Source organism: Hyphomonas sp., assembly GCF_046313975.1.
In the GTDB taxonomy this organism is placed as follows: Bacteria; Pseudomonadota; Alphaproteobacteria; order Caulobacterales; family Hyphomonadaceae; genus Hyphomonas.
Genome location: NZ_JBKBXB010000021.1, coordinates 1 through 53,994, shown reverse-complemented (window position 1 = coordinate 53,994; position 53,994 = coordinate 1). Strand labels below are relative to the sequence as shown.

Sequence of the window (53,994 nt, the reverse complement as noted above, 5' to 3'; positions counted from 1 at the left end):
CTGGGCCTATCCCGGGCAAGAAAATGGCTGGGAAATGGTGTCTTTATCGAAACTCGGATCATGGTATCTGCTGATGATCATCAGTTTCGTCCTGGTCGCCACCGTGCACCGGGGCAGGGGAGGCAAGAACAGTGAAAATCACGAAACTCCTCGTCGCGAACCGCGGTGAAATCGCCGTCCGCATCTTCCGCACCTGCCGCCGCCTCGGCATTGACACCGTCGCCGTCTACTCGGACGCCGACCGCGCCGCCAAACACGTCCGCGAGGCGGACGAAGCCGTGCACATCGGCGCTGCCCCCGCCGCCGAAAGCTACCTGCGCACAGAGGCGATCCTCGCCGCCGCCAAACAGACCGGCGCCAACGCCGTCCACCCCGGCTACGGCTTCCTCTCCGAGAACGCGGCCTTCGCCGAAGCGGTCGTTGCTGCTGGCCTCATCTGGGTCGGCCCGCCGCCCGCTGCTATCCGCGCGATGGGCCCGAAGGATGAAGCCAAGAGAATTGCTGAAGAAGCGGGCGTGCCCGTGCTCCCCGGCTATCGCGGCGAAGCGCAGGATGCGCGTACACTGACGAAAGAGGCCGAAAAGATCGGCTACCCGCTGCTCATCAAGGCCGTCGCCGGCGGCGGGGGAAGGGGCATCCGCCAGGTGTCCAAGGCCGCAGACCTTGAAGCCGAACTGATCAGCGCCGTGCGCGAAGCCGAAGCCAGCTTCGGCGATGGCCGCGTCATGCTCGAAAAACTCGTTGAGCGCCCGCGCCATATCGAAGTGCAGGTTTTCGGCGACCAGCACGGCAATGCTGTCCACCTGTTCGAGCGCGACTGCTCCCTTCAGCGCCGCCGCCAGAAAGTCATCGAGGAAGCGCCCGCGCCCGGCATGCCCGCCGATGTCCGTGCCGCGATGACCGACGCTGCCGTCAAGCTCGCAAAAGCGGTCGGCTATCAGGGCGCCGGGACGGTCGAATTCATCGTGGACGGATCAAAGCCGCTGGCGAAGGACACGTTCTGGTTCCTCGAAATGAACACCCGCCTGCAGGTCGAACACCCGGTCACCGAAATGATCACGGGGCAAGACCTTGTCGAATGGCAGCTAATCGTCGCCTCCGGCGGGAAAATCCCGCTGAAACAGAAAGATATCGAGCTCTCGGGTCACGCCTTCGAAGCCCGCATCTGCGCCGAAGACCCCGCCGAAAACTTCCGTCCCGGTGCCGGCCTCATCCTCGAATTCGGCCTGCTCGAAGAACCGGACGGTGAGTTGGTCCGCTGGGACACCGGCTTCGAAACCGGCGATCGCGTGCCATCGAACTATGATTCCATGATCGCCAAACTGATCGTGTACGGAGAAACCCGCGAGGCCGCGCTCGAAACCCTCACCGACACGCTCGCCCACACCCAGCTCTGCGGTGTGCCGTCCAATGCCGGCTTCCTGCGCCGCTGCGCGCAGTCCGCAGAATTCACCGCCGGCACCCACCATGTGAACTGGATCGGCGAACATATCGACACGCTCGCCGCCGCGCCGGACGCGCACCGCAACGCCTCCCTCCGCGCCGTTGCCACCCTCCTGCTCGAGGATGAAGACGACTACACGCCCTGGGCCATTAATGATGGCTTCCGCCTCAACGCGCCGCCCCGCCGCCGCGTCCTCCTCGCCGCTGATGGCGAAGCCGCGCTCATTGATGCTGATGCTCCGGATGCGGACGAAGCGCCGTTCCCCCTGATCACCGATCTCTCGCCCCGCCGCTTCGCCGTTACTTCCGGCGGCGACACCTTCCTCATCACCATCCCCGAATTCAGCGCCGACGCCGAAGCCGCCCTCGGCGGCAACGCGGTGAAAGCTCCGATGCCCGGCAAGGTGCTCAGCGTCACGGCCAAGGCCGGTGCGCAGGTCGCCCGCGGCGACGTTCTCGCCGTCCTCGAAGCCATGAAGATGGAACACGCCCTCGCCGCGCCGCGCGACGGCATCATCGAGTCCATCCACGCGACACCCGGCCAGCAGGTCTCCGAAGGCGAGCTTCTGGTGGCCCTTGTGGAAGAATAGTCCGATACGCCCCCGGCCCTAGGCCGGTCCTGCGACGATCAAATCATCATGCAGATTCGCAATCTCGCCGTCGGAATATCCGATGTCGGAGAGAATTTCGTCTGTGTTCTCCCCAAGCGCGGGCGCGCGTACGGGCGCAATCCGCTCGGCATCTGAAAACGCAATCGGGTTTCCGGGCGTCAGGTAGGTGCCGATGCCCGGATGCTCCAGCATCGAGAACATTGGATTGTCCGTCGAGATATCCGGGTCCTCCTCCACCGCCTGCTTGAAACTGCGATAGCGGGACCATGTGACCGAACGCTCATTGAACACGGCCTCGAACTCGTCAATCCGCCGCGTATCGAAGAAGGGCTTCAGCACCTCGCTGATCGCGTGCCGGTGCTCGAAACGCGCGCCCTCGCGATTGAGATTGGCGCCGAGGCGCACGGCAAGTTCCTCGAACGCCTCCTGCGTATGCGTTGCGGCCTTGATATTATCCCACTGTCGCTGCGTCAGGCCGACAATGATGATCCGCCCGCCGCACTTGCACACGAAATCCTGCGCATATGCTCCGTACAGTGAGTTCCCCATCTTTGGCCGGTCATAGCCGTTCACAGTCACCTCGCCGATGATCCCGAGATTGCCCAGCATGGCCAGCGCCATGTCCTTCAACGCCAGCTCCACGATCTGCCCGTTACCCGTCAGCCGCCGGTGGCGCTCCGCCGCCAGGATGCCCAGCGCCGCCTGCTGCCCGGTGATACAGTCCCAGGCCGGCAGCACATGCCCGACAGGCTCCGTAGAATCCTCCGGCCCGGTCGCCATCGGAAAGCCCACAGCCGGGTTCACAGTATAGTCCACCTGCGGCCCGCCGCGCCGGTCTCCGGTCACCGACATCATGATGAGGTCCGCCCGGTGCTTCTTCAGCTGGTCATAATCCATCCATCCGCGCACGCGCAGGTTCGTCAGGAAAATACCCTTGCCTTCGCCCGGCTGACAGATCAGGCGCGTGACGATTTCCTGCCCGCGCGGCGTTGTCATATCGACGGCGAGACTTCGCTTGCCCTTGTTGAGGCCCGCCCAGAAAAGACTGCGCCCGGATTTCGTCACAGGCCAGCGCGCATTGTCCAGTCCGCCGCGGATGCGATCAAACCGGATCACGTCCGCCCCCATTTGTGCCAGCGTCATCCCGGCCAGCGGCGCGGCGACGAAGGCCGAGCCTTCGACAATCCGCAATCCTTCGAGGATCCTCACCATAAATTGTCCTCCCCGCGTGCCGGTTTCCGGCTCCACGAGAAAGTAACTAGAGCGTTTTAAGCCTTCGCCCAGTCGAGGCGCGCCTGCATGCAGGCGGCGTCCTCGCCATTCGCCGTGAACAGGTCCACTCCGCCGCTCTCGCTCGTCCGCCCGCAGACGCTCGCCGCATCAAAATCGAACAACGGCCGCAGGCCCCTGAAGCTGAAACTCGCCGCCTGTCTTCCCGGTTGCCAGCGCCGCGCGGCCTCCATCAGCAGGATCGCCTGCAGCGGCCCATGCACCACAAGGCCCGGATATTTCTCGGTCTCCATCGCATAGGTCCGGTCATAATGGATGCGGTGTCCGTTGAAGGTCAGCGCCGAAAACCGGAACAGGAGCACCGGATCCATCGCCACCGGCTCGCGCCACTCGCAGGCACCGACCGGCGTCGGCTCGGGTGGGGAGAAAACCTCCGGGATCGGCATGTAGACGATGTCCTGCTCCTCGCCCATCAGTTCGGCCCCGCCGCGGGACCAGGCGTGGCGCACCGTGACGAACACCATCTCGCCCGAGCGGCCGGTCTTGGAAGACACTTTCGCAATCGTCGAAACCTTGGTCAGCTCATCCCCGATCCGGACCGGGGCGTAAAAGCTGCACCGGCTGCCGGCCCACATACGGCGAGGCAGGGTGATCGGCGGCAGGAACCCGCCGCGCTTGGGATGCCCGTCCGGCCCGACACCCGATGCGCGCACCACTGGCAGGAAATAAAGCCAGAGCCAGAGAGGCGGCAGTTCGGCCCGTGGCCCGAAATCGTCCGGGTCCTGGTCCAGCGTCGCCGCCAGCGCCCGGGCGGGTCCGGGGCCTAACGTGTCTATCTGCACCTCTGTGCGGCCAACCCAGCTCTGGAGCGCGTCATTGTCCATGCACACAAACTAGAGCAAACGCGCGCCGGCTCAAGCCGAAAGCCGACTCAGCTCAGCTCCAGCCCCGGCATGCCGCCATCCTCGCGCCAGGCTTTCAGGATACGGAAATACGCGTTCGGCCCTTCGCCATAGGCATTGTTCTGCGCCGCCCGGTCGCTGGGTTTGCCTTCATTATTGTAATAGCCGGGTGTGCATTCCTCAAGGAATTGCTGGCGCATGATCGCCTTGGCGATGATCGTCTGCACCCACTCTTCCTCCGCCGCCGCGCTCGCCTCGAACGTGCCTGCCTGACGCGCCTTCGTCTCGCTGAGGATATAGCCGATCTGCTCGGCCTGCTCGGCCAGCGAGTGCGGGTAATTCGCCGTAAAGCCCGCCTGTCCCGGCCCCATAAGGAACATGTTGGGAAATCCGTGTACGGCCAATCCATGCAGGCTGCGCATGCCGTCGGCCCAGTAATCCTTCAGATGCACGCCGCCGCGCCCGACCGGATCATACCCCGCCCGCCGCGTATAATCCGTGCCCACTTCAAAGCCGGTTGCATAGACAAGGCAGTCGATCCTGTAGGCCTTGCCATCGACGATCACGGAGTCCTCGGTGATCTCGTCGACACCCTGCCCATTCGTATCCACCAGCGTCACATTCGGCCGGTTGAATGCGGCGAGATAGCCGTCATGGAAGCAGGGCCGCTTGCAGAACTGGCGATACCACGGCTTCAGCTTCGCGGCCGTCTCGGGGTCTTTCACCACCTCGTCCACGCGGCTGCGCACCTGTTCCATCTTCTTGAAATCGGCAAGCTCGGCGAGTTCCGCCAGTCGCTCCGGCGAGAGGCCCTGCTTGTCGCCCTTCGAGGCAATGAACAAGATGTTGCGGATAATGTCCGTCCACCCATCATTCACAAGGTCCTCCGGCTCATAGCCGCCCGAGACCAGTGTATTGAAATTCTCCATCCGCCGGCGCTGCCAGCCCTCGGCCAAGCTCTTCGCCCAGCTCTCATCGGTCAGCCGGTCGCCGCGCACATCGATGGAGGAGGGCGTGCGCTGGAACACATAGAGATGCTTCGCCCCCGCCGCGAGATGCGGCACGCACTGCACAGCGGTCGCGCCCGTGCCGATGATGCCGATCACCTTGTCACCGATCTTGTCCAGCCCGCCCGCGCTCGTCCCGCCGGTATAGGCATAGTCCCAGCGGCTGGTATGGAAACTGTGGCCCTTGAATTTGTCGACGCCCTTGATGCCCGGCAGTTTCGGCCGGTTCAGCGGTCCGTTCGACATCACGACAAACTGCGCGGTGAACCGGTCGCCCCGGTCCGTCTCGATCGTCCAGTAATGCGCCTCGTCATCCCAGCTCATGCCGGTGATGCCGGTGCCGAGCAGGGCGTTTTCATAGAGGCCGAAATGCCGCGCAATGCGGCGCGAGTGTTCAAGGATTTCCGGCGCCTTTGAATATTTCTCCACCGGCATGTAGCCGGTCTCTTCCAGAAGCGGCAGGTAGATATAGCTCTCGATATCGCATGCCGCACCCGGATACCGGTTCCAGTACCATGTGCCGCCGAATTCGCCGCCCTTCTCGATCATCCGGATGTCGGAAAAGCCTTCCTTGCGCAGCTTCGCTGCCGCCAGCAGGCCGCCGAAACCGCCGCCGATCACCGCCACCTCGACATGATCCGTCACCGGTGCGCGTTCAACACGCTCCGTGTACGGGTCTTCCAGATAGTGCGCGAACTGGCCGGCGACATTGACATATTGCTCATTGCCATCCTGGCGCAGCCGCTTGTCGCGCTCGGCGCGGTAGCGGGCTTTCAGCTGTGCCGGGTCAAAGCCAAGGTCAAGCGCACCAGTATCGGCCATCGGGTCTGTCCTCCGTCATCGCGGCCGGGCGGCTTACCGCGCCCTGTGTCCGCATCTCGGCCAGAATCTACCTTCGATCCGCCGCCCGCAACAGTCGTTACCCGGCGTCAGCCGCCACCGCTGTTGCGCGTGAAGAACTGGAACAGCGCATAGCCGATGATACCGCCGGCCGCGCCCAGCCAGCCGATCCCGCCGCCTGTCTTGTCCGGCCGTGTCTCGGTGTGCGGCTGGCCCATCTCTTCCAGCGCGCGGCTGAGCTCAGCCTTCTTGCGCTCCTCCATGGGCAGGCTCTCCACGGCAATCTGGCGCCGCACGCGCACCAGCCAGTCATTCATCTTGCGCACCCAGACCTGCGTCACCGGCTGGCGCGTCCAGCCGAAATAGCCGTCCAGCGTGTCGAACAGGTCCAGCGTCAGCCAGTCCGGCCGGCGCAGCTCCGGCGGGTCCAGATTGAAACCCGTCCGGTCACAGAGGAAGTCGCGCACGCGCCATTGCAGCGTCTGGTAATCCTCAATGCCGGAAACCTCATCTGCCTCGACAATCGCCATAACGCGCTTCACGGGGACACCGAAAGGCCCGCCCGTCAACACATCCACCAGCGCCGCCATGGCGCGGTTCACAGCGATGTCGTAGTCTTCTTCCTCTTCGGAATCTTCCTCGGGCGGATCAACATGGTCAGGGGCGGTCACCAGCTCTGGCGCCGGCTCTTCCACCAGAAAATTTTCCTGCACGGCGTAAGATGCAGAGAGCACCTCCTCTTCGGCATCCTCCTCCCACGCCTCCTCATCCGGCGCGTCGCCATATTGTTCGCGCCACCGCGCTTCGCTGCGGGCCTGTTCGAACGCAGCGCGCAGAGCCATGAAGCCTGCACGGTCGTCCTCCGGCCGCGTCAGTTTCAGCCGCTCGGCGTAGGCGCGGCGCACATCCGCTTCCGTCGCCGACTTGCGGTCGAGGCCCAGCAGCCGGAACGGATCAGAAGACATCGCCGCCTTCATAATTGACGATGATCTGCTCGATCTGCCGGCGTGCCTCATTGATCTCGCGCGTGTCTTGGCGTCCCAGTACCGCTTCGAACTCGGCTATCAGCCTGCCGATGGACTGGCGCCGGTCGCCGAGGGAATTTTCATACGCCGCCTTCATCCGTGCGATCAGCGCGGCATTCTCCTGCTGCTCGCGGGGGTGGATCTTGATCGCCGACAGCGCCTTCAGCCGCTTCTCGATCTCTGCGCGTGGCAGGCTTCCGGGATTGCCCTCGATTACCAGCCGCTCGGTCTTGTTCGTCGCGAGCGGCCGTGCCTCCACTTCCAGCACGCCGGATGTGTCATAGGTATATCGTACGTCCACGGACTTGTCGTCCTTCGGTCCGCCACGCAGAGGCACATGCAGCGTGCCGATCAGGATATTGTCTTTCACATACGGGCTCTCGCCCTGATAGATCCGCAACACGATTTCAGTCTGGTTCGGATGCAGCGGCGAGATGATGTCGGATCTCGACACCGGCACCACCGTATTGCGCTCGATCATCGGCGAGAAATGTCCGTGCTCGAACTTCCCTTCGCCGACGCCGATCGCGGTCTCGAAGCCCAGCGTGAACGGGCACACATCCGTCATCACCACATCGTCCAGCGCCTTGTGCCGCGCGGCAAGTCCCGCCTGCACCGCCGCGCCCAGCGCCACGACATGATCGGGATCGATCGAGTATTCCGGAAACCGTTTGAACAGCCGCGTCACCAGCTGGCGCACCGCGTGCATCCGCGTTGCCCCGCCCACCGTGATGATCCGGTGCAGGTCGTCGGCGCGCAGGCTCGCATCCGAAATCGCCCGCTGGATCGGCAGGCGCAGCCGCTTGAGGATCGGGTCGGTGATCTCGTCGAACTTTTCGCGCGTGATGCTCACGGCCCGCGCCTCGCCCTTCAGGGCAAACTCCGCCTTCGCCTCCGGCGCTTCGGTCAGCGCCACTTTCATGCGCTCCGCCAGCGCGCGCAGCCGCGCCCCGTCCTCGCGGCTCACATCTTCCGGTTTGATGCCCAGCTGCCGGCCCAGCTCCAGCGCCAGCATGTCGGTGAAGTCCTCCCCGCCGAGAAACGCATCGCCCGCCGAGGCGCGCACTTCCATAACGCCGGAAAACATCTCCAGGATCGACACGTCAAACGTGCCCCCGCCAAGGTCTACCACAAGAAAGGTCGACTCGCCCTGCCGGTTCTGAAGGCCGTAGGCGAGCGCGGCGGCTGTCGGCTCGTTGATCAGCCGGTTCACCTTCAGGCCCGCAAACTCCGCCGCCGTGATCGTCGCCTTGCGCTGGATGTCGTTGAAATAGGCCGGCACCGAAATCACCGCCTCGTCCACCGCGTGGCCCAGATGCGCCTCCGCATCCGCCCTCAGCGCGCGCAGCACGAAAGAGGAAAGCTCCTCCGCCCGGAAACTCTTCTTGCCGAGCTTCAGCTCATGCTCGGTGCCCATGTAGCGCTTGAAGCGCGCCGCGGTCAGCTGCGGATGCGTCAGCAGCCGGTCCTTCGCCGCGCGCCCCACCAGCAGCGTACCATCCTCCGCATAACCGACTGCCGACGGCGTCAGCACTTCGCCAAGGCTGTTGGGGATCAGCTTCGGCCCCTCATCGGTGAACACCGCCACCAGCGAATTGGTCGTGCCAAGGTCAATGCCGATCAGGGTCTTGGAAGGCGTGGTCATGGGGGAGGAATATCTGCCGCGGTTGAACGTTCAGCCTTAGCGGCTAGTGCCCGGCGCTCCAAGCCCTGCCTTAGCCCCATTGCCAAACCCGGAATCCCGGGGAGGTTAGGGCGGTTCAGAATTCCGGAGCCTTCTCCATGCGACTTTTCCGCATCCTACTGCCATTGCTGCTGCTCGCCGCGTGCTCGCCTGCGGCAACAGAGACAGCGCAGGCGCCCGTGGCCGGGGCGGACGCACTAGCGCCTGAAACTCCTGCCACTCAGAAATCTGATGCGCCTACCCAATACTGGGGCGTGAAACCCGGTGAGGCGCTGCCCATCGTCTGGCAAGACCTGATGCCGCCTGGGGCGGAGGAAGAACTCATCCGCCAGATGACCGAGTTCTACGACGCGCTCGAAAAGCGCTATGGCGAAGGCTTTGTCATCGAGGAAGGCGGTGCAGACGACACCATGCCGCAATTCGGCACCTTCGACGTGGCCCACGAGCTCGACGGCCAGCTCGTCCGCATCCCTGGCTATGTGGTGCCCCTCGATGGCACGGAGCAGGGGCGCTACACGGAGTTCCTTTTCGTGCCCTATATGGGCGCCTGCATTCACTCGCCGCCGCCGCCGCCCAACCAGATCATCCTCGTGCGCGCGCCGGAGGGGCAGGCGATCACCGACATCTGGATTCCCTACTATGTCGAAGGCACGCTTTCGACCGGCGAGTTCCTGAACGACACCGGCAACGCCGCCTACGCCCTCGACTTCAAATCCCTCGAGCCTTATCCCATCCCGGAGCCCTGAGAGCCGCCTACACAAATCTGTCGCACGCCGGTGCCAGTAGGGTCACGCACGAGGAGAGGAGCGTCATCATGGACAGTTCGGAAAACATCACTGCCAACCCCCGCATCGCTGCGGGCGCGGAGACCATCTCGACTCTCATCGAACGCCGCCTCTCGCGGCGCGGCTTTCTCGGCGGCCTCGCCGCCGCGTCTGCGCTTGCCGCGTGCGCAACCCGGCCTGAAGGCGACGCTGCCTTTGCGGCGCAGGAAGAGGCCGGCGTTTTCCGCTTCACCGAACTCGCGCGCGGCCTCGATGAAACGCACCACGTCGCCGAAGGTTACCGCGCTGACCTGCTGATGCGCTGGGGCGACCCACTCTGGGAAGACAGCCCCGCTTTCGATCCGCTGAACCAGTCCGCCGCCGCGCAGCAGCGCCAGTTCGGCTACAATAACGATTTCATCGGCTTCGTGCCGCTTGATCCGTCTGAGGACGGATCGCCGCGTGGCCTTCTTTGCGTCAATCACGAATACACCTCCACGAACCTGATGTTCCCGGGTGTCACGAAGGGCTATCCGGCGACGGTCACACGCGAGATCGCGCTCACCGAAATCGCCGCGCATGGCGGCACCATCGTGGAAATCCGCAAGGGCGCGACTGGCTGGCAGCCGGTGATCGGCTCGCCGTTCAACCGCCGCATCATGGCCGATACGCAGATGGATATCCACGGCCCCGCCGCCGGCCATCCACGCCTGCGCACGACAGACGACCCCTCCGGCACGCTTGTGCTCGGCACGATGAACAATTGTGCCGGCGGCATCACGCCCTGGGGCACCTACCTGATGGCGGAAGAGAACATCAACGGAAACTTCCTTGGCAAGCTGCCGGAAGGCCATCCGGAGGCGGACAATCACAAGCGCATGGGCGTGCCCGGCGGCTGGTATCAGTGGGGCCGCCATGTCGACCGTTTCGATGTCTCGAAGGAGCCCAACGAGCCGAACCGGTTCGGCTGGGTCGTCGAGGTCAACATCGCTGACCCCACGTCCAAGCCCCGCAAGCGCACCGCGCTCGGCCGTTTCAAGCATGAAGGCGCCGAAACCGTACTCGCCCCCGATGGCCGCGTGGTCGCCTATATGGGCGACGACCAGGTGTTTGATTACGTCTACAAGTTCGTCTCCGCGCGCGCCTATGTGCCGGGCGTCACTGGCTTCGAGGATAACCTGCTGGATGAAGGCACGCTGTACGTCGCCCGGTTCGATGCCGATGGCACGCTCGCCTGGTTGCCGCTCGTGCACGGGCAGGGGCCGCTGACGGCGGAGAACGGATTTCATTCGCAGGCGGACGTTCTGATCGAAACACGCCGCGCGGGCGACCTTCTCGGCGCAACGCCGATGGACCGTCCCGAAGATGTCGAGGCCAATCCCGGCACAGGCCGCGCCTATGTGATGCTCACCAACAACAAGGGCCGCAAGGCGGATGATGTGAACGACGCCAATCCGCGCGGGCCAAACCGGTTCGGGCACATCATTGAGATTGTCGAACCGGGCGGCGATTTCGCCTCCGAAACCTCGCGTTGGGAAATCCTCGTCAAGTGCGGCGATCCCGCCGTCGCGGAGGTCGGCGCGGTGTGGAACCCGCTCACGACCGAAAACGGCTGGTTCGCCAGTCCGGACAATTGCGCCATCGACGCCTCGGGCCGACTGTGGGTCTCCACCGATGGCAATGACGATACCGGCGCGGCAGACGGCCTCTGGGCGCTGGAAACGGAAGGCCCCCGGCGCGGAACCGGAAGGCATTTCTTCCGTGTGCCGGTCGGCGCCGAGCTGTGCGGCCCGCGTTTCACGGCAGATGGCGAGACGCTGTTCGTCGCCGTGCAGCACCCCGGCGATGGCGACGGTGCGAGCTATGAAGCGCCCACTACACGCTGGCCGGATTTTGGTGACGCCTCACCGCCGCGCCCCAGCGTGCTGGTCATCACGCGTGAGGGCGGCGGCCCGATCGGCGGCTAGCGGCGCAGCAGAACGCGCTTGCCCGCGTCGCCTGTCAGCTCCAGCGCGCCATCCGCAAGGATGGCCCAGCTGAGCTTGCCGGTCAGCGCTGCCGTGTACCGGGTCTCCTGCGCATTCAGAGCTTCACCGAGACAGGCGCGGCGCGTCATGGCGAGCGGGCCGAGCGTCACGCTTGATCCGTCAGCGGAATATGTGCCGCTGAAGCTGTTGCAGCCGCCCGAGCCGGAAACACGCCGGTCCGCGCCGAAGGTCAGCGTCAGGCGCGAATTGTCGATCACGCCGCCGCGGTTGATATCCTCAACCACCCAGGCTGCGCCCTGAAGCATTGCCGGGTCGCCCGGCACGCTGTCCTGCACAGGCCGCGCGACAAATCCGATGCCGTCTGCGCCTGTAAGGACAAGGTTGCCCAGCCCGTCAATCGTGAAGCTCGCCGCGCCATTGAGGATGGAGGCGAACTTCATTTCCTGCCCCATGATGCCATCGTCCATGCAGGCCATCTTGGTCATGCCAACGTCGGAGAAGGTGAGCGCATCGCCCGCCTGCTCATAGCTGCCGAAGAAACGGTTGCAGCCTGTCGAGCCGCTGATGCGGCCATCGTCGCTGAAGGCAATCTCCGGCTCGCTTCCGGCAACAACGGCCGTGCCGCCCATGCCGTCTACCTTCCACTGCGTTCCCGCGAGCGGAGCTGCGTCCACCATCGGCGAATAGGCCGCGACCATCACCATGACGATCTCGCCGATGTCATAGGTGCCGGTGCCATCGGCGGCCACGGGGACGATATGGGCGGTGTCCGTGGTCCACAGCAGCGTGTCATCCGCGCCGCTGATCGAGGCGCGCACGGTATAGGTCATGCGCGGATCGAACGGGACTTCCGGTGTCAGCGTGAAATTGCGCGGCACGCCGCCATCGTCGAGCCGCGCAGACCAGGAGGCGAGATCCACAGCCGGCGTATCGGCGCGCGAGGTATCCTGCAGCACCACCTTGAGCACAGAGCCCGGCGGCGCAATCATCCGCTCAGGGTAGGTTGCGCTTCCGGTCACAACCGTGGTCGCGGCAGGCATGAGCGTCTCCGTTGTCGAAGCCTTCGGCGTATAGCCGGGGATCAGGCAGCAGGCGCTGACACTGCCGAGCGCAAGGGCGGCAAGTGGCGCGGCGATGCTGCGGCGAAGCATATGCATGGGCATGTCTGATCTCCTTGATGGTCCAGGCTCGGGGTTGCCTATCGCCGGCATGTGACAAATTCGAGGCCGCAGTGCGGGCGCGCGTCCGGCTTGCGCACGTCTCTGCGGGGAATAGTCGTAACTTTTAACGCGAAAGGGTGTGTCATGTGATTGACAGATTGGCCCGCTGCTCTAGCTGTTGTCGGGAGTGCTTGTAGGGGAGGCGCTTGATGCCGGAACGCTATCAGATCAATCTGAACCGGGGCCATTGGTATGACCAGTTGCCGCCACGCATCCGCGAGGATGTGGAGCGCAGCGCGGTGCGCCTGAAGTTCAAGCGCGGCAAGCCGCTGTTCCGGCAGGGCGATCCGGTGAAGGGCCTGTTCGGCTTCCTGTCCGGAGAGGCGCAGGTGATCGGCACGACGATTTCCGGGCAGGACATTCTCGTCGCCATGCACCGCGCCGGAGACTGGACCGGGTTCCTCGCCTGTCTTGACGGGGGCAGCTATTCAATGACCGTGACCGCCTCGCAGCCCTGCGAGGTGCTGCACCTGCCGCTCGCTGCGGTGCAGCGCATCTTCATGCAGGACGTGGCGAGCTATGCCCTGCTTGCCGCGCCGGAATACGCGACCCAGCGGGCGGTGTATTCGCATGTGGTCGAGCATCTGTCCTTCACGCCGCTGCAGCGTCTCGCGCGGCGGCTCGTGGACCTTGCGGGTAGTCCGCATGCGGAGATAATCACCTCGCGCACGATCATGCCGATCACGCAGGACCAGATCGCCCTGTCGATCATGTCCTCGCGCCAGTGGACCAACCGCCTGCTGCAACACCTGGAGAAGGCCGGCCTGATCGCCCGCGGCCGCAGCCGCATCGACATCCTCGACCTGCCGCGCCTGACACAGCTGGCCGTCTACGGCGAAAGCGGTTTCATGTTGCCGGAAATGACCAACGCGCCTGCCGAGGCCTGATCTGGCCTAAAGTTCCACGGGCAGCTTCTTCGCAGCACCGCCCATCGCATCCGCGAGCGTCGTGGTGTCGAGAATAGCGCGGGTGGCATCGGCCACCTCTGCAAACACACGGCGCAACTTGCACGCCTGCTCGCTGGCACAGTCGCCACAGCGCCGGTAAGCCATCTTCGACAGGCAGGGCAGCGGCGCGAGCGGCCCATCGATCAGGCGCAGCACTTCCCCGAAGGTGATCATCTCCGGGCGGCGCAGCAGGAGATAGCCGCCCGCCTTGCCGCGCCGGCTGACCACGAGGCCCTGACGCTTGAGGTCCAGCAGGATCTGCTCAAGGAATTTTCGCGGGATCACTTCCTGTTCGGCAATCTCGCTGATCTGCATCGGCTCTCCGCCGGGTGCGCCCGCCAGGGCGAGCAGGGCCCTCAGGGCATATTTCGATTTCTGCGAGATCATGCCGGATTCCTTCGTGGCAGCGGTCTGCCAGAGTTCAGCGTTTCTAACAAGAAGACTCATTCAGTCGGGTTAACATACAGAAGAATAAAGGAGATTTGTCTGCATTTCTCAAGCCTGAACTGTGCCTTTCAAAATTCTAACTTTTCAATCACGATAAAATAAGTCGTGTATGGAGGCTCAGCTTCAGGAGAGCCTCATGTCACCCCCTCACCACGCCCTGCTGGGTATTGCACTCGGCGCGCTCGCGCCGGTCGCAGCGGCGCAGTCCGTTCCTGCTCCGGATGTTTCCTCCCCGTCGGAGGAGGCGGAGCTGCGCCGCGAAACGATCACGGTCACAGCGCGTCGGGTGACCGAGGAGCTGCAGGATGTCCCGATTCCGGTTTCGGTGCTGACCGAGAGCTTCATTGCCGAAACCGGCGCGTTCAATGTCGGGCGCCTGCGCGAGCTGGTGCCGACGCTGCAATTCTACACCACCAATCCGCGCAACACGGCGATCAACATTCGCGGCCTCGGCGCGCCTTACGGCCTGACCAATGACGGTCTTGATGCCGGCGTTGGCCTCTACATCGATGGCGTATTCCTCGCGCGCCCGGCTGCAACGACGCTGGATTTCATTGATGTCTCCCAGATTGAAGTGCTGCGCGGCCCGCAGGGAACCCTGTTTGGCAAGAACACGTCCGCCGGGGCGATCAACATCTCGACGAAAAAGCCTTCTTTCACACCGGAAACCGAAGTCGAGCTGACCTATGGCAATCTCGGATTCATCCAGGCGAAAGGCTCCATCACCGGGCCGATCACGGGCAAGCTGGCGGGACGGCTTTCCTTTTCCGGCACCCAGCGGGATGGCACGCTCTATAATGTCGCCGAACGCAACGACATAAACGACCTCAACAATCTCGGCATCCGCGGCCAGCTCCTGTTTGACGCGTCGGAGACGCTGGAAATCATTCTTGCGGCGGACTCCACGCGCCAGCGCCCGAACGGGTATGCGCTGGTTCCGGCAGGGGTCGCGCCGACCTTGCGCCCTGCAAATCGTCAGTATGCGGCGCTGGCGAACTACTTCGGGTATTCCCCGCCGAGTTTCAACCCCTTTGACCGATTGACGGACGCTGACACCTATCACCAGTCCAATCAGGATTTCGGCGGCGCATCGCTGACCGTGAACTGGGATATCGGGCCGGGCACCCTGACGTCGATCACGGCCTGGCGCCTGTGGAACTGGGGCCCTTCAAATGACCGGGATTTCCTCGGGCTTCCGATCACCACCGTTTCGGCGAACCCTTCCGAGCAGACACAGTGGACGCAGGAGTTGCGCTATGCCGGCGACCTGAGCGACAATCTCAGCTTCGTGGTTGGCGCCTTCGCCTTCTCGCAGGAGATCAACTCGACCGGCAATCAGGAACAGGGCGCCGCAGCGGCGCGCTGGCTGCTCAGCCCCACATCGACCGGGTGGGACACGCCGGGCCTGCTCGATGGATATGGTCAGACGTCTGACATTCAGTCCGAGAACACGAGTGCGGCGCTCTTTGGCCAGCTGGAATGGCAGGTGACCGACCGGCTGCGTGTGCTGCCGGGGCTTCGCCTGAACTATGACGAGAAGAGCGTTGACTATGACGCGCAGGTCTATGGCGGACTGCAGACCAGCAATCCGGCACTGATTGCGCTGCAGCGGTCAGTGCTGGCGCCGCTGGCCTATCAGGCCTCTGCTGATGACACGAACCTCTCCGGCCAGCTGACGCTCGCCTATGCGGTGACCGAGGACGTGAACGCCTATGCGACCTATTCGACAGCGTTCAAGTCGGTCGGCCTGAATCTGGGCGGCATCCCGAATGATGCGTCCGGCGTGCCGGCGGTGGAGCTGGCCACCGTCAAGCCGGAGGATGTGAGACATGTCGAGGCAGGCCTGAAGACCGAGTTCTGGCCGGGGGTCACCGCAAACGTCACCGCCTACCGGACGGAGATAGAGGACTATCAGGTGCAGGTGGTCAATGCGCAGGTCGGGGTGCTGCGCGGCTATCTTGCCAATGCGGAGAAGGTGCGTGTGCAGGGGGTCGAGTTTGACGGCCGCGCGCGGATCAATGACCATTTGAGCGCCTATGCCGCGCTGGCCTGGACCGATGGCCAGTATGTGTCCTTCCCCGATGCGCCGCCGGCGCTGGAGGATACGGGCGGACCACAGGCGGTGGACATTTCCGGCTCGCGTCTTCCCGGCATTTCGGAATGGTCCGGCTCACTTGGCGGCGAGGCGCGCTGGAATGGTGGCCTGCTGGGCCGGGAGGGGGAATATTTCACGGCGCTGGATGTGTTCTTCCGGTCGGACTTCTCCTCAAGCCCGACGGAGTCGCGCTACCTGTCCGTGGACGGATATTCGGTGCTGAACGGCCGGGTCGGGTTCCGCTCGGCGAATGGCTGGGATGTGTTCCTGTGGGGCAAGAACCTGCTGGATGAGGAATATTTCGAACTGCTGGCCGCGCAGCCCGGCAATTCGGGACTGTTCGTCGGCCAGCCGGCCGATCCGCGAACCTATGGTATCACCCTGCGGGCGAAGTTCTGACGCAGGTCAGAATTTCCGCTGGGCCGGTTTCGGCCCGGGCACGAACATCCGGCCGATGAGGATCAGTCCGCCGGCGGCCAGCAGGAAGCCGGCGGTGAGGCCGGCAACGTTCATCAGCACGCGGGCATAGCCGAGCGCGCCGGCATCGATGAAGGGGTAGGGGTAGAAGCCATCGAAGGCGCCGCGCAGGAGGGCGTAGATCGTGTAGCCGAGCGGCCAGACGATGATCTGCGGAAGGGCGGTGAGGGTGAGGCCGCGCTTGTCGTCGAAGGCGAGCCAGGCGAGGACGCTGAGCGCGGGCGTGGCGGTGTGCAGCAGCTGGTCAGCGATCAGCTGCCAGCCTTGCGGGTCCCAGAGGCCGGCGAGGAGGAGGTGGTAGATCACCCCGACCATGGCGATGTAGAGCGTGACACCCACGCGCGTGTTGGCGCCTGCGAGTAGCCGGCCGGAGGCGCTGTCGGGAGCGAGGGCGGCGACGGTGTTCACCACCGCGACCATCAGGTTCGTCAGGATGGTGAAGAAGGCGAGGTAGCGCCAGACCGCTGCGAGGGGCGTGTCGAAGGCCCCGCCGGTGAGCAGGATCCAGAGCTGGATGCCAAGACCGGCCCATGCGGCCAGGGCGATCAGCGCACGGACGATGCGTTGCGCCATGCGTTACTGCGCGGACTGGCAGGGCAGCGCGGCGGCGCGCCCGCGGGCGAAGTGGAGCGTGTCGCTGCCCGAAGGGTCCATGAACTGCTGCACAAGGAAACGGCCGGTGGAGAACTGGTTGACGCCGTCAACCGCGCTCGCGGTTTTCGGGAGCTTCACCGAGGTGCCGTCGCCGAAGGTGACATAGGCCGCGCCGGCCTCGATGGCGATGGTGAGCGGCTCGCCCTGACAAGTGTAGCGTCGGCCGGAAGGCGTGATCATCACGCGGGGGATGCCCTTGGCGAGCTCTTCAGGGTCGAAGAGCTCGAGGGAGAGGCCGGTGACCTCGCCGCGGTCCGGAATGTCGATGTCGCCATCAGTGCTGCGCAGGATGGCATAGCCGTGCTGAAGGCGGGCCTTCAGCACGAGATCGCCGCCGGGTATGAGCTCATAGGCTGGCAGGCTGCCGGTATAGGCGACCGGACCTGCGCCGCTGGCCGGGAATTCTTCGTGCAGGATCACATCACCGTTTTCGGCCGGGCGGGTGAGGTCGCGGATTTCGAGAATCAGGCGGGTCGTGGCGGGCGCCTCGATGCCGGACCAGCGCGCTTCGCCCGAGAGGGTGAGGCCCTCAGGCGGTGCCTCCATTTCCGCCTCCGCGCCTGGAGGGGAGTCTGGCGCGGAAACGGGCGCCGCCTGCTGCTGCGGCGCGGGGGAGCAGGCGGCGAGACAGAGGTAGCTCGCGCCTGCCAGACGGGTGACCAGACGCATCAGTGAGCCTGGGTGATCTCGGCTATGTCGGCGAGGGTGACGGTGCCGCAGGAAACGAGGACGCCGGAATATTCGATGCCGCCGACCGGGGCGGCGTAGTTCACCTCCTCGGTGGTGATGGCCATCGTGGCCATGCCATCGGGGGCCTTGGGGATGAGCTTCAGCCGCAGCTTCGGCGTGGCGGAGCGGTCGAGTGGGCCGGTCTGCCAGTCGAAGGTGTAGCCGCCGGTACGAACGTCGACCTTTCCGGTGACATGGAGCGTCGGGGTCGCGTCGGGACCCGGCATGAGGTTCACCCAGGCGGCCCAGTCACGCGATTCCAGCACATCACAGGTTTCGGAGGCGGATTCCACGATGACGACGTCCTCCTCGACGATGACGGTGACGGTTTCGGCCCCTTCGGTGAGGGCGGGGGTTTCAACCTTCGGCTTGTGCCAGGGCATGTACTGGCACCCGGCGAGGGCGAGGGTGGAGGCGGCAGCGGCGAGGGGGAGACGGGGGCTGAACATGGGAGCTTCCTTCCTGAACCTGAGTGAAGAAAACACGGAGTGGCGGAACAATCTGTCAAGTGTGTGACAGTGGGGGCGGGGGCCCTCTCCGCAAACCCTGCCGGGCGGAAACTGTTGCGTTCGCGGGGCCTTGCGCGCGGGGGGAAGCGCGGCAGGGCCGCGAATCCTGCGATCGAATGCGACCGGGTATCCGGCGGGGGTATGATGCCCGCATGACGAAAGCAAACCCCTCTCCCGACCTTCCCCGCCGGCGCCTGCGGCCCGGCAGCAACCGCGCCAAGGCGCAGCTGCGGCTCCTGTTCCTGCTCGGCTGGTTCGTGCCCGATATCGGCCGGCAGTTCGGCATTGCGCCGTCCACGGTGTACCGGCGGCTCGACGTGTACGGCCTGAAAGAGCCGGAGGCGCCCGGCGAGCGTGACCGGCTGGTGCGCGAGGAGGCGGGCGCGATGCTGGCAGACGCGCTGATGGCGGGCGATGCGCGCGCCGTGAAGGAGCTGACCGCGCTGGTGCAGAAACTGAAACCCGAGGCGCCGGCAAAGACCGCGCCGCAGGAAAGCAAACCTGAGAAAGTGAAAGATGAACCGTACACGGAAGACTGGCGCGCCATGGTCGCGGCCGACATTGAGCGACTGGCAGGCGTGGAGCCCGCAATGGCGGGAGGATGCGCGGGAACAAGTCCGTCAACGGACATTCCACAGGCTCGAGCCCGCGAGACAAAATCTGCTGGCGGCGCACAAGTTCCTGCTGGAGGCGCGCGATACACAGGCTCCGCCGCCGGGCCTTTCGCGGACATGGTTGTTAACGGGCGGACGCGGCGCGGGGAAGACGCGGGCGGGGGCGGAATTCGTGCGCTGGGCGGTGCTGCAGGCGGGCTACCGGAGGGTGGCACTGGTGGCGCAGACCTTTCACGATGTGCGCGAAGTGATGGTGGAGGGGCCGAGCGGCCTGTTGGCGACGGAGCCGGACCCGAAGCAGCGCCCGGTATGGCAGCCCTCCCGCCACCGGCTTGAATGGAAGAATGGCGCGGTGGCTTATGGCTTTTCGGCCGAAGACCCGGAAGCGCTGCGCGGGCCGCAATTCGACCTTGCCTGGGGCGACGAGGCGGCGGCCTGGGCGAAGGGCGAGGCGGCATGGGACAATCTTCAGCTGGCGCTGCGGCTGGGACCGCATCCGCTGGCGGTGGTGACGACCACGCCGCGGCCCGTGGCGCTGATCCGCAGGCTGATGAAGGATCCATCAGTTGTGGTGACGCGCACGCCGATGGCGGAGAATGCGGGCAACCTCGCGCCGGGATTCGTGGAGGCGATGTGGGCGGCCTATGGCAACACGCAGCTTGGCCGGCAGGAACTGGACGGGGAGCTGATCGACGATCCGCCGGGGGCCTTGTTCTTCCGTGCACAGATTGATGCGCAGCGCGTGGCGGACGTGCCCGAAATCATGGACGACCGGATCGTGGCGGTGGACCCGAACATTTCGGCGCGGCCGGGGGCGGATGCGTGCGGAATCGTGCTGGCGGGGGTGAAGGACGGCGTGGCGTATGTGCTGGGCGATGCTTCGGCGCCGGGCCTTGCGCCGATCGACTGGGCGTGGCGGGCGGTTCGGCTGGCGGAGCAGGGCGGGGCCTCGGCCATCCTCGCGGAGGCGAACCAGGGCGGCGACATGGTGCGCGAAATGCTGGCGATGACGGGCACGCGCCTGCCGGTGCGGCTGGTGACGGCGCGCCTCGGCAAGCGCGGGCGGGCGGGGCCGGTGGCGGCGCTGTATGCGCAGGGCCGCGTGAGGCATCACGGCACGCTGCATGCGCTGGAAGACCAGATGTGCCGCTTCGGCGCGCCGGGATTCGGCGAGTCGCCGGATCGGGTGGATGCGCTCGTGTGGGCGATATGGGCGCTGATGCTGGAGCGCGCAGGGCCGCGGGTGAGGGTGGTGGGGTGAGCGCTTCAGCGCGGGCGGCGGACATCAAGGCCGACGAGCCGCGGGGCGACAAGACCAGGCGTTCCGGGAAACGCGCGTTACGACGGAGATCGCGGGCGCGGGTGTTAGTGGACTGGTTCGGAACGCACCATGAACATATGGTTGCGGGAAGCCCGCGCTTCCCATCAATCGGAGAAGGGTTGAGGCCGAGTGCCGATTGACTTCGCGACCAACCCGCGCCAATGGGTGCCATGTCGAAACACACCACACCGAAAGCCGCCGTGGACGCGCTCGAAGCGCTCTACGCCGAAGCCGTCTCCGCCCTCACCGATGCCCTTGGCCGCTTCCTGCGCGACGGCACCCCGCCCGATGGCGAAGCCCGCGCCGGCGGCGTCTTCTGCTACCCGCAGTTGCGCGTCGTCTACGACCCCGAAGGCCCGCCCCCGCCCATTTCCCGCTCCTTCGGCAAGTTCTCCGAAGCCGGCATCTACATCACCACCATCACCCGGCCGGATTTCTTCCGCGACTACCTGATGGAAGTCCTCACGCCCCTGATGCGCGACTATGATGTCGAGGTGCATGTCGAGCGCTCGACTTCCGAAATCCCCTACGCCTATGTCTGGGATCCCTCGCAGGCCGCCGGGCTCGAGGAAATCGCCCCGGCCGAACTCGTCCGCTGGTTCCCCTCCCCGAAGCTCACCCTGATCGGCGATGAAGTCGCCGACGGCGAGCCCTTCGAGGCTGGCGAGGAACGCCCCCTCGCCCTGTTCGATGCCCAGCGCGTGGATTTCTCCCTGAAGCGCCTGCAACACTATACCGGCACCCCGGTCGAGCATTTCCAGAGCTATGTTCTGTTCACGAACTATCACCGCTATGTCGACGCGTTCTGCGACTGGGCGCTCACCCAGCTCGGCGGCCATACGCGCTACACCTCATTGTCCGTACCCGGAGGGCTTGAAATCTCGGCGCCCGACGAGCACAGCCGCGCCGCCATCGAAGCCTCCCCCTGGCGCCGCTTCCAGATGCCGGCCTACCACCTGCGCGCCGCCCACGGCCAGGGCATCACCCTCGTGAACATCGGCGTCGGCCCGTCCAATGCCAAGACGATCACGGACCACCTCGCGGTCCTGCGCCCGCAGGTCTGGCTGATGGTCGGCCATTGCGGCGGCCTGCGCCATTCGCAGTCGATCGGCGATTATGTCCTCGCCCACGCCTACCTGCGCGAAGACCATGTCCTCGATAGCGTGCTGCCGCCCGAAATCCCGGTGCCTCCGATCGCGGAGGTTCAGGTCGCCCTCGCCAAGGCCGCCGAGGAAGTCACTGGCGAGAAGGGCGAAGCCCTCAAGAAACGCCTGCGCACCGGCACGGTCGTCACCACCGACGACCGCAACTGGGAACTGCGGTTTACGGCGTCGGCGCGGCGCTTCAACAAGAGCCGGGCGGTGGCGATTGACATGGAGAGCGCGACGATTGCGGCGAACGGATTCCGGCTGCGTGTGCCGTATGGGACGCTGCTGTGCGTGTCCGACAAGCCGCTGCATGGCGAAATCAAGCTGCCGGGCGCGGCGAACCGGTTTTATGAGCGCGCGATCGGCGAGCATATCCGCATCGGCATCCAGACGCTGGAACGCCTCAGCCTCGATGGCGGCGCAAGCCTGCACAGCCGCAAGCTGCGCGCGTTTGACGAGCCGCCATTCAGGTAGGGGGTGCCTTCACCGGAGCTTTCCGGACCTGCACCGGAACGAAAAGCATGAACCGGGCCAAGGGCTGCTTGAACACAAGCAGGTAGGTGACATGAAGGCCGACAAAGATGAGCAGCAGGTTCCCGGCGACCTCGTGAACCTCTGACAGCACACTGTCTTCTTCGTGCTCATCATCGCGCTCGTCATCATCATCCTCGTCGTGGCGGGAGGCAGGCCGCTCTGTGCGCCGATCTGCGGTATCGGCGGCTTGGTCTGGCCGTTCGACACCCGGCTGGGACAGACCCAGAGTGCGGCCCCGGTCCATGGCAACACCGGTTCCTGCGGCCGTCACGAGACAGAGACCGATACCCAGCATCAGCGTGCGGCTGATTGCCGGATGCGCCATGGCGCGATTGAGTTTCAATCCCTGAAAGTTGGGATAAAACCGCATCAGGCCGGCCTGCCGCTCGCCGCCAACAGCCCAGAGCAGGCGCAGGACGATGATGATCGCAACGCCATATCCCAGCCAGGCATGAACCCGCCCGCTCTCCCCGGTGAGATAAGCCAGCAGCGCCAGCATGGCGAGGCTGGCATGGTAAAGGCGAATTCGGTTCATTACGGACATGGGCGGCTCACTCTTGCAACAGACATCAGGGGTCCTGCCCGGCTTGGGCATAACCCTGAATCGGATTAGGGGACTTGCCTTGCGGCGGGAATAAGTAGTTTCTCGAACCAGCCAGCACCGGGCAGGCGCAAGACAGCGAGGCGCGCAATGAGACTGAAGAACAGATCAACCCCGTGCCGGTCTCCGGCCTGATTGCAAGTGATACTCATGTCGTCCGTTGACTGGCCCGCCCTCAAATCCGCCGCCCTCGCTGCGCAGGGTCGGGCGTATGCTCCGTACTCGGACTATCAGGTCGGGGCGGCGCTGCTGGCCGGGAGCGGCGAGGTGGTGACCGGCTGCAATGTCGAAAACGCCACCTACGGCGCGGCATGCTGCGCGGAGCGCACGGCGGTGTTCACGGCGGTGGCGCAGGGGCTGACCTCGTTCCGGGCAATTGCGGTGGCGACCGGCGGGCCGGAGGCGGGCACGCCGTGCGGCATCTGCCGGCAGGTGCTGGCGGAGTTTTCGGATGGCGCGCTGGAGGTGCTGTGCTTCACCGACGAGGGCGCGGAAGCGCGCTACACGCTGGCGCAGCTGCTGCCGCATGCGTTCAGGTTGAAGTAGGGAGGTGGCCATGTGGCTGCGTGTTGGTCTGCTCGCTGTCGCTGCAAGCCTAACGGGAGCGTGCGCTGGCATGCCCAGCGGAATGGACGAAGCTGCGCTGATTGCCGAGGCTGAGGCGGCGGACCTGGCGGCGATGAAGGCGCAGAATTCAGGCGACCTCGAGACATTCGCGACCTATCTTTCGGAAGACTATGCCTACATCGACCTTTCGGGAAGCCGGATCGGCAAGGCGGCGATGCTGGCGCGCCGGGGCGAGGACAAACGCGGGGTCATATCCGAGACATCCAGTGAAGACGAGTCCGTTGTGCTTGCGCCGGGTGTGGTCATGTTCCGGGGACGGACGGATGCGGTGACGTCCTATTATGGCGGTTTACCCCGGCCGGGATCGACCCGCTATTCTGTCGTCTGGCGCAAGGAGGCGGATGGGCAGTGGCGCATGGTGGCCGCGCAGACGACGGACCGGATCAAGCGGGAATACGAGGTGAAGGTGCGCGCGGATGTGCCGGCGGAGCGGCTGGAATATCTGGCGGGCAGCTATGAGCTGGCGACCGCGCCGGCATTGACGCTGAAGCTGGAGGCGGCCGGAGGGCGCCTGCTGGCTTCTATCGACCGGCAGTTTGAAGGCATGGAATTTTTCCCCGAGAGCGAGACGGATTATTTCGCGACGGAGCGGCCGTTCGAGCTGCGTTTTGCCGAGGATGCGTGCAGCCTCGTGCTGGTGACGTTCGGGGCGGAGACAGCTGGCAGGCGGGTTGTGGACTGAGGCGCAGCGGGCGAGGGCAGCCTGATTCTGATATGGCGGAATCGCTTTGAGATTGCGCCCTCACCCTGACCCTCCGCTAAAGGGGAGGGGATCTGTTGCGCTTTGGCCGTTGGGCCCCGTTGCTCGGCGTGGCTTGCGCCTTGCCTGAAATTGGAGTGACGTGGGCGTCTTCGGCAGGAGGACGCCGGTGGTGGGAACTGTGGCAGAGACGGCAGGAGAGGACGCCCGCACGCGGGTGTTCCTCAGCTATTCGCGGCGGGACAAGGAGCTGGTGGGGCGCATCGCCGAGGGGCTCATGGCGGCGGGGTTCCTGCCGGATTTCGACCAGGCGGCGCATGACCCGGACAATGTCAGCGCGGGCATCTCGGCGGAGGACGAGTGGTGGAAGCGGCTGCAGGAGATGATCGCGGCGGCCGATGTGATGGTGTTTCTCGTGTCGCCGGATTCGGCCACGAGCGCGGTGTGCGACGAGGAGATCGCGTATGCCCGGGCGCTGGGCAAGCGGATCATCGCGGTGCTGGCGCGGGAGGTGGATTTTGCCAGGGCGCCGCCGCGGCTGTCGGCGCTGAATGTGCGGATTGATTTCTCGGGCGGCGGGCCCGGATTCGAGGCGGCGCTGAGCGGGCTGACGCGGGCGCTGGAGATGAATGTCGGCTGGCACCGCGAGGGGCGCAAGTATTTTGCGCGGGTGCAGGAATGGGACGGGGCGGGGCGGCCGAAGAGCCGGCTGCTGCGTGAGGGCGCGGTAGAGGAGGCCGAGCGCTGGGCGCTGGCGCGGCCGCGCAATGAGCCGGAGCCGGGCGAGCTGTTCCTGGCCTGGATTGCAGCCTCACGGGCGCAGATAAAGCGGGACGCGGCAGTGCGCGCGTTCTGGCGGCGGGTGACGGCGGTGTTCGTGGTGACGACGCTGGTGGCGACGGTGGCCGGGGCGTGGTTTGTCATCAACGGGCAGAGGAACCTTGGCCGCAGCGAGAGCCTGATGCTGGCGCGGACGTCAGATCAGTTCTATGGCGATGGTGACTATCTGCGGGCGCTGCACCTGGCAATTCTGGCTTCGCGGGATACTTTCCTTAATCCGTCAACGGATGAAGCGCGCGGGGCGTTTGCACGCAGCGTGCAGGCGCTGAAACTGGTTCGGACGATTGCGCTGGATGATACCGGCGCAGAAATGGATGCGGGTGTCACGCGGATGGTGCCGGCATTGGGCGGGCAACGTCTGCTGGTTTCGGCGACGGACAGCCGGGTGGACCTGTATGATGTGGACACCGGGCGGCGCCTTGCGGGGCCACTGATGTCTCCGGGGAAGGCTTCCAGCGAGCTGGTGCTGGTTTCCGGTAATGGTAAGCGCGCGCTGGTGATGTGGGCGGACAGGGCCTACCTGCTTGACACCGAAACCGGCGCGATCAGCGCCGAAGTGGCGCCGCGCGGTGAGGAGGCGCATTTCTCGGGCGCGGCGATTTCTCCGGACGGAATCCGCGTAATCCTGGCGGAGGGGCAGGACGGGCTCTGCAGTCTGCGCGACGGCGCAAGCGGCGAGGTGATTGCCGAACTTGGCGGGTATGGCGCGACCCAGGCGATAATGTACTCCGTAGACGGACGGGTGGCGATGACATACACGCTGACGGGCGTGTACCTGTGGGACGGTGTGAGCGGGGCGCCTATCAGCGCGCCGATGGAATTTCCGGAGGCGATTGCCCTGAAAGCGGTGCTGTCGCCGGACGGGCGCAGCTTGCTTGTCTCGGATGGAAACAGGACCCTGCTGCGGGATGTGGCGAGCGGTGCGGAGCGGCCCGTGCAGGCGGGCGCAATCGGAGTGCGGGAGGTTTACTTTGCGCCGGCGCGCAACCGGTTCGTGACGGTGGATTCCGGCGGCAATGTGAAGCTGTGGGCGCTGGATACCGGCGCGCAGATCGGCGAGACGCAGCGCTCCGATACAGGCGAGGGCAATGTGCAGGTGTCCGCAGAAAGCGGGCTCTACCTTGCAAAGTCCTATGTCGGCGGCGTACGCATCCTGAACCTTGAGACCGGCGCGCTGATCGTCGAAGAGGGCGTAGTGGGCGAGGAGACTTTTGCCGGGGCGCAGCTGTTGCCGGGGATGGCGTATCTTCTCTGGGATGGCAGGCAGGTGATCCGGCAGAAGATCACGGCGGCGATGCTTGATCCGGAGGCGGACTATTATGACGATATCCCGGACAGCCGGCAGATTGTGGTGTCGGAGCATCCGGGCTTCATCGAGTATATATCGGTTTCTCCGGATGGCATGGCGCTGCTGACGTACAATTCCGAAAATCAAGTGCACCAGTGGGACATGCAGCGAGGGCTAAAGACGGCGGGGCCGCTGGTCAATACGAGCTATTGGGCGTTAGAAGGCTATCTCGACGGCGGTGCGCATATCTTCACGGTCAGTGGTGACCGGATTCATGTCTGGGCCGCGCACGACGGTGAGTCGATGCCCGTACCCGAGGGGGTGATGCGCGGCGAGAGTTACAATACGGTTGTCGCGCCGCGCGGGACGCACATGCTGGCGGTTTCCGAAAGCGGCATCGGTGTGATCTGGGACATTGCGGCAGGCAAGACGGTGGGCGGCGAGGTGCTGCTGGGCGATGGCGGGTGGAGCGGCGTGTTTGACGCAGGCGGCACGACCCTGGCGATCTCGTTCGAGAATGTGATCCAGCTGATTGACCTTTCCACCGGAGAGGCCCGCCAGCCACTGATCGAGCTGGATAGCTGGGTGGGGCAGATGGTGTTTACGGAAGATGGGCGCCGGCTGGTGACGGCAGACGGGGAAGGCGCCGTGCGGGTGTGGGATGTGGCGAACCTTGAGCCGCTGGGGCCGGTGCATGGGCATACGCAGTTTGCGGAGCTGGTTGTGTCTTCAGCGGGCGAGCGGGCCGCTGTGTGGAGCGGCGCAGAGGCGCGGCTGGTGGATACGGAGACGGGCGAGACGGTGGGCGCGCCGCTGGCGCATGGCGCAACGGAGAACATCTTCAACACGCGTTTCTCCGCAGACGGACGGATTCTGGCAACCTGGAGCCGTGGCGAGCTGCGCGCCTGGGATGCGGAGACGGGCGCAGAGCGCATAGCGGCAATTGCGCTGGACGATGAGCTGCTGGACGTGGCGCTGTCGCCGGACGGCGCTCGGTTGATGGCTTTCCATACCGGATCCGTCCGGGTGTATGAAAGCCGTACCGGCAGCGAGGACGCGCCGAGGGTGGACGCTGCAGGCGTAACAGGCGGCGCGCTATCGCCGGATGCGCAGGTCGCCGTGATGTGGGATGGCGAAGGGCGGATCACGCTGTGGGATGTGGCGCGCGGCGTGTCCATCGGCAATCCGGTGGTGACGGACTTGCCGGAACAGCAGGCGGTGTTTTCGGGCGACGCGCGGAGGGTGATGCTGAGCGAGCCGGGCGGGACATTCCGTGTGCTGGATACACGCACGGGTGATGTCCTGGTCGAGTTCTATGACCCTTCGAGCGGGGAGGGCATCTGGAACGAAGCAGCGGGGCACTTGTTGAGCGTGGGGCTGGATGGGCGGCTGAAACGTTTTGACATTGCGCCGGTGCTGCGCACGGGCACGACGCGGGAGGATGTGGACTGGGCCTGTATGGCGAAGCTGTCGGGGAGTGTCGATGCAGACGGCGTGGTGGCCGTGCGGCGGCTGGACCGGGAGGCGGTGTTTGCGGCGCCGATCCTGCGCGGGCGGGAAGGCGAGGATGTGTGCGCGCCGGTGGCGGCGCCGTGGTGGGAGCGTGCGGCGGGGGCGGTGTTCGGGTGGGCGTTTCGGTGAGGGTGTTTCGCCGGAACTGTTGGTTTGCGGGGAGGGGGCGGCCCCCTCATCCCCAACCCCTTCTCCCATGGGAGAAGGGGCTTTGAGGTCAGGTAATTATTCCGATGGCTGATGTTTTTCTGTCTTATGCGCGCGTCGATCTGGCGAAGGCGGAGCGGGTGAAGGCGGCCCTGGAGGCCGCCGGGCTCAGCGTGTTCTTTGATGTCGAGGGGCTGGACGGGGGCGATGTGTTTCCGGATGTGCTGGACCGCGAGGTGAAGACCGCCGGGGCGGTGGTGAGCCTGTGGAGCCCGCATTCGCTGAGCCGGCCCTGGGTGAAGCAGGAATGTTCGATCGGGCTGAAGCGCAAATGCCTGGTGCCGCTGGCGATCGAGCCGCTGGGGCAGCTGGATGTGCCGGTGGCGTTCGAGGGGCTGCAGGTGATCGATTTCACCGGGTTTCACGCGCGCGCGGATACGCCGGAGTGGCGCCAGCTGATGCGGGCGCTGGCGCGGACGCTGAAACGGCCGGAGCTGCTGGGCGAGGCGCAGGTGGCGGCGGAAAAGCCGAAGCCGGTGAAGGCGGCAGCGAAGGGCGGGGGGATCAATCCGCTGCTGGTGGCGTTCGGGGCGCTGGCGCTGGTGGTGGGGGGCGGGATTGCGGCGGTGCAGCTGATGTCCGTCAACGAGGTGGCGAAGCTGGAGGCGCCGGAGGAGGTTGAGGCTGGGGTGGCGGCGGAGGCGGAGCCTGAACCCGAGCCGGTGAAGACGGCGTTTGTGCCGCCGGGGGCGGGGGTGACGCCGGTGCAGCCGGGGGTTTCCTGCGGGGATGTGGAGGCGCTGGTCTATTTCAATTTCGACCGGACGGACCTCACCCCGGAGGCGCTCAGCGTACTGGAAGAGGCGATGACGGCGGGGTTTGACTGCGTACTGGTGGAGGTGCGCATCGAGGCGCATGATGACCTGATCAGCAGCCCCTCCTATGCCGAGGGCGTGTCGCAGCGGCGGGCCGAGGCGGTGGCGGGGTGGCTGACGGCAAACGGGGTGGAGGTGGAGCGGATCACGCGGATCGGCTTTGGCTCGTCGCAGCCCTGGCAGCCGGGCGAGCGTTCACCGGCGAACCGGCGGGCGGTGGTGATGTTCGATTATGAGGCGCCGGGCTGGCTGGAGTGACCTCTGGTTGTTGCAGTTCCTGCACATTTCCCCTGCTTCCCACAGGGCGTTGATTACCATAACGTTGGGGCCATAACCGAGCCGGAGTGGGACGGATGGCCAAGGCGAAGCGGGGAGAAACCCCGGAGGCGGGGCTGGAGGGTACAGGCGGGGCGATTGACTGGAAGTCGCTGCTGACGCCGGCGCCGGTGTTGCCGCATGTGGTGGAGCTGTTGCCGCCGCAGGGCTCGCCGGTGGTGCCGCGCCGGATTGATGCGCATTCGGACGTGTATCTCGCCATCAGCGTGCTGTCTTTCTACCATCCCGAGGCGCGTAAAGGCCTGACCAAGCAGATCCCGCTGATCTTTGCCGATGCGACCTGGCGGCGGCCGACCGATATGGACCTGCCGCAGACGGCGGTGATGGGGCCGAACCCGGACGCGCATCCCAACATGGCCAAGCATGGCAATTATGCCTTTGGCGGGCGGACCTTCTTTGGCCCGGCGCGGTTTGACGGGGCGGTGAATGTGTCCATCGGGATGCACCTGTTCAAATCCAACGAGGCGGCGCGCAAGCTGATCGATGTGGCGCGGGCAGGCTCGAAGCTGATGCCGAAGGGCGAGATGCTGGTGCTCGGTTCGCTGGCCGGGGCGGGCATCGACGGGGCGCTGAAGGGGCTGAAGGAACTGTTGCCGGACAAGCAGACGCCGTGGGTGGTGGGGCGTATCCTGGAGCTGGCGACATCGGAGACGGAAGGCTTCCAGACCGGGACCTGGGCAACAGTGGCGGGCGGCGGGCCGAGGCCGGAGGGGCTGTATCTCGACCGGCATGACAACCTGCTGCGCGATGGCAAGGGCAAGCCGCTGCAGAAGCCTTACATCGTCTACTCGGTGGAGGCGACGGAGACCAATCCGGACCGGCTGCGCGTGGGCAATATTCCGCATGCGCGGGCGCGCCTGAGCGATGCGCACCGGCGCGGGGAGCGCGTTTCGGAGGAGCAGCTGCGGCGCCTGTTCGAGCATTTCTGCGATGAAGTGGAGATGTCGGACGACCTGACCCAGCGCGACCGCGACGAGATCATCGCGGATGCGGCGAAGCGGTTCGAGCGGATGATGGCGAAGCGCAAGGCGTTTTCGTTCGAGCCGGACGAGTCGATCCTGCCGGCGAAGGCGGCCTCGCCGGTGGCCGTGTCGGCGTTCCGGGCGCCGATGCCCGAGGAGGAGTCTGCGGGCGATGCGACCAAGGCGATCGAGACATCGCTGGAGTCTCTGAAGGCGGCGCTGAAAGACCCGGATGCGGAGCCGGATGAAGGCACACGGGGGCTGCTGGAGCAGCTCTATACGGCGGTGAGCGACTATGCGGCGCTGGTGCGCAGCAATCCGGAACGCTACCGGCCCGTCATCAAGGATGTGGCGAAGAAGATCCGGGACCAGAGGGAATTCAAGGCGCTGCTGCAGCTGGCGACGGCTGTGCGCGAGGGCGGGGCGGAGATCGGCTGGCTGAACTATTATGGCGCGGCCGCGGACATCGAGCTGAACGGGGCGCCGAGCCTTGAGGACCTGGCGCGGGCGGAAAGCGCGGGCGAGCCGCTGCCGGCGATGGCGGGCGAAGCTTTCCTGGCAAAGGCCATCGAGCTGGCGGGCAGGGATTTCGAGAATGATCCGGCGCTGTTGTCAGACTGCCTTGGCCTGCAGGGGCGCATCTGGAAGACGCGGGCGGTGCGTGCGCGCGAAGTGAATGAGGCGACACGGCTCGCGTTTGAACGTTCGTACACATACTATTCTCAGGGTGTGGCGGTGGGCGCTGATCCGCAATTCCATCAGGTGAACCTGCTGGGCCTTGTGCATGCCGCGGAGAAGCGCGGCATCGCGCTGGGCAAGAAGGGCGAGGCGGCCAAATGGGCGCGCGATATTCTGAAGCAGATCAAGAAGACGCCTGACACAAAGAACCCTTACGCCTTTGCCAATGCGGGCGATGCGGCGCTGTTCCTCGGACGGGAAGGTGACGCCGCAAAACACTATCAGGAATACATGAAGCGCATCAGCGGCAACCCGTTTGCCGTGAATGCAACGCGCCGTCAGCTGATTGAGGTGTGGGGGATCAATCCGAAGGGCAATACCGAGCTTGCGAATATCGTGCGCCTGATGGGGCATCTCGCGATGCGCTCGATGGCGACTGTTTCGGTGACGGTTGAAGAGATCGAAGCGCTGGCGGAGTCGGTGGAGCCGGAGGGCAAGACGCTCGAGGCGGTGCTGGGCGGACTGCCGGCGATACCGGCGAAGGAAATCCGCGAAGTGCTGAACCTCGCCCAATCTGTCGGCAAGGTGTGCGCGCCGAGCGGGCGGGCCGTGGGCACGGGCTTCCTGCTGCACGGGCGGCATGTGCATGCCTCGGTGGCGGACGAGTATGTGTTCGTGACCAATGATCATGTCGTGTGCGATGTGAAGGATCATGGCGGGATCGCGATCCGATCCCGCGAGGCGTGCATCTTCTTCGAGGACCTTGATCCGGACACGGTGTATCAGGTGTCGGAAGTGTTCTGGCGCTCGGATGTGCCGATGCATGACTGCGCCATCCTGCGCCTGCACCAGCAGCCGCCGAAACTGGCGATGGAGATCGAGCCGGCGGACAACCTGTTGCCGCGTGTGCATACGGAGGCGGGCAAGGCGGAGAGTGGCGGCGGCGGGCGCGCCTCGCGTGTGTATGTGATCGGCCATCCGAACGGACGGGGCCTCGAGATCACGTTCGAGCAGAACTTCATCATCGACCATGAGCAGCGCAATCCGGCGGCGAAAGTGACGCCGAGCCCCGTGCGCATCCACTACTACGCGCCGACCGAGCCGGGCAATTCCGGCAGCCCGGTGCTGAGCGCCTTCTCGCGCAAGCTGATCGGCCTGCATCATTCGACCACGGACAAACCGCTGGGCCGGGAGAAGAAGCCGAACGAGGCCTACCGCGCAAATGAGGGCCTGTGGATTCAGGCCATCCTTGCGGCGGTGCGCGAGGAGAAGGGCGCGGCGCCTGTGGCGGCGGGCGGTGGCGGCGCGGCGGTGAGTGCGCCGCAGCCGGCGCCTCAGCCGCAGCCGCAGCCCGTACCGCAGGCTGCGCCAAAGCCCCAGCTTGTGCCGCCGCCTCAGCCGGCGCCGAAGCCCGTGGCGCAGGCCGCACCGATCGCGACGCCGCCGATTGCGCCGGAGCTGGCCGGAGCGCCGCGGCCGGTGTTACAGCTCGAGACGGCCCAGACGGCTTCGGATTATCTCGAAGGCTTGCGCGAGGCAGACGGGCTGGAGTCCGGCGCGAATGCGGTGACGGCGTTCATGCAGCTGTCGCCGAAGCCTGTGGCCAAATGGCCGGTGCTGGCGGATCATCCGGACACGAAGCATCTGGCGCACCTGAAGGTGGACCTGAACAAGGGCATGAGTTTCGACCTGACCGGTGCGGCGCTGCGCAAGGCGCTGGCGATGGCCTCGACGCCGGTGAACCCAAAATGGGGCCGCAAGGTGTTGTTCGGGATTCGCGGCGCGCTGCCGAAGGCGGGTGCGGGTGAGGACCTGTCCGCGAGCTTCTTCCCGGCAGTGCCTATGCGCGAGATCGAGCCCAATCATGTGGATTATCACTGCACGCTGGGCGTGTGGGATACGCAGACGGATGAGGTGTTCGTGTGCCATGGCTCGACCGTGCCGGCGGTCGGATACCTGTGGAACTCCGTAAACGGACGAAGCGGGGAAGCGATCGGCAAGGGCAGCAACATGCTGGCGCCGGGCGTTTATCTGCATAAGGTGGGCACGCATGCGGACATGAGCTCGTCGCGCCAGCCGGGCGCGTTCCGGCAGGCGGCGAAGATGTGTGTGATGCGGCTGGCGGGCGAGCAGCTGTCTTTCCGGCAGGGCAATGTGCGGTGGGATACGTCCAGCGATGCGGGCGAGATCAGCATCTGGGACAATATTCACGCCGGGCTTGGCGCGCCGCCGGAATGGGGCGCGAAGCATTTCTCGGCGGGCTGCCAGGTGGTGCGCGGATCGGTGATGACGCGTGACAGCCGCGACCGGCCGACGGGGCACTGGCGGGCCTTCCGCGAGGCGGCGGGGCTGGCGCCGGACCCGGTGGTGACGGCGGCGGCAGCGGCGGGCAGGCCGTTCCCGGCGGTTTCGACTCCAGAGGATGGCGCGGGCTTTGCCTATGTGCTGCTGACGGCGCGGGAGGTGCGGATCGCGGCAGAGAACATGGATGCTCCGGCTACGGACCTTCAGTTCCTGAAGCTGCGCCGGGGCAGCCAGGGCGAGACGGTGAAGGCGCTGCAGCAGGCGCTGGGCGTGACGGAAGACGGGGATTTTGGGTTCCTGACGCAGCGGGCGCTGATCCTGAAGCAGCTGGAGCTGACTGGCGAGGCGGACGGCGTGGTGACGGCGGCGAATGCCGCGGAGTTCGGGCTGGCGTGATGCGCGAGCGGGGAGGGGCAGATGCCATTTGTGGACCGGTCAGCTGATACGAGCGGCCTTGAATCCCTGAGCGGGCCGGAGGGCCTTGAGGCGATCCGTGCACGCACGCATGTCGGACGCGAGCAGGCGCGGCGGCGGCTGATTGCGGTGGCGATCCTTGCGGATATGGAGAAGCAGGGGCGCACGCTGGCGGTGGTGGTGCGGCCCTATGCCTATATGCACCCGATCTACGGGCAGGATGTGACAATCGAGATTCCGCAGGGCTTCGTGACGGATTTTGCGTCGATCCCGAAAGCGTTTCATTTCCTGATCCACCCGTTCGGGCGCCATGCGCCGGCGGCGGTGCTGCATGATTTCCTCTATGCGCTGGGGCAGAAGAAGGCGCGCAAGCTGGCCGATGGCTTGTTCCTGAATGCGATGCGCGAGGCGGGCGTGCCGCCGATGCGCCGGTGGATCATGCACCGGATGGTGCGGACATTCGGCGGTGGCGGCTATGGCCTGAAGGATGACTGGAAGTTCGTGGACACGGAAACGGGCGCGGATGCAGACCCTCCGTACACGATCGATGGCATCAGCTGGGCGCCGGCAAAGCCGAAGCGGGGGAAGAAGGCGAAGGGGTAGCGGCGGAGCAACTGTTTTGCTCCCCCCTCCGTCTGCTTCGCAGACACCTCCCCCGTGAACGGGGGAGGAGGGCGTTGAGGCAAGTCAGCTGCAGCTCAGGGCAGCGCCGGTCCGGGGGGTGAAGATGATTTCGCGGATGGGGCTGCCTTCGGCCTGGCTGTCGAAGCGGACGACGGCGTTGTATTTGTCGGCGGGGCCGTAGGTGAGGCGCTGCTTCATGTAGTCGGCGCCCATCTTGACGAGCCAGCCGGCGATGGCGCTTTCGAGCTGGATTTCGCAGGCTTTTACTTCGCCGCCGGTGTTGCGGATCTGGGCGAGCCAGAAGACGAGACGCTCGCTGTCGACGGTCGGCACGGCCTGATCGGCGATGTGTTTCAGCGGCAGCGTGATGGTATCCGGCACGGTGACGGTGACTTTCTCGAGGCCGGCGCCGAGCGAGGAAGAGAGCTGCAGGTCGAAGGCGTCGTCCTCGGAATAGGCGAAGGTGCGGCGCGGCTCCGGCTTGCTGGCGACGGTCTGCACGAGGTCCGAGCCGGCGCAGATCATGTTGGTGGTCAGGCCCGTGGGATTGGTGCAGGTGGCCGGAATGTCGAACAGGCTGGCGAGCGGGCTAGTGGGTACCGAGCCGCAGGCGGTGAGCGCGGCGAGGGCGCCGGCGGTGAGCAATGTGGTTCTGAACATTTTACTTCTCCATCTCCCCAATGGGTTTCTGTGTCAGGGGTTTCTTGTCTCTAGCGGCCGCCGCAGGTGTCGGGTGCGGCGCCGCCGGAGAGTTTGGTCTTGAGCTTGTCGATGCAGTCGCGCGTCTGGCCGCCGATAGCGACAGTGGCCGAGCGCCCTTCGATGGTGGCGAGGGCGGCGGTGAGACGATCCGCCTGCGGACGGGATGCCCAGTCCGGCACGGTATTCAGCATGTAGAGGACGTTGAAGCGGCCGGTGGCCGAGAGGGCCTGCAGGCGCTCGCCTTCAAGCTCAGCCAGGAGGGTGTCGATGGTGGATGCGGCAGCGTCGCTGCGCAGGGCATTGGTGACCTGCTGGCCGGCATTCAGGCGGTTGGCGCTTTCCGGATCGTTCAGTTCGCGGACATATTGGGAAATTTCCTGCGCCGGGGTGAGCCGGGCGCGGCAGGAATGCTGGCCGGGGCCGAGGCTGGCGGCATCGCCGCCGATATCCGGGAGCCAGATTTCGACCCGGTCGCGCGGCAGGTTTTCCGCCTGATAGAGGCGCGCCTCAAGCGGCTGGTTCCAGCTGCCGATGCCGAGGCCCGCGATTTCGGCCTGCACGATGGCGGCGATGGCGGCGGCATCTGCGGCCTGATCGGGGTAATAATAGATGGCGCGGGCGTTGGGCGGATAGCCGCGCGGGGCGGCGACAAGTTCGATGCCGGGCACGGAGAGGCTGCGGTTTTCGCAGAGGCGGGCAGCGATGTTGGCAGCAGCGCGGCGCTGGTTCTCGGTGCGGATGTGCAGGAAGACGCGCGTGATGGCGCCGGAGGGGGCGGGGGTTTCCAGCAGGTCGTCAAAGCCGACCGACTTATCGCCGCCGGAACGATCCGGCATTTCGGGCGCGGGCGGGGGCGGCGCGATGGCGCCGCAGGCGGTGACGAAGGCATTGTCGTTCAGCAGGTCGGGGAAGCCGGCCTGAAGCTCGGCGGTGAGGATGGCGGCGGCGGAGGCGGTGTCGCCGGACTGGCAGTGCAACGCGGCGAGGCCAATGGCATAGCCGGCCCAGATTTCGGTGCCGGGCGTTTCGCGGGCGAGCAGGGCCTTCTGAACTTCAATGGCCTGGGGCAGGCGCTGGGCGCTTGTGAGCGTGCCGACCATCATGCGCCCGATGGTCTGGCGCGTGTTCTTCCAGGCATCGGATGCGGCCTCTGCCGGTTCCTCGGGGAGGAGGGCGAGCGCGGTTTCGAGTTCGTTGAGGGCGCGCGAATAGGCAAGTTCCGAACCGAAGGCGTCATCGGGGCGCGCTTCCGACATGGCGACCATCGCGGCGGTGAGCGTTTCGTTCAGCTGCAGCTTGATTTCCTGCTCGGCGGTGATTTCGACGAGGCGGATCTCTTCCTTCTCGCGCTCGGCGGCGATGGCGCGAAGCTCATTGCGCTGCTTGACCACCATGTAGCCGCCGATAGCCACCGCGAGGATGGCGATGGCGGCGACGGCGAGCTGGAAAATCTGCGCGAGGTAAAGCCCGCGGGCATAGGCGGTGACGGTGCGCGAGGCGGGACGTTCTTCCATGGTTCAACCGGCCCTTGGCGTGCGGAGGAAGGAGAGGACGGACGTGATGCCGCCCGCGGCGAGGAGGGCGACGGCGCTGTAGAGCTGGACCTGCGAGGCGAGGCCTTCGCCGCCGGCGATCAGCCAGGTTAGGAAGGTGAGTGCGCCGGCGCCGGTGAAGGCGGAGGGCAGGATCATCGAAGCGGGCACGACGGCGCCGCCGCGGGCGGGCCGGGCCTTGCGCGGGGCGGCGCGGATGGGCGCGGTGTCTTCGGCGATGCCGTCCGGACCCGGCGTTTCGGCATGGCGCTTCAGGTGTTTCACGACGACGGGCCAGTTTGGGTCTTCTTCCGGCGGGCGGGAGAAAACGTCCTCATACTGAACAATATTGTAGCGCGCCCAGAGGCGGACATCATCGACGCGGATGGGCAGGAGCTTTTTCTCCTGCAGGGCATAGGTCGCCTCGGCGCGCACTTCGCGCGATTCCATCGAGGCTTCGCTCCAGACGACGAGGACGACTTCGGCGGCTTCGAGGGCGCGCTGGATGCGCTCGTCCCAGTCGGAGCCAGGGGGCAGCTGGGTGTCCCACCAGAGGGTAAAGCCGTGGCGGGTGAGCGCATTGGCGAGTTCCGCCACGCGGTCACGATCCCGGCTGGAATATGAAATGAAGACCGGTCCCATGCGCGTCCTCTTCCCCCTCTTCTGGATACGCCAGAGAGGCGAGAGTGTCGATGGAGATTCAAGGGGTGGGGGCAGGTTTGTAATCTGTAGATTACAATCACTTGACAGACGCATCTGTGTGAACTATAGATTACAAATGATCGAAGTCCGGCAGTCCGAGACATTCATCGCATGGTTGGCCGGGCTGCGGGACAATAATGCGCGGATCCGCATTGCGGCGCGTATCCGCCGGGCGGAGATTGGCAATTTCGGTGACGCGGAACCGGTTGGCGAGGGTGTCAGCGAGATGCGGATTCACTACGGGCCGGGCTACCGCGTCTATTTTGTCCGTCAGGGTACGGAGGTTGTGATCCTGCTCTGCGGCGGCGACAAGTCTACGCAGGCCCGCGACATTGCGGTGGCAAAGGAAATGGCAAAGGAACTTTGAGATGGCACTGAAAACGACGAAGTTCGATATTCAGGATCACCTGAAAACCCCGGAAGACCGCGCGGCCTATCTCGCGGCGGCCTTCGAGGAAGGGGATGTCGAGTTCATCAATCTCGCGCTCAATGATATTGCGCGGGCCGTGGGCATGGCGGAAGTGGCGCGGATTGCCGGCGTGACGCGGGAGGGGCTGTACAAGTCTCTCAGCGAGAAAGGCGACCCGAAACTGTCGACACTTCTGGGTGTGGCAAAGGCGCTGGGTGTGCAGATCACGGTGGCGGCAAAACCGGCGGCCTGAGGTCAGGCCAGCGCGCGGGCGAGGGCGTTGATGAGGGTGTCCTTGCGGCGTTCCCAGTCGGGCAGGTTTTCCCAAGGGATCATCAGGGGGTGGGTTTTCTTGCCGGCATCCTTGACGGGACCGTGGCGCCAGCCGTCTGCGCGTTTCTGGGCGAGCCATTGTTCGTGTTGCGAGCGGCCGTCGGCGCCGCCGTTCTCGAGGGCGTGGAGGACGCTTTCGCGGGTCGAGGCGTGCATCCAGTCCGGCGCGTCGTCCCAGGCGGGGATGTCGTGCTGGCCGTGGGCGGCGGCCCAGCCGCGCAGGGCTTCGTGGACGGTGCGGGCGATGGCGTCGAGGCGGTCGGGAGGAAGGGGCATGGGGGGAGTGTTGGCGGTTTCGGATTGATCGGCAAGAGGGAGTGGCAGGGTCTCCCCCCTCCGCCCCTTCGGGGCACCTCCGCCGTGAACGGGGGAGGAGGGCGCAGCGTGCGGGATGCCGCGAGGTGACACAGGTTTGTCACTGGACGGGCGGGCGGGCGCGGATTAGGTCGCAAGGTATGACGACGCAAAGACCGCGCCTGATCGCGCTTGAGAATGTCCGCAATTTCCGGGATTTCGGAGGGTATGCCAGCCGGCATGGCGGGCGGGTGCGGATGGGGCGGCTGTACCGGTCGGGCCATCATGCCGAGGCTTCGGCGGAGGACCTCGCGAAGATGGACGCGCTGGGCATCCATGTGCAGGCGGACCTGCGCCGGCCGGATGAGCGCGAGAAGCAGAAGAGCCGGCTGCGCGTGCCGACGATCATCACCAATGATGGCGGGCGCGAGACCGAGGCGCCTCATATGCGCTTCCTGACGCAGATGAGCGTCGATGCGGAGGCCGCAGACCAGTGGATGGTCGAGTATTACGAGAAGGCGCCGTTCAAGGCGCATCACCAGGCGCTGTTCCGCGACTGGTTCGTGCACCTGGCCGAGGCGCCGGGCGAGGCGGCGGGGCTGGTCAACTGCGCGGCGGGCAAGGACCGCACGGGCATTCTGTGCGCGCTGACGCATCATGTGCTGGGTGTCGATGAGGCGGATATCCGCGCCGATTATGATCTGACGAATGCGGCGGTGGGCGTGGACACGCGGCTGCCGGAAGCGGCGGCGTATTTCAATACGATGCTGGGCAAGGATTATCCGGCGGAAGTGTTCCGGCCGTTCATGGGCGTGCACCTGCGCTATCTCGACCGGGCGTTTGCGGTGATCGAGGCGCGGGCAGGCTCGGTGCAGGGCTATCTGACGGATGTGCTGGGCGTGGATGACGCGCTGCAGGGGGATCTCAGGGCGAAGCTGATTGAGGGGTAGCGGCCCCGCTGCATTCGCCTTCTTCACGCCGCATTCATCTCCGTTAAGGTTTCGGTAACCATAGCCGAAGCGCAGAAGGATTCTGCCGCCCTTGCGATTGCTTGCGCGCGTTCTTGAGACGCTGGCGGATGCCGGCGCCAGTGTCCTCCGGTGGACGACGCGGGTGCCGGCTGTGGTGGTGCAGGGCGGGCAGCGGCGGACGTTCGGTGTGTTCCTGCTGGTTGTTTTCGTTCTGTATTTCGGGGCGCTGGCCTGGTTCGGGTGGCTGAACGGGGCGCTGCTGATCGACGGCAAGGCGCGGTGGAACAAGTTCCAGTTTGCCGACATGCGGGCGCGGGCGGTGGCCCTCTATGACCGCGAGGGGCGGTATTTCGGCATCGTGCATGCGGAGACGGAGAACGACCATCTCGGCGAGTTCGGGCGCGGGGAGCTGGCGCCGTTTGATGCTTCGCCCGATCACAAGGCGGTGCCGGTGGCGGAGGCGCCGCCGTATTTCTGGCGGTGTGTGGTGTACACAGAGGACCGCCACCGGGGCGAGTGGCGCAACCGGTACGGCGTGGACGCGCTGCATCTGGCGCGGCTGCCGGTGAGTTCGCGGGGCGGCTCGACCATCGAGATGCAGCTGGCGCGCTCGATGTGGAAGATGCATTCGAGGAATTCCGATCCGCTGGTGCGCAAGTATCAGGAGCTGAGCGCGGCGCCGGTGCTGAACCGCTACCTTGTGAAAGACGGCGATACGGCGGCGCTGGCGCGGTGGTTTTCGCAGCATATTCCGCTGGTGCAGGGCGGGGGCGACGAGCAGGGCAGCATCTATGGCGTGTATGCGGCGGGGCAGTTCCTGTTCGGCAAGCGCGCGGAGGAGCTGGACGCGGCGGAGCAGCTGGTGCTGGCGGCGGCGGTGCGCCGGCCGATTGCCTGGCCGGAGAGCGCGGAGCGGCGGGCGGGAATCCTCTATGACCTGATCGGGGTGGAGGAGGACATGCGCCGGGCACTCTTGTGCGCGAGCGACAAGGCGCGGCTGGCGGACGGGACGCTGGTGATCGAGAATGACCGGCTGAGGGCGCGCACGCGCCAGCGGCTGGCGGAGCTGCGCGCGCCGGCGAATGTGGGGCGTACCGACGCCGCGTTCCTGGGCGTGCTGCAGGCGAAGGGCATGATGGCGGAGCAGCCGCTGCTGGCGCCGATGCGGCTGGCGAAGGAGCTGGCGCCGAATGTGCAGCGCGAAGTGGTGGCGGAGCTGACGGACCTCTTGGCGGACCCGCCGGAGGCGGCGCGGGCGACGAAGGCGGTGGTGGTGGAGCGCAAGGCCGAACCGACGCGCCTGACAGGGAGCCACCCGTGGCGCGGCAAGGTGCGCGAAGTGTTCGTGACGCTGGACGTGGCGGACAATACCGCCTTCCGGGCGAAGGCGCGGGAGGCGGCGATTGCGCTGGGCGCCGGGCTGGAGGCGGGCGGGCGTTACCGGACGGGCGCGCTGCCGCGCCATGAGATCGGCGAGGATGGCACGCTGGCGATCCGCGAGGGCGATACGCCGCTGGTGATGGTGGCGGCCGATGCCGAGGGGCGGATCGTGCGCTATTACAATTCGGGCGCGACGACGGCTTATTCCGGGTACGGAGCGACGCGGCCGGTTATCGGCGGTTTCGGCAAGGGACCGTATGACCGGGCGAAAGAAACGCGGGCGGTGGGATCGGTGGCGAAGCTGGCGGCGGCGCTGCTGCTGGCGGAAGGCGGGATCACGGATGCCGGCCGGAGCGTGAGCAATGCGTGCATGGACGGGCTGCAGGACGGCTGCGCAGGCGCGAGGGTGCGCCCGACACCGGCGCGCGTGACGCTGCGCCGGGCGTTCGGATCGTCGCTGAACCCGGCGATCGTGAGGGCGATGGGCGAGGGCACGACGATCCAGAAGACGGTGAGCCTGATGGACCAGCTGGGCTTTTATCTGCCGGAGAACCATCGCAGCACGCCGGTGGCGACGAGCGTGGCGCTGGGCCGGTATGCCGGGCGGCCGCGGGCGGTGCACTGGCTGGCGGCGGTGGCGATGCAGGCCGCGCGCGGCAAGCAGGGGGCCGTGAATGCGCCCTATTTCGTGGAGCGCTACCGCCTGATCGAGCCGCTGGCGAATGGCGATTTCACCTTCCGGCAGGAGACGCCCGCGCGGGCGAGTTTCGAACTGGAAGAGCCCGTGAGCGAGGCCGGGGCGGCCTTCCTGCGCGCGGTTCTGAGCGAGCCGGTGTGTGACGCGAAGGAGGGCACGCTGCGACGGCTGAATGCCTGGTGCGCGGCGGCGCGCAAAGATGTGCGCGTGCATGTGGCCAAGACAGGCACGGTGCCGGTGCGCACGATCGGCGGCACGTTTGACGAGTCCGACTGGTGGATTGCCGGCGGGATCGAGTTTGAAGACGGGCGCGCCTATTCCTATGTGATTTCGTTAGGTGCGGGTTCGCCGCGCGGTGCCTTTGCCAGGGGTCTCGGGGGCGGGACGCTGGCACCGCTGGCGGATGTGTTGTTGCAGGATCTCCTGGAGGACGGACGTGAAATTTCCCTGGCAGAATGACAGCGGTGAGCGGCCATCCTCCGCAGGCGGAGGAGTGCAGGCGGGCGCGGCGATAGACGCAACTGCGCGGCAGATGAGCCGCATGGCGGCGGCGGCGAGGGCGTTGCCGATCTTCGCCTCGATCCCTGTGTTCAGCCTGGCGGTGTTCATCACCATCTCGTTCATCGGCACCTATACGGGCATGCTGCAGGTGCTGAAGTCCGGCGATAACAGCTTCGGCATCCTGGGCGTTGTCGGCGTGTTCCTGTTCATCTTCGCCACGACGCTGATCATGGCGTATTCGGTGAGCGAGGTGTTCCGCTCCGGGCGCAGTTTCTGGCCGCGGATGTCACTGGTGGCGACTTATGTGGTGACGCTGCTGATTTCGGTGAGTTTCGGCTTTGCGTTCTACTGGACGCAGCTGGAGGCGCGCTCGCAGGCCGTGGGCGATGCGGAGCGGTTCCTGACTGTGTTTGACCGGGAGATCACGGTGGCAGATACGCAGCTTGCGGCGACGCTGACCACTCTGACGACGCTGAATGCGAATTTCACGGCGCTGTCGGCGGCGGAGCGGGCGAGCGGGAACCAGTGCGGTGAGGTGTCTGGCGGCGGTGATGGGCCGCGCACACGCCACCTGGCGGCGCGGGCAGGCGAGATCAACGCGCTGGTGATGGCGCTGACGCCCCAGATAGAAGCGGTGCGGGCGGAAGCGGAAACCGTCCGTGGACAGATCGAACAGGTGCGTGCGCTGGGCGCGAAGACTGCAAGCGAAGTGACACCTGCGGAGCGCGAGCAGGTGTTCCGTTCGGCGGCCGGTGCGGCAAACAAGGCGGGCGCGACACTGGAAGCGCTGGCGACGAGCCAGAGCGTGAAGAACTACACCAACGACCTGCGCACATGGTCCGGCGAATATGCCAACCCGTCGCTGACGCGCGTGGAGGCAGGCACGGGCAACCGCTTCAAGTGCTATAACACGACGATTGCGAGCCAGCTGAACGGGGTTGCCTCTGATCTGGCGGCGCTGCCGATCCTGCCGATTTCGGACCTTGATGCCTATGCCGGCGCGGCAGCGACGCGCGAGGCGCTGGACCGGTTCTGGTACACGCTGACGGGGCCGGTGCGGGGCATCATCGACGGGCCGCGCACGCAGACGGAAACCGAGCGCGAGGACGCGCTGCGCCGTGAAGCGATCCGCGAAGTGCTGGCGCGGCAGGGCGAAGAGGTGCCGCAGGAGGATATGTCGAGCCGCGAGGTGAAGGAGCTGGTGGCAGCGCAGCAGGGGCTGAGGCGCGATGATGCGCTGCCGCTGGGGCTGGCGATCGTGATTGACGCGCTGCTGTTCCTGTCCGCGCTTTGGAGCCAGCCGGGGCAGAAGTTCGCGGCTTTCGCCCGGATGATGCGCGACCTGCGCGGCGAGAAGGAGCGCCCGCTGGCGCTGGTGAGCGGGGCGAAGGAGATTCAGAACAACGAGGATTTCAGCTTCCTGCGGCCCTACATCTTCACGATGTATGATGACGTGCATATCGCGCTGCCCGTGAGGGGGGCGCTGGCGGAGGAGCAGGAGTCTCAGATCCTCAGTACTCTGCTGATCGCCTGGCAGGAGGGCAAGATCGTCAAGCGGACATGGGTGTCGTCTGCGGCGATTGAGCGGCGGCTGATGGCGGCCGGCAGCCCGCTGATGAAGAAGGATGAGGCGAAGCCGGAGCCGGAAGAGCCCGCAGCAACACCCTACGAGGAGCCGGAACCCGCGAGGGCGGCTGGTGTGCCGGCATTCAAAATGCCGGAATCAAAAGCGAATTTCGTTGCTTACCGGTTCATGCCGGGGGCGTTCCAGCAGATGGTGCTGCAGGCGATGATCCCCGGTATGCCGGGCGAAGACGAGGCGGAACCTGTTGCAGATGCGGGAGATCGGCCCGGAGTCTGAAAGTATTAACCGTGCGGAAACGGATTCTGCGGAAGGTCGCCGGTGAAAGCTGGCGGCCTTTCTGCTGCCGGTGAAGCATGAGGCCGACCGAGATGACCCCGCAGACCGCCGCCCGCCAGACACCGATTTCGCTGCCAGACCTGCTGGGCAGGCTTGGGCGCGGCGAGACCGTTCAGGTGATTGCGGCGAGCCCGGACGCGCCGGTGGCGAAGGAGATTTTCGCCCGGTTGCCGGAACTTGCGGCGCGGGGTGTGCGGATCGAGGCAATCTTCGCCAGGGCCGGCTCGAACGCGCTGGTGCGGCTGGCGGCGGAACATGGCGCGCGGGTGCCGGTGCGGGTGATGGGCATGGCATCGCAGGGCGAGATTACCGAGCAGGTGAATTTCGGCGCAGCGGCGGTGTGGACCGGCAACAAGCTGAAGACTGCACCGGCAGCGTTTGTGGACGGCCTGCTGAACATGGCGGGTGCGGGCAGCGACAAGGCGAAGATGGCGGCGATGGCCTTCCGTGCGGTGTGGGCTGTTTCGGCGGCGGCAGTGTCTGTGGGCGCGCCGGCGAATGATGCTGCGGCTGAGGCCGGGCGGCGCAGGGCGGGGTAGGGCTCAGGCTTTGTCGAAGACGGTTTCCTGAGATACCTGCGCAGGCAGGTATCCAGAACGGTAAGCTTTGCGGTCGTGGCTCTGGACCCCTGCCTTCGCAGGGGTCTTCGGAGAGGTGGGGGTGTGGGGTCAGGCTCAACCCGTGCGGAAGGATTTTCGGCCGAAATAGGGGTTGGGGCTGGTGGGGGGTGTTTCGTCGGTGCCGTTGTCTTCCGCGGTTTCGGGAACAGTTTCTTCCGTTGCCGTTTCCTCCTCCGCCGGTTCGTCCGTGGGCGGAGCGATGGGGGCAAGCGCGGTGCGGATCCAGGCGATGGCGGCGCGGGCGGTGGAGATTTCGAGGTCCGGGACGGATTTGTCGAGGCGGCGGGCGAGCAACTTGGCCTGGTGGTGGGACAGGGTTTTCAGCTGGGCGTCGAAAATCTCATCGCCCACGGCGGCGCGCAGGGCGTTCAGGCTGTCCGTGGTCTGACCACCGGAGACGAGCAGTTTCTTGACGATGAGGCCGGCGGCGGCAGCCCAGTCCTTGTCGGCGACCGACAGGCGGCCTTCCTGCGCCGCGACGAGAGCCTGGATGGCCTTGAAGCCGGGGGAGCCGCCCGCAAAGCTCATGCAAGCTTCTCCCGCACTTCACCGAGCAGCTGTTCGACGATGCCGAGGGCGTCGCCCGGCCATTTGGCCTGCAGGGTTGGGTCCGGGCCGAGCTCGATCGGATTTGTGGCGAAGCCGGATTTCAGCGGCACGACAGTCTTGAACATGGCGAATTCGGTTTCCTTGGCATTCGCCGCATCCCGCATCGCGCCGAGCACCACCTGCTGGTGATTGGTGCCATCATAGCGCGTGGCCAGCACGACCGGGAGCGTCTCGATATCCCGGTTACGCAGATTCTTCATGATGTCGCCAGTGAAGAGGTCGAGGCCGAGGGTGGACATGAAGTCCGGAATGGTCGGCACGATGATCAGGTGGCTGGCGGCAAGGACGGTTTCCGTCATCACCGAGATGCCGGGCGGGCAGTCGAACAGGATGACGTCATAGTCGACCTTGAGCAGGTTCAGGTCGTCGCGCAGGCGTTTGCCGACCTGGTTCTGCAGGGCTTCCATCGCATAGCCCTTGGCGGTGAGCTCGAAGATCAGCTCGCGCTCGGTTTTCCGCAGGCGGGGCGAGGAGGGGATCAGGTCCAGCGGCAGGGTCTTGCCCTTGAAGGTGACGTCGCTGGCATTGGTGACGATGAATTCGGACAGGCGGCGCTGTTCGCCGGCGAAGAAATTCTCGAGCAGCCAGTCTGAGATGGTGGCGTAGTCGTTGATGGCCTGGAACAGGTGTTCGTCGCCGGCATGGCCGAAGATCAGCAGCGAGGCGTTGGCCTGGGTGTCGAGATCGATGACCAGCGTGCGCATTCCGGAGGCGGCGAAGGCTTCGGCAAGGCTGACACAGGTGGTGGTCTTGCCGACCCCGCCCTTGGAGTTGGCAATCGAAATGATACGGGCCGACATGGAAGGTTTGCTCTCTGTTTTCTTGTCCGTTCTTGCCTCGTCCTGATGGCAGATTTGGTCGCATAAGAAAACAGTTGCGCCTACATTTTCCCATTCTGCGGGATGAAAAAACCACAAGAATACAAAGGGGCATAAAAAATATCGGGCAAAACCGCCCGATCCAATCCGGTGGGGTATCCAGCGGGGTTAGCTTCACGGCCATCGACACAGCCGGAGCGAAGAGACCCCGACATGAACTGGACATGGCCTTTTGGAACGAAACCGCGTGAGGCGAAGGCGGCTGTGCCGCTGGCGCTGCTGAGTGAGCCTCGAGCGGCGAGCTGGGGCGGGCGCGATGCCGGCGCGCTGATCCGCGACGGCTATCTGCGCAACGCGGTGGCGAACCGGTGTGTACGGATGGTTGCAGAGGCGGCGGCCTCTATCCCGCTGCGCACGCAGCATGAGGGCGCCGCGCGTCTGATGCGCCAGCCGGGGCCAGAGATGGCGCAGGCGGGGTTTCTGGAGGCGGTGTTCTCGGAACTTCTGCTGACCGGCAATGCGTTCGTGGAGGCCGTGCGCCTGCCGGCCGAGACGGAGGTGGCGGCGCTGTTTCCGCTGCGCAGCACGGCGGTGCGCCCGCTGGTAGATGCGCGCGGCTGGGCCGAAGTCTGGATGATCCGTGGGCGGAATGGCCAGGAGCGGGCGGTGCGCCGCGACGGCGAAGGCTGGATGCCGGTGCTGCAGGTGAAGTTCTACCATCCAGGCGATGATGTGATGGGCCTGCCGCCGCTGGCGGCGGCACGCCGGGCGCTGGACCTGCACAATGCGAGCGCGGACTGGGCGAAATCGCTGATCGACAATGCGGCGAAGCCTTCGGGCGCGCTGGTCTATGGCGGCGACAATACCATGACGCCGGATCAGTTTGACCGGCTGAGGGAAGAGCTGGAGACGAACTTTGCAGGCGCGGCGAATGCCGGGCGGCCGCTGTTGCTGGAGGGCGGGCTGCAATGGCAGGCGCTGTCGATGTCGCCGGCGGAGATGGATTTCCAGGCGACGCGGGCGGCGGCGGCGCGCGAGATTGCGCTGGCGCTCGGCGTGCCGCCGATGCTTCTAGGGATGCCCGGCGATAATACGTATGCGAACTACCGGGAGGCGAACCTTGCCTTCTGGCGCATGACTGTCCTGCCGCTGGCGGCGCGACTGGCGGAGGCGCTGTCGCGGTGGCTGGACGGGGCGTTCGGGACGGATGTCGAGGTGAGGGTGGACCTCGACGCCGTCCCGGCGCTTGCCGCTGAGCGCGAGGCGCTGTGGGCGCGGCTGGAGGATGCGAGCTTCCTGACGCGCGAAGAGAAACGCCGGATTGCGGGGCTGGAGCAATGAGTTTCGACCGCAGGCTGACGATCGGGATCGTGCTTGCCGTGGCTGTTCAGTCGGCAGGCGTGCTGCTGTGGGCGGGCGCGGCGGCAGAGCGGGTTGAGACGCTGGAGGAGCGGGTGCGCGAGAGCCGGCCAGTAGCCGAGCGGCTGGCGCGCGTGGAGGCAGAGCTGGGCGCGGTGCGCCTGCAGCTGGACCGGATCGAGCGGAAGCTGGAGGCCCGCGATGCGCCGTGAGCCGATGCTGATCGAGGGATATGCGAGCGTGTTCGGCACGCCGGACCTTTCGGGCGATGTCGTGCGGGCGGGGGCGTTTGCGCGCAGTCTAGCGCGGCGGGCGAGTGTGCCGTTGCTGATCGGGCACCGGGCTGCGGCGACGGCCGGGCGCTGGGTGCGCGCGACGGAGGATGGCTATGGCCTGTTCGTCCGTGGACTGATCGAATGCGAGGCGGGGTTCCGCCTGATCGAGAGCGGAGCGCGGGGCCTGTCTATCGGCTTCTACGCGAAGATGTGGACGCCGCGTGTAAGCGGCGGGCGCGAGCTGATCGAGGTCGATCTTGTGGAAGTTTCAATCGTGGCTGAGCCGATGCACCGGATGGCGCGGTTTGATGTGAGGGGTGCCGGCGCGGCGCGCGCGGCATGAATATTCTGGTCTGCAAAGGAGAAGAAATGACCAAGGAAACCAAGGCCCTGAAGGGCGACACGGCCGAGATGATGGCGGTGTTCGAAGCCTATCGGGAGGCGAATGACACGCGCCTTGCCGAGATGGAGAAGAAAGGCGCAAGCGATCCGCTGACGGATGAACGCCTGGCGCGCATCGACCGCCGGCTGGAGGCGCTGAGCCTCAAGATGGCGCGCCCGGAAGCGGCGGCAGCGGCGAGCGTGGAGATGGATGAGCACCGCGAGGCCTGGACGCGCTACCTGCGCACGGGCGACGAGAGCGGTGTGGGCCGGCTCGACGTGAAATCGCTGAACACCGGGACGGGCAGCGAGGGCGGACATGTAGCGCCGCCGGAGCTGGACCGGCTGATCGAGGCGCGGCTGCTGGCGGCGAGCCCGATGCGACAGATTGCAACCGTGCGGCAGACATCGGCGGGCGTGTATCGCAAGCCGGTGGGCCTCGGCGCGGCGGCGGCCTGGGTGGGCGAGGAAGCGGCGCGGACGGAAACGGCTGTGACGGGTCTCGACCTGCTGACTTTCCCGGCGGGCGAGCTCTACGCCATGCCGGCGGCGACGCAGACGCTTCTGGAAGATGCGTATGCGGACATTGATGCCTGGTTGGCAGACGAGGTGGAAACCGCGTTCTCGGCGCAGGAATCGGCAGCCTTCGTGACGGGCAATGGCAACGGCAAACCGAAGGGCTTTCTCGACTATGAGCTGGTGGCGGAGGCCTCGCATACCTGGGGCAAGGTGGGCTTCGTGCCGGGCGACTTTACGGATGAGGATGCGGCCGATCAGCTGATCGATCTTGTCTATGCGCCGAAAAGCCAGTTCCGCAGCAATGCACGTTTCGTGATGAACCGGCGTACGGTGTCGGCCGTCCGTAAGCTGAAGGACGGGGATGGGCGATACCTCTGGCAGCCGGGCATTGCGGGCGAGGCGGCGACGCTGCTCGGCTATCCGGTGACAGAAATCGAGGACATGCCGGATATCGGAGAGGACAATGCGGCCATCGCCTTTGGCGACTTCCGCCGTTTCTACCTGATTACCGATCGGCAGGGCGCGCGCGTGCTGCGCGATCCGTTCTCGGCGAAGCCTTACGTCCTCTTCTACACGACCAAACGTGTGGGCGGCGGCGTGCAGAATTTCGATGCCGTGAAGGTGATGAAGTTCTGATTTATCAAGCGATCAACGAAGGAGAAACGACATGATCGAGAGTGTGATTGTGGCCATCATCCGCCAGGCGGCGGCGCTGACCAAGCCACAGCAGGACGAATTCACGACGAAGGTGGCGGAAGCCATCGCCGCGCTCATCCGGGGCACCGAGACAGGCATCGACAATGAGCTTGTTCGCCATGTGGGCCTGCCCATGGGCGGAGATATCATCGTGAAACTCCGGGACATGATCTGATCCCGGACGGGCCGCGCCGCTGAGTGCACGCGGGGCGGCCCACCTCTTCCTGACAAGGACAATTGAAATGACGGACCTGACGGTGATGACACCGCCAGACGAGGAGCCTTTGACCCTCGCGGCGGCGAAAGAATTCCTGCGCATCGGCAACGAGGCGGAAGACGGCCTTGTGACGGATCTGATCCGCGCGGGGCGGGCGCATGTGGAAGTGGCGAGCGGACTGGCGCTTGTCTCGCGGACGCTGAAGCGGCGCTGGACGAAGTGGCCGCATGGCCTTTTTCGTGGCGGCGTGAAGCTGCGGCCCGGGCCGGCGACGGCCCTGGTGGCGGTGGTGCGTGTGGACGGCGAGGGCGGCGAGGAGCTGATGACCGGGCGGTTCCGGCTGGAGGGCGGAAATCTCCGCCTGCGGCCTTTTGCGGCGCTGCCGGTGGTGCCTCTGGGAGGCGCGATCGAGGTGATGTTCGTGGCGGGGTATGGCGGCGCGGAAGATGTGCCGGAGGACCTGGTGCATGCGGTGAAGCTTTGGGTGCAGGCGGCGTATCTGGCAGGAGACCGGCGGGGCGGAGATGTGGCGGGCGTGACGGCGGCGATGGCGGCGCGCCGGGAGGTGCGGCTGTGAGCGCGGAGGCGAATGTGCAGGCCGCGCTGATGGCGGCGCTGCGGGCGGATGACGGCGTGGCGGCTATGTTCGGCGCGCGCATCTATGACGACGAGACGGAGGCGCCGGCCTTTCCGTTTGTGCGGCTGGAGCGGCATGAGTGCCGGCCCATTGGCGCGTCTCTCGGCGAGGCGAGCGAGCATGTGGTGACGCTGGCGGCGGCATCGCGGGATGGTGGCGTGCGCGAGGCCCGGGAGGGTCTGGCGGCGCTTCGGGCAGCGGTGGATGCGGCGGACTGGAACCTGCCGGAGGGGCGCGTTGTGCTGGCGCATGTGACCTATAGCGATGCGATGCGGCAGGCGGACAGACGGGCGTTTCGCGGCCTTGTCCGGATACGGATCATTACAGAGGAGGCAGCCTGATGGGCGCGCAGCGTGGGCGGGATATCCTGCTGAAGATTTCGGATGGCGGGGCGGGCTTCGTGACGCTGGCGGGCGTGCGGGCGAGCCGGATTGATCTGCGCAGTGCTTCTGTGGACGCAACCGGTGCGGACAGCCCGGATGCCTGGCGCGAATTGCTGGCCGGAGCGGGTGTGAAGACCGCGCGCGTGAGCGGGCGGGGCGTGTTTCGCGATGCGGCATCTGATGCGCGGATGCGCGCGGTGTTCTTCGCAGGCGAGACGCCGGTGTGGCAGCTGGTGTTGCCGGATTTCGGCATTCTGGAAGGCGCATTCCAGATCACCGAACTGAGCTGGAGCGGGGCGCATGATGGCGAGGCGGAGTTTTCCGTGGCGCTGGAAAGCGCGGGCGCGCTGAGTTTCGGGGCGGTGTGATGAACGGCGCGCGCGGCGAAGTGGGGCTGATGATTGGCGGGACCGAGCGGCGGCTGTGCCTGACGCTGGGTGCGCTGGCGGAGCTGGAGGCGGCGTTCGGCTGCAGCCGGATCAGTGAGCTGGAGGCGCGGTTGAGGGCGTCTTCGGCGGCGGACATGCAGGTGGTGCTGGCGGCACTGCTGCGGGGTGGCGGCGAGGCGGCGGAACTGGCGCGCGGAGACGCGGCGCCGGGCGCGGCGGCGGCGGCGATAGCCGAGGCGTTCCGGCGGGGGCTGGGCGCGTGATGTTGCCGTGGGGCGAGATGCTGCGCGCCGCGCGGGACGTGGGGATTTTGCCGGCGGCGTTCTGGCGCCTCAGCCTGCGCGAATGGCGCTGGCTGGCAGCGGACGGGCGGGCGCCGATGCGGGCGGAGATGGAGCGGATTATGGCAGATCATCCGGACATGAATGAAACAGGAGAGAGGCGATGACAGAAGGATTGGCAGGCGCGGCGGATGCGCTGGCGGCGGCGTTTGGCGAAGCGGGCGAGCAGATATCGGCCTCGCTGGGACAGGCGGCGCGCAGCGGTGAGCTGGATTTCAAGCGAATGGCGGACGCAATGCTGCGCGACCTGGCACGGGTGGCGGCAGAGGCGCTGATCCTGCGGCAGGCGCCGGGGGCGAATGTTTCGGCGAGTTTCAACTTTGCGCCGGGTACGGACGACCATGCGGCGCTGGGGCAGGGCGCGGCGATTGCCGCGATGCTGGCGCGCATGGTGCAGGGCGGAGGGCGGTTCCTGTGAGCCTGGCGCAGTTTCATGAGGTGAGTTTGCCGGCGCCGCTGGCGCTGGCGGCGAGTGGTGGGCCGGAGCGGCGCGTGGAAGTGGTGGCGCTGACGGGTGGGCGCGAGGCGCGCAATGCCGTGTGGGCAGGCTCGCGGCGGCGATGGGAGATCGGCAGCGCGGTGACGACGCTGGATGGGTTGCAGGCGCTGGCGGCGTTCTTCGAGGCGCGGGGCGGGCGGCTACACGGGTTTCGCTTCCGGGACCGGGTGGACGACCGTTCCTGTGCGCCGGGAGCGCTGCCTTCGATGCTTGATCAGGAGATCGGGACCGGCGACGGGGCGCAGACCGTCTTTGAGCTGACGAAAGCCTATGGCGACTGGCGGCGGCGCATCTGGAAGCCGGTGGCGGGGAGCGTAAGTGTGGCGGTGGACGGTGTTGCGGCCGCGGCGGAGGTGGATGCCGCGACGGGCGTGGTGACGCTGGCGGCAGCGCCGGCGGAGGGCGCGGTTGTGACGGCGGGGTTCCTGTTCGACTGCCCGGTGCGGTTCGATGTGGACCGGCTCGACATCAATCTTGAGGCGTTCGGGGCGGGGCGGGTGATCCGTGTGCCGCTGATCGAGCTGGTGGGGTGAAGCCATGAAGTTGATATCGGAAGAGTTTGCCGCCGCGCTGGCGAGTGGCGTGACGACAACGTGCCTGTGCTGGACGCTGACGCGGGCGGACGGGTTCGTGCTGCGCGCGACGGAGCATGACCGGGCATTGACCGTGGACGGACAGACCTATGCGCCCGATGGGGCGATCGAGGGCGTGCAGTTTGCACTGTCGCGCTCACTGGCGCCCGGGCAGGCGGAGGCGCGCGGCGCGCTAGCGCATGCGGCGATCACGGAGGAAGACCTGGAGGCGGGGCTGTGGGACGGCGCGGGCCTTGAGGTGATCCGTGTGGACTGGGAGGCGCCGGAGCATGTCATCGCGGTGTGGAGCGGGCGGATGACGCGCGTGCACCGGGTGGGCGCGGCGTTTGAGGCGGAGCTTGTGTCGCTGAAGGCGGAACTCGAGCGGCCGGTGGGGCGGGTTTATGCGCGCCGGTGCGATGCGGTGCTGGGGGATGCGCGGTGCGGTGTGGATGTGGAAGCGTTTCCGGGGGTGGCCTGCGATCACCGGTTCGAGACCTGCCGGGATGTGCTCGGGAATGCGGCGAACTTTCGCGGCTTTCCGCATCTGCCGGGTACGGACGTGTTGGTGGCGTGGCCGCCGGCGAGTGGGAATACGGGCGGGCGGCGATGAAACGGGCGGAGATTGTGGCGGAGGTGCGGGCTTGGATCGGCACGCCGTATTGCCATCAGGCGAGCCGGAAGGGCGCTGGCAGCGATTGCCTGGGGCTGGTGCGGGGCGTGTGGCGGGCGTTTTTTGGTGCGGAGCCGGAGCGAGCGCCGCCCTATTCACAGGACTGGGCAGAGGCCTTGGGCGAGGAGACGTTGCTGGAAACGGCGCGGCGGCACTTGCGGGAGGTGGCGCCGGGCGCGGCGCGGGCGGGCGATGTGGTGATCTTCCGTATGGGGACGGGTGTGCCGGCGAAACATTGCGGCGTGCTGACAGGGCAGGCGTCGGTGGTGCATGCGTATTGGGGGCGCTCTGTGGTGGAGACGCGGATGACGCCGTGGTGGCAGCGGCGCGTGGTGGCGGCGTTTGAATTTCCGGGGGTGGAGGACTGAATGGCGCAGGTTGTGTTTTCGGAAGTGGGCGCAGCGCTGGGGCGGAAATTTCTGCCGCAGGGGCTGAGCCTGCTCGGGCGGACGATTGGCGGGACCATGATCGGGCGTGCGGCAGGTGCTGCGCTTGGCGGGGCGATCGATGCGCATTTCGCGGCGCCGATGGAAGGGCCGAGGGTTGGCGAACTGGCGCTGATGGGCGCAGCGGAGGGCACGGGCATTGCCTGCGTGAGCGGACGGATGCGCGTGGGCGGGCATCTGATCTGGGCGTCGCGCTTTACCGAGCGGCGGCGGAAGGAACGGACGGGCGGCAAGGGCGGGCCGCGCGTGGAGACGTTCCGGTATTCGGTGAGCCTTGCCGTGGCGCTGGGCGAGGGGCCAGTACAGCGGATCACGCGTGCCTGGGCGAACGGGGAGCCGTTTGATCTTTCGGGCGTGGTGCACAGGTTTCATTCGGGCACGGAGGAACAATTGCCGGATCCGTTGATCGAGATGATCGAGGGGGCGGCGCCGGCCTATCGCGGGATCGCGTATGTCGTGTTCGAGGACCTGCCGCTGGAAGCGTTCGGGAACCGGATTCCGCAGCTTTCTTTTGAAGTGCTGCGCGGACCGCCGGAGCCGGATGGCGGGAGCCTTGCGGCGACCGTGACGGGCGTGAACATCATTCCGGCATCGGGCGAGTTTGTGTATGCGACGGAGATTGTGCGCGAGCAGCTGGGGCCGGGACGGGAGCGCCCACTGAATGTGCATGGCGGCGATGCGCGGGCGGATTTTCTCGTGTCGCTGGCCCAGATGCAGGATGACCTGCCGGCGGTGACGCATGTGGCTTTGACGGTGGGGTGGTTTGGCTCCTCGCTGATGGCGGGCGAGTGTGCGATCCGGCCGGGTGTGGACACGCGGACGCGGACGACTGTGCCGCGGGCGTGGAGCGTGGACGGGGAGACGCGGGCGGGCGCGTATCTTGTCTCGCAGGATGAGGAGGGCCGCGCGAACTATGGCGGGACGCCTTCGGATCATAGCGTGGTTGCGGCGATCCGTGAACTGAAGGATCGGGGGTATCAGGTGACGATGACGCCGTTCCTGTTCATGGATGCGGAAGGTT

General features: G+C 66.1%; 51 protein-coding genes and 1 pseudogene. 35 read left to right on the top strand and 17 right to left on the bottom strand.

The window, feature by feature from the left end:
* Together ACK4TE_RS09430 and ACK4TE_RS09425 are read left to right on the top strand one after the other, a co-directional pair.
* The coding region (locus ACK4TE_RS09430) for a DUF817 family protein (RefSeq protein WP_409911252.1) at positions 1-169 on the top strand (169 nt) is incomplete at its 5' end.
* Entirely contained in the window at positions 132-2,033 is a 1,902-nt protein-coding gene (locus tag ACK4TE_RS09425) for an acetyl/propionyl/methylcrotonyl-CoA carboxylase subunit alpha (RefSeq protein ID WP_409911249.1), read from the top strand. The genes ACK4TE_RS09430 and ACK4TE_RS09425, both read left to right, overlap by 38 nt.
* Positions 2,034-2,051: 18 nt before the next feature.
* Here the strand turns inward: ACK4TE_RS09425 and ACK4TE_RS09420 are convergent, their stop codons facing one another.
* The 5 genes from ACK4TE_RS09420 to ACK4TE_RS09400 all read right to left on the bottom strand — a co-directional run bounded on the left by ACK4TE_RS09420 (position 2,052) and on the right by ACK4TE_RS09400 (position 8,703).
* Complete coding sequence (locus tag ACK4TE_RS09420) at positions 2,052-3,266, bottom strand: CoA transferase (RefSeq protein WP_409911248.1); 1,215 nt, start codon at positions 3,264-3,266, stop codon at positions 2,052-2,054.
* A 56-nt stretch (positions 3,267-3,322) separates the two neighbouring features.
* A complete protein-coding gene (locus ACK4TE_RS09415; protein WP_409911247.1) occupies positions 3,323-4,168 on the bottom strand; it encodes a MaoC family dehydratase N-terminal domain-containing protein in 846 nt (281 codons plus the stop codon).
* A gap of 47 nt (positions 4,169-4,215) precedes the next feature.
* On the bottom strand, positions 4,216-6,015 hold the full coding sequence (locus tag ACK4TE_RS09410; RefSeq protein WP_409911246.1) for a flavin-containing monooxygenase: 1,800 nt from the start codon (positions 6,013-6,015) through the stop codon (positions 4,216-4,218).
* Positions 6,016-6,122: 107 nt separating this feature from the next.
* Positions 6,123-6,998 carry a hypothetical protein gene (locus tag ACK4TE_RS09405; protein ID WP_409911245.1) on the bottom strand — a complete coding sequence of 292 codons (876 nt, stop codon included), beginning with the start codon at positions 6,996-6,998 and terminating at the stop codon, positions 6,123-6,125.
* Positions 6,988-8,703, bottom strand: coding sequence for an Hsp70 family protein (locus ACK4TE_RS09400; RefSeq protein WP_409911244.1), 1,716 nt, complete (start codon positions 8,701-8,703; stop codon positions 6,988-6,990). Before ACK4TE_RS09400 ends, ACK4TE_RS09405 begins: the two co-directional genes overlap by 11 nt.
* 137 nt (positions 8,704-8,840) lie before the next feature.
* Here ACK4TE_RS09400 and ACK4TE_RS09395 point away from each other — a divergent pair, with 137 nt between their 5' ends.
* Positions 8,841-9,488: a DUF3299 domain-containing protein gene (locus tag ACK4TE_RS09395; RefSeq protein WP_409911243.1), complete on the top strand. Its 648-nt coding sequence runs from the start codon at positions 8,841-8,843 to the stop codon at positions 9,486-9,488.
* Between the two features lie 68 nt (positions 9,489-9,556).
* Positions 9,557-11,473, top strand: a complete 1,917-nt coding sequence (locus tag ACK4TE_RS09390; protein ID WP_409911242.1) for a PhoX family protein — start codon at positions 9,557-9,559, stop codon at positions 11,471-11,473.
* Here the strand turns inward: ACK4TE_RS09390 and ACK4TE_RS09385 are convergent.
* Positions 11,470-12,657: an META domain-containing protein gene (locus tag ACK4TE_RS09385; protein WP_409911241.1), complete on the bottom strand. Its 1,188-nt coding sequence runs from the start codon at positions 12,655-12,657 to the stop codon at positions 11,470-11,472. The genes ACK4TE_RS09390 and ACK4TE_RS09385 overlap by 4 nt on opposite strands.
* Positions 12,658-12,863: 206 nt before the next feature.
* On the opposite strand from ACK4TE_RS09385, the gene ACK4TE_RS09380 reads away from it, so the two are divergent.
* Positions 12,864-13,601 carry a Crp/Fnr family transcriptional regulator gene (locus ACK4TE_RS09380; RefSeq protein ID WP_409911240.1) on the top strand — a complete coding sequence of 246 codons (738 nt, stop codon included), beginning with the start codon at positions 12,864-12,866 and terminating at the stop codon, positions 13,599-13,601.
* Between the two features lie 6 nt (positions 13,602-13,607).
* On the opposite strand, the gene ACK4TE_RS09375 is transcribed toward ACK4TE_RS09380, so the two are convergent.
* The gene (locus tag ACK4TE_RS09375) at positions 13,608-14,048 is read right to left on the bottom strand and encodes an RrF2 family transcriptional regulator (RefSeq protein ID WP_409911239.1); all 441 of its coding nucleotides are present in this window, start codon (positions 14,046-14,048) and stop codon (positions 13,608-13,610) included.
* 196 nt (positions 14,049-14,244) lie between these two features.
* Here ACK4TE_RS09375 and ACK4TE_RS09370 point away from each other — a divergent pair, with 196 nt between their 5' ends.
* Positions 14,245-16,602, top strand: coding sequence for a TonB-dependent receptor (locus ACK4TE_RS09370; protein ID WP_409911238.1), 2,358 nt, complete (start codon positions 14,245-14,247; stop codon positions 16,600-16,602).
* Between the two features lie 6 nt (positions 16,603-16,608).
* Here the strand turns inward: ACK4TE_RS09370 and ACK4TE_RS09365 are convergent, their stop codons facing one another.
* From ACK4TE_RS09365 to ACK4TE_RS09355, 3 genes are all read right to left on the bottom strand, one after another.
* Positions 16,609-17,253, bottom strand: coding sequence for a Pr6Pr family membrane protein (locus ACK4TE_RS09365; protein WP_409911237.1), 645 nt, complete (start codon positions 17,251-17,253; stop codon positions 16,609-16,611).
* Between the two features lie 3 nt (positions 17,254-17,256).
* The gene (locus ACK4TE_RS09360; RefSeq protein WP_409911236.1) at positions 17,257-17,880 is read right to left on the bottom strand and encodes a hypothetical protein; all 624 of its coding nucleotides are present in this window, start codon (positions 17,878-17,880) and stop codon (positions 17,257-17,259) included.
* A 122-nt stretch (positions 17,881-18,002) separates the two neighbouring features.
* Entirely contained in the window at positions 18,003-18,512 is a 510-nt protein-coding gene (locus ACK4TE_RS09355) for a hypothetical protein (protein ID WP_409911235.1), read from the bottom strand.
* A 720-nt stretch (positions 18,513-19,232) separates the two neighbouring features.
* Here ACK4TE_RS09355 and ACK4TE_RS09350 point away from each other — a divergent pair.
* Positions 19,233-20,447, top strand: coding sequence for a DNA-packaging protein (locus tag ACK4TE_RS09350; RefSeq protein WP_409911251.1), 1,215 nt, complete (start codon positions 19,233-19,235; stop codon positions 20,445-20,447).
* 230 nt (positions 20,448-20,677) lie between these two features.
* Positions 20,678-22,129, top strand: a complete 1,452-nt coding sequence (locus ACK4TE_RS09345; protein ID WP_409911234.1) for an AMP nucleosidase — start codon at positions 20,678-20,680, stop codon at positions 22,127-22,129.
* On the opposite strand, the gene ACK4TE_RS09340 is transcribed toward ACK4TE_RS09345, so the two are convergent.
* Entirely contained in the window at positions 22,122-22,724 is a 603-nt protein-coding gene (locus ACK4TE_RS09340) for a cytochrome b/b6 domain-containing protein (protein ID WP_409911233.1), read from the bottom strand. The two genes, ACK4TE_RS09345 and ACK4TE_RS09340, sit on opposite strands and share 8 nt — an antisense overlap.
* 216 nt (positions 22,725-22,940) lie before the next feature.
* On the opposite strand from ACK4TE_RS09340, the gene cdd reads away from it, so the two are divergent.
* From cdd to ACK4TE_RS09310, 6 genes are all read left to right on the top strand, one after another.
* Positions 22,941-23,336 (top strand): cytidine deaminase, encoded by a 396-nt coding sequence (gene cdd / locus ACK4TE_RS09335; RefSeq protein WP_409911232.1) that lies wholly within the window; start codon positions 22,941-22,943, stop codon positions 23,334-23,336.
* Positions 23,337-23,406: 70 nt separating this feature from the next.
* Complete coding sequence (locus ACK4TE_RS09330) at positions 23,407-24,099, top strand: nuclear transport factor 2 family protein (protein ID WP_409911231.1); 693 nt, start codon at positions 23,407-23,409, stop codon at positions 24,097-24,099.
* A gap of 187 nt (positions 24,100-24,286) precedes the next feature.
* A complete protein-coding gene (locus tag ACK4TE_RS09325) occupies positions 24,287-27,886 on the top strand; it encodes a toll/interleukin-1 receptor domain-containing protein (RefSeq protein WP_409911230.1) in 3,600 nt (1,199 codons plus the stop codon).
* A gap of 104 nt (positions 27,887-27,990) precedes the next feature.
* On the top strand, positions 27,991-29,037 hold the full coding sequence (locus tag ACK4TE_RS09320; RefSeq protein WP_409911229.1) for a TIR domain-containing protein: 1,047 nt from the start codon (positions 27,991-27,993) through the stop codon (positions 29,035-29,037).
* Positions 29,038-29,132: 95 nt separating this feature from the next.
* Positions 29,133-33,455, top strand: a complete 4,323-nt coding sequence (locus ACK4TE_RS09315; protein WP_409911228.1) for a trypsin-like peptidase domain-containing protein — start codon at positions 29,133-29,135, stop codon at positions 33,453-33,455.
* Between the two features lie 21 nt (positions 33,456-33,476).
* Positions 33,477-34,076 carry a DUF1353 domain-containing protein gene (locus ACK4TE_RS09310; protein ID WP_409911227.1) on the top strand — a complete coding sequence of 200 codons (600 nt, stop codon included), beginning with the start codon at positions 33,477-33,479 and terminating at the stop codon, positions 34,074-34,076.
* 84 nt (positions 34,077-34,160) lie between these two features.
* Here the strand turns inward: ACK4TE_RS09310 and ACK4TE_RS09305 are convergent, their stop codons facing one another.
* From ACK4TE_RS09305 to ACK4TE_RS09295, 3 genes are read right to left on the bottom strand one after another with little or no spacing between them, the layout of a single operon-like run.
* On the bottom strand, positions 34,161-34,757 hold the full coding sequence (locus ACK4TE_RS09305; protein ID WP_409911226.1) for a hypothetical protein: 597 nt from the start codon (positions 34,755-34,757) through the stop codon (positions 34,161-34,163).
* A gap of 50 nt (positions 34,758-34,807) precedes the next feature.
* Positions 34,808-36,313, bottom strand: a complete 1,506-nt coding sequence (locus tag ACK4TE_RS09300; RefSeq protein WP_409911225.1) for a hypothetical protein — start codon at positions 36,311-36,313, stop codon at positions 34,808-34,810.
* 3 nt (positions 36,314-36,316) lie between these two features.
* A complete protein-coding gene (locus ACK4TE_RS09295; RefSeq protein WP_409911224.1) occupies positions 36,317-36,973 on the bottom strand; it encodes a toll/interleukin-1 receptor domain-containing protein in 657 nt (218 codons plus the stop codon).
* Positions 36,974-37,109: 136 nt separating this feature from the next.
* Here ACK4TE_RS09295 and ACK4TE_RS09290 point away from each other — a divergent pair, with 136 nt between their 5' ends.
* On the top strand, positions 37,110-37,400 hold the full coding sequence (locus ACK4TE_RS09290; protein ID WP_409911223.1) for a type II toxin-antitoxin system RelE/ParE family toxin: 291 nt from the start codon (positions 37,110-37,112) through the stop codon (positions 37,398-37,400).
* A 1-nt stretch (position 37,401) separates the two neighbouring features.
* On the top strand, positions 37,402-37,695 hold the full coding sequence (locus tag ACK4TE_RS09285) for an addiction module antidote protein (RefSeq protein WP_409911222.1): 294 nt from the start codon (positions 37,402-37,404) through the stop codon (positions 37,693-37,695).
* A 2-nt stretch (positions 37,696-37,697) separates the two neighbouring features.
* Here the strand turns inward: ACK4TE_RS09285 and ACK4TE_RS09280 are convergent, their stop codons facing one another.
* On the bottom strand, positions 37,698-38,051 hold the full coding sequence (locus tag ACK4TE_RS09280; RefSeq protein ID WP_409911221.1) for a RyR domain-containing protein: 354 nt from the start codon (positions 38,049-38,051) through the stop codon (positions 37,698-37,700).
* A 179-nt stretch (positions 38,052-38,230) separates the two neighbouring features.
* Here ACK4TE_RS09280 and ACK4TE_RS09275 point away from each other — a divergent pair, with 179 nt between their 5' ends.
* The 4 genes from ACK4TE_RS09275 (at position 38,231) to ACK4TE_RS09260 (ending at position 44,078) form a co-directional block, all read left to right on the top strand.
* On the top strand, positions 38,231-39,019 hold the full coding sequence (locus ACK4TE_RS09275; RefSeq protein ID WP_409911220.1) for a tyrosine-protein phosphatase: 789 nt from the start codon (positions 38,231-38,233) through the stop codon (positions 39,017-39,019).
* A 91-nt stretch (positions 39,020-39,110) separates the two neighbouring features.
* Complete coding sequence (locus ACK4TE_RS09270) at positions 39,111-41,576, top strand: transglycosylase domain-containing protein (protein WP_409911219.1); 2,466 nt, start codon at positions 39,111-39,113, stop codon at positions 41,574-41,576.
* Positions 41,554-43,479, top strand: a complete 1,926-nt coding sequence (locus tag ACK4TE_RS09265) for a hypothetical protein (protein ID WP_409911218.1) — start codon at positions 41,554-41,556, stop codon at positions 43,477-43,479. Before ACK4TE_RS09270 ends, ACK4TE_RS09265 begins: the two co-directional genes overlap by 23 nt.
* A gap of 92 nt (positions 43,480-43,571) precedes the next feature.
* Positions 43,572-44,078, top strand: a complete 507-nt coding sequence (locus ACK4TE_RS09260) for a hypothetical protein (RefSeq protein ID WP_409911217.1) — start codon at positions 43,572-43,574, stop codon at positions 44,076-44,078.
* 135 nt (positions 44,079-44,213) lie between these two features.
* Here the strand turns inward: ACK4TE_RS09260 and ACK4TE_RS09255 are convergent, their stop codons facing one another.
* Positions 44,214-44,687: a hypothetical protein gene (locus tag ACK4TE_RS09255; RefSeq protein ID WP_409911216.1), complete on the bottom strand. Its 474-nt coding sequence runs from the start codon at positions 44,685-44,687 to the stop codon at positions 44,214-44,216.
* Positions 44,684-45,568: a ParA family protein gene (locus ACK4TE_RS09250; protein WP_409911215.1), complete on the bottom strand. Its 885-nt coding sequence runs from the start codon at positions 45,566-45,568 to the stop codon at positions 44,684-44,686. The genes ACK4TE_RS09255 and ACK4TE_RS09250 overlap by 4 nt, the downstream gene beginning before the upstream one ends.
* A 231-nt stretch (positions 45,569-45,799) precedes the next feature.
* Between ACK4TE_RS09250 and ACK4TE_RS09245 the strand changes: the two genes are divergently transcribed.
* From ACK4TE_RS09245 to ACK4TE_RS09175, 15 genes and pseudogenes are all read left to right on the top strand, one after another.
* Positions 45,800-46,927, top strand: a complete 1,128-nt coding sequence (locus ACK4TE_RS09245; protein ID WP_409911214.1) for a phage portal protein — start codon at positions 45,800-45,802, stop codon at positions 46,925-46,927.
* Entirely contained in the window at positions 46,924-47,157 is a 234-nt protein-coding gene (locus ACK4TE_RS09240; RefSeq protein ID WP_409911213.1) for a hypothetical protein, read from the top strand. The genes ACK4TE_RS09245 and ACK4TE_RS09240 overlap by 4 nt, the downstream gene beginning before the upstream one ends.
* Positions 47,147-47,563 (top strand): HK97 family phage prohead protease, encoded by a 417-nt coding sequence (locus ACK4TE_RS09235; protein WP_409911212.1) that lies wholly within the window; start codon positions 47,147-47,149, stop codon positions 47,561-47,563. Before ACK4TE_RS09240 ends, ACK4TE_RS09235 begins: the two co-directional genes overlap by 11 nt.
* Positions 47,564-47,589: 26 nt before the next feature.
* Positions 47,590-48,756, top strand: coding sequence for a phage major capsid protein (locus ACK4TE_RS09230; protein ID WP_409911211.1), 1,167 nt, complete (start codon positions 47,590-47,592; stop codon positions 48,754-48,756).
* A 31-nt stretch (positions 48,757-48,787) separates the two neighbouring features.
* Complete coding sequence (locus tag ACK4TE_RS09225; protein ID WP_409911210.1) at positions 48,788-48,991, top strand: hypothetical protein; 204 nt, start codon at positions 48,788-48,790, stop codon at positions 48,989-48,991.
* 67 nt (positions 48,992-49,058) lie between these two features.
* On the top strand, positions 49,059-49,610 hold the full coding sequence (locus ACK4TE_RS09220) for a hypothetical protein (RefSeq protein ID WP_409911209.1): 552 nt from the start codon (positions 49,059-49,061) through the stop codon (positions 49,608-49,610).
* Positions 49,607-50,011, top strand: coding sequence for a DUF3168 domain-containing protein (locus ACK4TE_RS09215; RefSeq protein WP_409911208.1), 405 nt, complete (start codon positions 49,607-49,609; stop codon positions 50,009-50,011). The genes ACK4TE_RS09220 and ACK4TE_RS09215 overlap by 4 nt, the downstream gene beginning before the upstream one ends.
* The gene (locus tag ACK4TE_RS09210) at positions 50,011-50,421 is read left to right on the top strand and encodes a phage major tail protein, TP901-1 family (protein WP_409911207.1); all 411 of its coding nucleotides are present in this window, start codon (positions 50,011-50,013) and stop codon (positions 50,419-50,421) included. Before ACK4TE_RS09215 ends, ACK4TE_RS09210 begins: the two co-directional genes overlap by 1 nt.
* Positions 50,421-50,705, top strand: a complete 285-nt coding sequence (locus ACK4TE_RS09205; RefSeq protein WP_409911206.1) for a GTA-gp10 family protein — start codon at positions 50,421-50,423, stop codon at positions 50,703-50,705. Before ACK4TE_RS09210 ends, ACK4TE_RS09205 begins: the two co-directional genes overlap by 1 nt.
* Positions 50,705-50,890: a phage tail assembly chaperone gene (locus tag ACK4TE_RS09200; protein ID WP_409911250.1), complete on the top strand. Its 186-nt coding sequence runs from the start codon at positions 50,705-50,707 to the stop codon at positions 50,888-50,890. The genes ACK4TE_RS09205 and ACK4TE_RS09200 overlap by 1 nt, the downstream gene beginning before the upstream one ends.
* Complete coding sequence (locus ACK4TE_RS09195; protein ID WP_409911205.1) at positions 50,887-51,201, top strand: phage tail tape measure C-terminal domain-containing protein; 315 nt, start codon at positions 50,887-50,889, stop codon at positions 51,199-51,201. The genes ACK4TE_RS09200 and ACK4TE_RS09195 overlap by 4 nt, the downstream gene beginning before the upstream one ends.
* Complete coding sequence (locus tag ACK4TE_RS09190) at positions 51,198-51,815, top strand: TIGR02217 family protein (RefSeq protein WP_409911204.1); 618 nt, start codon at positions 51,198-51,200, stop codon at positions 51,813-51,815. Before ACK4TE_RS09195 ends, ACK4TE_RS09190 begins: the two co-directional genes overlap by 4 nt.
* A gap of 4 nt (positions 51,816-51,819) precedes the next feature.
* Complete coding sequence (locus tag ACK4TE_RS09185) at positions 51,820-52,467, top strand: DUF2163 domain-containing protein (RefSeq protein WP_409911203.1); 648 nt, start codon at positions 51,820-51,822, stop codon at positions 52,465-52,467.
* Positions 52,464-52,895, top strand: coding sequence for a DUF6950 family protein (locus ACK4TE_RS09180; protein ID WP_409911202.1), 432 nt, complete (start codon positions 52,464-52,466; stop codon positions 52,893-52,895). The genes ACK4TE_RS09185 and ACK4TE_RS09180 overlap by 4 nt, the downstream gene beginning before the upstream one ends.
* Positions 52,896-53,994 (top strand): annotated as a pseudogene (locus tag ACK4TE_RS09175) (hypothetical protein); the annotation flags it as partial. It lies immediately after the preceding gene.

Excerpts from the sequence above, each read along its gene's own strand:
- ACK4TE_RS09390 (WP_409911242.1), top strand. The coding sequence starts at position 9,557 with ATGGACAGTTCGGAAAACATCACTGCCAACCCCCGCATCGCTGCGGGC.
- ACK4TE_RS09205 (WP_409911206.1), top strand. The coding sequence starts at position 50,421 with ATGAACGGCGCGCGCGGCGAAGTGGGGCTGATGATTGGCGGGACCGAG.
- ACK4TE_RS09345 (WP_409911234.1), top strand. The coding sequence starts at position 20,678 with ATGTCGAAACACACCACACCGAAAGCCGCCGTGGACGCGCTCGAAGCG.
- ACK4TE_RS09280 (WP_409911221.1), bottom strand. The coding sequence starts at position 38,051 with ATGCCCCTTCCTCCCGACCGCCTCGACGCCATCGCCCGCACCGTCCAC.
- ACK4TE_RS09235 (WP_409911212.1), top strand. The coding sequence starts at position 47,147 with ATGCGCCGTGAGCCGATGCTGATCGAGGGATATGCGAGCGTGTTCGGC.
- ACK4TE_RS09290 (WP_409911223.1), top strand. The coding sequence starts at position 37,110 with ATGATCGAAGTCCGGCAGTCCGAGACATTCATCGCATGGTTGGCCGGG.
- ACK4TE_RS09245 (WP_409911214.1), top strand. The coding sequence starts at position 45,800 with ATGAACTGGACATGGCCTTTTGGAACGAAACCGCGTGAGGCGAAGGCG.
- ACK4TE_RS09240 (WP_409911213.1), top strand. The coding sequence starts at position 46,924 with ATGAGTTTCGACCGCAGGCTGACGATCGGGATCGTGCTTGCCGTGGCT.
- ACK4TE_RS09340 (WP_409911233.1), bottom strand. The coding sequence starts at position 22,724 with ATGAACCGAATTCGCCTTTACCATGCCAGCCTCGCCATGCTGGCGCTG.
- cdd (WP_409911232.1), top strand. The coding sequence starts at position 22,941 with ATGTCGTCCGTTGACTGGCCCGCCCTCAAATCCGCCGCCCTCGCTGCG.
- ACK4TE_RS09385 (WP_409911241.1), bottom strand. The coding sequence starts at position 12,657 with ATGCCCATGCATATGCTTCGCCGCAGCATCGCCGCGCCACTTGCCGCC.
- ACK4TE_RS09400 (WP_409911244.1), bottom strand. The coding sequence starts at position 8,703 with ATGACCACGCCTTCCAAGACCCTGATCGGCATTGACCTTGGCACGACC.
- ACK4TE_RS09260 (WP_409911217.1), top strand. The coding sequence starts at position 43,572 with ATGACCCCGCAGACCGCCGCCCGCCAGACACCGATTTCGCTGCCAGAC.
- ACK4TE_RS09405 (WP_409911245.1), bottom strand. The coding sequence starts at position 6,998 with ATGTCTTCTGATCCGTTCCGGCTGCTGGGCCTCGACCGCAAGTCGGCG.
- ACK4TE_RS09320 (WP_409911229.1), top strand. The coding sequence starts at position 27,991 with ATGGCTGATGTTTTTCTGTCTTATGCGCGCGTCGATCTGGCGAAGGCG.
- ACK4TE_RS09195 (WP_409911205.1), top strand. The coding sequence starts at position 50,887 with ATGACAGAAGGATTGGCAGGCGCGGCGGATGCGCTGGCGGCGGCGTTT.
- ACK4TE_RS09185 (WP_409911203.1), top strand. The coding sequence starts at position 51,820 with ATGAAGTTGATATCGGAAGAGTTTGCCGCCGCGCTGGCGAGTGGCGTG.
- ACK4TE_RS09180 (WP_409911202.1), top strand. The coding sequence starts at position 52,464 with ATGAAACGGGCGGAGATTGTGGCGGAGGTGCGGGCTTGGATCGGCACG.
- ACK4TE_RS09285 (WP_409911222.1), top strand. The coding sequence starts at position 37,402 with ATGGCACTGAAAACGACGAAGTTCGATATTCAGGATCACCTGAAAACC.
- ACK4TE_RS09300 (WP_409911225.1), bottom strand. The coding sequence starts at position 36,313 with ATGGAAGAACGTCCCGCCTCGCGCACCGTCACCGCCTATGCCCGCGGG.
- ACK4TE_RS09380 (WP_409911240.1), top strand. The coding sequence starts at position 12,864 with ATGCCGGAACGCTATCAGATCAATCTGAACCGGGGCCATTGGTATGAC.
- ACK4TE_RS09410 (WP_409911246.1), bottom strand. The coding sequence starts at position 6,015 with ATGGCCGATACTGGTGCGCTTGACCTTGGCTTTGACCCGGCACAGCTG.
- ACK4TE_RS09255 (WP_409911216.1), bottom strand. The coding sequence starts at position 44,687 with ATGAGCTTTGCGGGCGGCTCCCCCGGCTTCAAGGCCATCCAGGCTCTC.
- ACK4TE_RS09315 (WP_409911228.1), top strand. The coding sequence starts at position 29,133 with ATGGCCAAGGCGAAGCGGGGAGAAACCCCGGAGGCGGGGCTGGAGGGT.
- ACK4TE_RS09225 (WP_409911210.1), top strand. The coding sequence starts at position 48,788 with ATGATCGAGAGTGTGATTGTGGCCATCATCCGCCAGGCGGCGGCGCTG.
- ACK4TE_RS09275 (WP_409911220.1), top strand. The coding sequence starts at position 38,231 with ATGACGACGCAAAGACCGCGCCTGATCGCGCTTGAGAATGTCCGCAAT.
- ACK4TE_RS09200 (WP_409911250.1), top strand. The coding sequence starts at position 50,705 with ATGTTGCCGTGGGGCGAGATGCTGCGCGCCGCGCGGGACGTGGGGATT.
- ACK4TE_RS09420 (WP_409911248.1), bottom strand. The coding sequence starts at position 3,266 with ATGGTGAGGATCCTCGAAGGATTGCGGATTGTCGAAGGCTCGGCCTTC.
- ACK4TE_RS09310 (WP_409911227.1), top strand. The coding sequence starts at position 33,477 with ATGCCATTTGTGGACCGGTCAGCTGATACGAGCGGCCTTGAATCCCTG.
- ACK4TE_RS09250 (WP_409911215.1), bottom strand. The coding sequence starts at position 45,568 with ATGTCGGCCCGTATCATTTCGATTGCCAACTCCAAGGGCGGGGTCGGC.
- ACK4TE_RS09305 (WP_409911226.1), bottom strand. The coding sequence starts at position 34,757 with ATGTTCAGAACCACATTGCTCACCGCCGGCGCCCTCGCCGCGCTCACC.
- ACK4TE_RS09360 (WP_409911236.1), bottom strand. The coding sequence starts at position 17,880 with ATGGAGGCACCGCCTGAGGGCCTCACCCTCTCGGGCGAAGCGCGCTGG.
- ACK4TE_RS09370 (WP_409911238.1), top strand. The coding sequence starts at position 14,245 with ATGTCACCCCCTCACCACGCCCTGCTGGGTATTGCACTCGGCGCGCTC.
- ACK4TE_RS09210 (WP_409911207.1), top strand. The coding sequence starts at position 50,011 with ATGGGCGCGCAGCGTGGGCGGGATATCCTGCTGAAGATTTCGGATGGC.
- ACK4TE_RS09375 (WP_409911239.1), bottom strand. The coding sequence starts at position 14,048 with ATGATCTCGCAGAAATCGAAATATGCCCTGAGGGCCCTGCTCGCCCTG.
- ACK4TE_RS09295 (WP_409911224.1), bottom strand. The coding sequence starts at position 36,973 with ATGGGACCGGTCTTCATTTCATATTCCAGCCGGGATCGTGACCGCGTG.
- ACK4TE_RS09365 (WP_409911237.1), bottom strand. The coding sequence starts at position 17,253 with ATGGCGCAACGCATCGTCCGTGCGCTGATCGCCCTGGCCGCATGGGCC.
- ACK4TE_RS09230 (WP_409911211.1), top strand. The coding sequence starts at position 47,590 with ATGACCAAGGAAACCAAGGCCCTGAAGGGCGACACGGCCGAGATGATG.
- ACK4TE_RS09355 (WP_409911235.1), bottom strand. The coding sequence starts at position 18,512 with ATGTTCAGCCCCCGTCTCCCCCTCGCCGCTGCCGCCTCCACCCTCGCC.
- ACK4TE_RS09330 (WP_409911231.1), top strand. The coding sequence starts at position 23,407 with ATGCCCAGCGGAATGGACGAAGCTGCGCTGATTGCCGAGGCTGAGGCG.
- ACK4TE_RS09395 (WP_409911243.1), top strand. The coding sequence starts at position 8,841 with ATGCGACTTTTCCGCATCCTACTGCCATTGCTGCTGCTCGCCGCGTGC.
- ACK4TE_RS09220 (WP_409911209.1), top strand. The coding sequence starts at position 49,059 with ATGACGGACCTGACGGTGATGACACCGCCAGACGAGGAGCCTTTGACC.
- ACK4TE_RS09415 (WP_409911247.1), bottom strand. The coding sequence starts at position 4,168 with ATGGACAATGACGCGCTCCAGAGCTGGGTTGGCCGCACAGAGGTGCAG.